We start from the raw sequence: 40557 nt of genomic DNA on the forward strand, positions 1-40557 counted from the left end.
TTCCTCCTGGTAGCCCATCATCCCAACGAGATACTCACCGCCCCTGACAACATCCCATCCTGGTCGATACGCTGGGGGCCTCCCCCAGCCCGTTTCTCGCCTCCAGGACCGTGATGAGCTCACGCCGATCCCCCGCGCCCATCCTCGCGCTGCTGCGCCGTGGCTCCCCGCCCCGCCCCGTGGTCTCCTCACCCGCCGGGCGTCGCGCAGGCGCCCTTTCCTTCGGCCTGACGCTCCTGGGCGCCCTGGGAGCCGGGTGGTGCCTCATCTCCACCGGACGCGTCCTGGGCGCCCTGCTGAGCTCCTCGCCTGCGACGGGCCTGCTCGCTCAGGCTCTGGCCGCGGCCGCCGTGAGCGCCACCTGCCAGCTGCTGGCCCAGCGGGTTGCCCGCTTCAGTGCGCTCACCGAGGAGGCGCATCTGCGCCGACTCACCCTGGCTCATCTGCTGGGGCTGGGGCCGGCGCGCGCCACCGACGTCCGCAGCGGCGCGACCGCCTCCCTGCTGACCGACGGCGCCGAGCGCGTGGCCCTCTACCGCCAGACCTTCCTGGCCCCCACGCTGGCTGCCGCAGCGGCGCCCCTGCTGGTGCTCGTCGAGCTGGCTGTCGTCGTCGACGTCGTTCCCGCTCTGGTCCTGGCAGCGGCCGTCGTCGTGGTGCCGGCCTTCATCGCCTGGTGCCACTCGCGGCTGCGGGCCTCGTCGTCGGAGTCCCGACAGGCGCGGATGCGTCTGGCCGCCGAGTACCTCGACGCGATCCAGGGTCTGCGGACCCTCACCCTGGCCCGGGCCGCGGAGCGCACCAGTGCACGCCTGCGCCTGGAAGGGGAGTCGAACCGCCGCGCAGTCATGGGGCTGCTGGCGGGCAACCAGCTCGTCATCCTGCTCACCGACGGCCTGTTCTCGCTCTTCCTCATCACCGTGGCCGCTGGCCTGGCCCTGCTGCGACTGTCCACCGGCGTGATCGATGTCGGTGACGCCTTGGCGATCGTCCTGACCTCCTACGTGCTCCTTGAGCCGCTGGACCACGTGGGCGCCTTCTTCTACGTGGGCATGGGCGGGATGGCCAACCAGCGCGCCATCGGCAGGATCCTGTCGCGCCCCCTGCCGAGCTCCACCACTCGGCCCACGGCCCGGACCTCCCCCGCGGCGAGCGCGCAGGCCGCCATCGTGCTCAACGACGTCGAGGCCGCCTGGGACGCCGACCCGGTGCTGGAGGGCGTGAACCTGAGCGTGCGCCGCGGCGAGAGCCTGGCGGTCGTGGGCCCCTCGGGGGCGGGCAAGTCAACGCTCATGGCGATGCTCGCCGGCAACCTGCTGCCCAGTGGCGGGTCCGTGTGCGTCGAGGGCACCGAGCTGAGCGCCGCGACGCAGGATGAGGTGCGCTCGGCCTCAGCGCTGGTGGCGCAGACGACCTGGCTGTTCACTGGGACGATCGCCGACAACCTGCGTCTGGCCCAGCCCTACGCGACGCCGTCGCAGTTGTGGCAGGCCCTGGAGGTGGCCCGCCTCGACAAGGAGGTGGCGCTCATGCCCGAGGGGCTGGAGACGCAGGTTGGCGAAGCCGGCCTGGGGCTGTCGGGTGGTCAGGCCCAGCGCCTGTCCCTGGCCCGCGCCTTCCTGGCCGACCGCCCCGTGCTGCTCCTGGACGAGCCCACCAGCCAGGTGGACCTGGCCAGCGAGGCGGCCATCGTGGAGTCCCTTGAGCAGCTGGCCCAGGGCCGCACCGTCGTCACCATCTCCCACCGCGTCGGGGCGCTGACCGCAGCGGACCGGACGGTGAGGGTCGAGGCCGGGGCGGTCCACGAGGTGGGCGGAGCCGGGGCACCCAGATCCGCCGGCGCAGCGCCCACCCAAGAGGCCACACAGCCCGGGGCCCACGAGACCGAGGAGCCCTCCCCCGAGGCCACCGACGGCGATCACCAGGAGGAGCGGGCATGATCCGATCGATCCAGTCGAGACGGTCCTCGGCGCCCCACTCAAAGGCAGCCGGCAACTCGGGGCAGGGCAGCCGGACCGGCCGGGCCGATGCCTCCGCACAGGCACCTGTCCCGCGGGCGATGCTGGTGCGCTGGCTGCTCCAGGTCACCCGCCCGGTCCTCTCACCACTGCTGGGCTCCACCCTGTGCCGTATCACTGACATGCTGTGCGGCGTGGCCCTGTTCTCCTTGGGCGCCTACGCCGTGGCCCGTACGGGTCTGGCGATGGCGACGGACGCACCGGTGCCGGCCATCTGGCCGGTCCTGGCCGTCATGGCCGGACTGTCCCTGCTCAAGGCGGCCCTGCGCTACGCCGAGCAGTTCCTGGGGCACCTGGTGGCCTTCAAGGCCCTCGAGCTGCTGCGAGGCCAGATCTTCCGCTCGCTCATCCCCCGCTCCCCCAGGGTCAGCGCGACGTCGCGCTCGGGCGACCTGCTGTCGCGGGCCACCAAGGACGTGGACCGGATCGAGGTCTTCTTCGCCCACACCTTCGCTCCGGCGGTCTGCGCCGTCGTCGCGCCGATCACGGTGCTCACGGTTATCGGTCTCAAGGTGTCCTGGCTGGTGGCCCTGGCAGCGCTCCCCTTCGTGGTGCTCCAGCTGCTCATCGTGCCCCGCCTGGGGTTCGCCACCTCGGTGGATGCCTCCCGCTCAGTCTCGGCGGCACGAGCGGATCTCACCCAGCACGTGACCGACACCGTTCAGGGCATGAGCGAGGTCGTCGGGTACGGGCGCAGCCAGGAGCGTCTTGATGAGATGGCCAGGATCGACGCCGAGATCGCCAGTGCCGCACGGCCAACCGGGCAGTGGGCCTCCGTACGCCGAGGCCTCAACCAGCTGGCGAGTCTGAGCGCACCGATCGCCGTCGTCGCCATGGGCGCGACGCAGCCGGCAACCGGCTCGGGCGCAGGCGTCCCCCTCCTGGCTGCGGCGGCCGCTGCGGTGCTGCGGCTGTCCGAGACAGTGCGCGGCGTCGAGGAGCTCTCGAGCGCTCTCAATGCCTCCTTCGCCTCGGCCGAGAGAGTGTGGGAGGTCGTCAACGCACCCGTGGAGGTGCGCGACGGCGATGAGGAGCTGACCGCCGGCATCTCCCACGAGGTCCTGTGGCAGGACGTCACCTACTCCTACCCCAACACCGCCACCCAGGCCGTCCGCGGCGCCAGTGTCAGAGCCAGGGCCGGACGGTGGACCTGCATCGTGGGGGCCTCCGGAGCGGGGAAGTCCACACTGGCCCAGCTGGCGGTGCGCTTCGATGAGCCGGACTCGGGCCGCATCCTCATCGACGGCCAGGACGTGAGCGACCTGCGTGCCGTCAGCCTCTACCAGGAGATCGGTCTGGTGGATCAGCGGGTCCACCTCATGCGGGCCACCATTGCGGACAATGTGCGCCTGGCGGCACCGTCGGCCACTGACGCCCAGGTGCGCCGGGCGTGCCAAGCGGCCTGCATCGATGAGGACATCGAGGCCCTCGAGTACGGTTACGACACCCTTGTGGGCGAGCGCGGCCAGTCCCTGTCCGGGGGCCAGCGCCAGCGCCTGGCACTGGCCCGCGCGCTCCTGGCCCGTCCCGGGGTGCTCATCCTCGATGAGTTCACCTCGCACCTGGATCCTGACCTGGATGAGCGGGTGCGCATCGGGGTGCGCACCTATCTTCCGCAGGCGACGATCATTGAGATCACTCACCGCCTGCAGTGGTCCGAGCAGGCCGACCACGTCGTCGTCATGGACGCGGGGGCGATCGTGCAGACGGGGCCGCCGGCCAAGCTCCTGGCCGAGCCCGGAGCGCTGCGCACACTGATCGGCCGTCGTTGAGACAGCGGCGGGCGCAGGCGGATTCAGGCCGAGACACTGGGCGGGCGTCGGGAGTCATTGACTTCCGGCGCCCGACCGGCTGACTGCGATGTACTCGGTTCTACTCGCCTGAGCGGGTGGCCGCGGCCGAGGCCTCGAGCTCCTCGGGACTGACGACCCCCTCGACGCTGACCGCGTTGAGGTAGGCCATCCCGTCGAAGGAGAGCTCACGGACGTTCTCCGGGTCGCCCTCGTCGTTGACGGAGCCGCCGGCCATCCGGTCCACGATGATGGCGATGGCGCCGTCACCGGTGACGTTCGTGGCGGTGCCGAAGGAGTCCAGGGCGATGTAGGTGGCGACCATGAGGTCCACCTGCTGCTTGTCAAAACCGAGCATGGAGGACAGCAGACCGGCGGCAGCCACGATGGCGCCTCCGGGGACGCCCGGTGCGGCCACCATCGTGATGCCGAGCATGAAGATGAAGCCGATCCACTGAGCGGTGCTCACGTGCAGGCCCTGGGTGAGGACGATCGCGAAGGCGAAGGCGAAGATCTTCGAGGTCGATCCTGCCAGGTGGATCGTGGCGCACAGGGGGACGGTGAAGGAGGCCACCGCGTCGGAGACGCCGTTCTTCTTCGTCTGACGCAAGGTGACCGGGATCGTGGCCGCTGACGAGGAGGTGCCCAGAGCCGTCAGGTAGGCCGGGAGCATGGTGAGCAGTGCCTTGATTGGGTTGCGGCGACCGATGAGTGCTGCGGTGAGGAACTGGATGCCCAGGATGACGACCTCGAGGATGAGGACCACGACGACGACCCGCAGGAGCGCCTTCATCACCACAACAGCGTCTCCCGTATAGGTGAGGTTGAGGAAGGTGCCGAAGATGTTCAGGGGCAGCAGCGGGACGATGATCCGCTCGATGACGCGGGTGATGATGGCCCGGAACTCGATGAAGCCCTTGCGCAGCACCCCCCGGGGCACCATGGACAGGCCGATGCCCAGGACGAAGGAGAGCAGCAGGGCGGTCATGACCTCGAGGGCCGGCGGCATCGGCACCGAGAAGTAAGCGCTCAGATCCGACCCGGGTTTGTCGGCATTCAAGGTCGTCCCGGCGAGCAGGCGTGGAAAGGTTGCGGCGCACACCAGGAAGGTGAGGAAGCCGGCGAAGAGGGTCGAGGTGTAGGCCAGAGCCGTCGTGATCCCGAGCCACTTACCGGCCCCGCGCCCCAGGTCGGCGATGGCGGGAGTCACCAAGCCGATGATGATGAGCGGGATGGAGAAGCTGAGGAACTGGCTGAACAGGTCGGAGAAGGTCGCGAAGACATTGCCGACGGGCTTGGGAATGAGCGGGTGGCCCCCGAAGCGAACCGAGCCCAGGAGCAGGGCCAGCAGGATCGCGCCAATGACCCAGGTCAGGATGCTGTGGCTGAGACGATGGGCCAGCGAGGGCGAGGCTGAGGGATTGCTTGACATGGAGGGACCTTCAGGGTGTGAAACGAGATGACAAGACGTCTTGACTGGGGCCAGCGTGCCATACCGCTCGGTCACGGCGCCGAACCGGACCGAAGAATGAGCATTTCCAGGGCACAGATCACACAGGGCGGCGCGCAGCATCACCGTGAGAACTCAGGCGGCGTGAGGATTGCTCCCCGCTCACAGGATGCGGGGCAGGTTGACGTAAGGCGATAGGAGGAACAGGACGGCGGCCAGGCCGATGCCGAGGACGACGTCGAACAGGCGGCTGCGCGCCGCCAGCCAGGTGCCGTCGGGGCGCTGGAGGCGGACGATGGCCAGCATGAGGATCCCGGTGGCCGTCCACAGGACGGCGATGCGGCGGTGCCCCAGCAGCGCGATGGTGGGGACAGCCGCCAGGCCGAGGGCCACGAGGACAACACAGATGGTGCGGTAGGGCTCCTTGTGCTCGGCCTGCTGGGGATGCGGGTCATGAGTCACGGGCAGGAGCCTATCTGCGCGAGGGATGCGGGTCCATGACCTGTCTCCGACTCGCACACCCACCTTGTGCCCGGCGCGAGGGGTCGGGCGCAAGGCGGCGCATGCGGCTCAGTGGGAGAAGTGGCGGGTGCCGGTGAGGTACATGGTGACGCCGGCGGCCTGGGCGGCGTCGATGACCTCCTGGTCACGGATGGAGCCTCCGGGTTGGACGACGGCGCGGACCCCGGCGTCGATGAGGACCTGGAGGCCGTCGGCGAAGGGGAAGAAGGCGTCGGAGGCGGCCACGGCCCCGCGGGCGCGCTGAGGCGCGGCGGCCCCCGCCAGGACCTCGGACGCATCGGCCCCGCCGACAGCGCCCTTCTCCTTCTGGGAGCCGTTGGCGGCGTCGCCGGTGGAGCGGGCCCCCAGGGTGTTGGCGCGCTCGACGGCCAGCTTGCAGGAGTCGACGCGGTTGACCTGCCCCATGCCCACGCCGACGGTGGCGCCGTCATGGGCCAGGAGGACGGCGTTGGAGCGCACGGCGCGCACCGAGCGCCAGGCGAAGGCCAGATCGGCCAGGAGCGCGTCGTCGGCGGCCGGTCCTGCGGCCAGGGTCCAGGCCGAGGGGTCGTCACCGGCGGCGTCCAGGACGTCGCGTTCCTGGATGACGGCGCCTCCCGTGACCTGCTTGATCTCGTAGCCCTCGCGCTGGGGGGCCTCGACGAGGAGCAGGCGGAGGTTCTTCTTGGTGGACAGGATCTCCACGGCCTCGTCCTCGAAGGCGGGGGCGGCGACGACCTCAGTGAAGATCGGCTTGATCTGACGGGCCATCTCGGCGGTGACGATGGCGTTGGTGGCGATGACGCCGCCGTATGCCGAGACCGGGTCGCAGGCGTGGGCCTTGCGGTGGGCCTCGGCGACGTCACCGGCGGCCGAGACGGCGATGCCGCAGGGGTTGGCGTGCTTGACGACGGCGACCGTGACGGCCTGGCCGTGGTCGTAGGCGGCGCGCACGGCGGCGTCGGTGTCGGTGTAGTTGTTGTAGCTCATGGCCTTACCGTGGAGCTGGCGGGCGCCGGCCACTCCCCCGCTCGCCCCGGCGGTGCGGTAGACGGCGGCCCGCTGGTGGGGGTTCTCCCCGTAGCGCAGGCTCGCCAGGCGCTCGTAGCCGACGCCGACGTAAGCCGGCGGCGCGGCCGGCCCGCGCGAGTCGGCCCCGGCCGCATCGGCCAAGTCCGTGGCGTCGGCGACGTCGTCGGTCTCGATCTGGCCGGCCATCCAGGTCGCCACGGCCGCGTCGTAGGCGGCGGTGTGGGCGAAGGCCTCGGCGGCCAGGCGGCGGCGGTCGGCCAGGGTAAAGCCGCCTTCTCGCACGGCGGCTGCGACGTCGTCGTACCGGCCGGGGCTCGTGACCACGGCGACGGCGGGGTGGTTCTTGGCGGCGGCGCGCACCATGGTGGGGCCGCCGATGTCGATCTGCTCGACGCAGGCGTCGAAGGGGGCGCCGGAGGCGACGGTGTCGGTGAAGGGGTAGAGGTTGACGACGACCAGGTCGATGGGGGCCACGCCCAGGGTGACCAGCTGGTCGAGGTGGTCGGGCTTGCGGCGGTCAGCGAGGATGCCGGCGTGGACGGCCGGGTGGAGGGTCTTGACCCGGCCCTCGAGGCACTCGGGGAAGCCGGTGACCTCCTCCACCGGGGTGACGGTCAGGCCCGCGGCGGCGATGGTGGCGGCGGTGGAGCCGGTGGAGACGATCTCGACGCCGGCGTCGGCCAGGGCGCGGGCGAGCGGGACGAGACCGGTCTTGTCGTAGACGGAGACGAGGGCGCGGCGCACGGGGACGCGGTCGGGGCTGATGAGGCCCTCGGTGGGGACGTGGGCGGTGGGGACCGCCTGACTCGTGGACTGCGAGGACTGGGACGACGACGGGGACGTTGACGAGGACGTTGACGAGGGCATGGTGCTCCTGGTGCGGCGTGGGGAAGCGGGACGCCCAGGCGGGCGACGTCCCGTTCATGGACGGCCTCGGCCACTCCCCGGTGGTGCCCCACCCTCGCCAGTCGCAGCCAGTCCCATCCTATCCGGTGGTGGCCACGACGGCACCGGGAAGGAGCGCACCCTCTTCCTGCCCTGACATTTTCCATGTCGCTTCCGGCGAACCATCCAACCGAACGGCCCGTTTCCTTGCAGGTGGCTTGAGAGACGGCATACAGTCCACAGCATGACTGCGCCCATCAACATCGCAGCAACACCGGCATATCGGAGCACTCCCCCGGAGCGGTGGCAGGAGGCCGCCTCCGCCTACCGGCGCTGGTGGAGCCGCCACCCGGGATTATCCAGCGCCCTGAACCTGGTGGTGCGTGGAGCCTACGCCCTCATGATCGTGCTGCTCATCGCCGCCCTGGTGATGGTGCCACGGCTGGCCTACGCCGCCGTCCCGGCGGCCTTCATGGCCGTGTGCCTCATGGTGGTGGCCCTCCTGGCGCGCACACGCACCATCAGCTGGCGCTCGGTGCTGCTCATGTACGGCGTCGGCGCCGCCTGGTCGCTCATCGTGTCCATGATCATGAGCTCGGTGCGCACCCGCGCGGGACTGTCCGTCATGGGTAACGGGATGAGTATCGCCCTGACCATTGCGTTGGAGGTTCTCAGCCCGCTGGTGCCCCTGGTGCTTGTGGTCTTCCTGGCGCCGGGGCGGATGCGCCGCCTGGCGGCCTCCGACTGGGCCCTGCTGGGTTTCGCGGCCGGGGCCGGCCTGACGGCCCTCAATGACGGCATCCGGGCCCTTGAGGAGAGCAGCCTGCTCTCCTCGGTCCTGGGCAACGGGCGCCTGCCCTTCTCCTTCAACCCGTGGACCTCGGGGTCGATGACCCAGGAGAGCAGCAACGTCCTGGCCGTCAGCAACCAGGTGAGCACCGCGAACATCACGATGGCGGTGGCGCTGGCGATCACGCTGTGGCGCCTCAAGGACTCGCCGGCCTTCGAAGGGGCTAAGAACCTCGTGTGGCTGCGGATCGTGGCCTGGATCCTGCCGGCAGTGGTCATCCTGCAGTCGGTGAGTGACCACGCCACCTACATCGCCAGGATCGCCCAGCAGCTCGGGCAGAGCGACTCCGGCGGCGGCTTCCCGGCGCTGCTCATGTTCCTGTGGAGGGTCAACGGCGGTGGCCTGAGCGCCATCCCCCTGTCCGTCATCCTCATGGCCGCCTGCCTGCTTCTGGACGCCCACCGCCGCGCCTACGCGGGCGTGCACGGCTGGACGGTGGCCGGGGCGCCGGCTCCCCGCTACCCCAATCTCACCGAGGCGCCGCCCTTCGTGCGCGCCCTCATCGTCTCGGTGGTGGCTCTGGCGAACTTCACCTGGGGCGACCTGGCGGTCACCTGGGGCGCCTACGGGGACCTGCGCCAGGGACGCCTCTACGCCATGCGGGCGGGGCGGGCCACGGCCGAGCAGGTGCGCGGCGTGCGGGCCGACGCCATGGAGGCCACGACGCCGGGCGCTGAGCCGAATGCCCGCCAGGGCTTCCGCCTGGGGATCCTGGTGGTCAGCGTCGTGCTGTTCCTTCTGTGCTGCATGTACGAGGTGCGTACCGTCTGGCAGCTCGCCCCCGAGCTCAAGGAGACCGAGGACGACCTGTTCCTCTCCGCCCTGCCTCGCCTGTTCTCCCAGTGGTGGAGCGACCTGAGCGGCAGCCAGGGGCTCCTCTACGCGATCGGTGTGCTGGCGGCGGTGGCCGTGAGCCTGTCCCTCGTCCTGACGCTGGGGGCTCCGGGGCGCCGCATCAGCACGGCGCCGTCGTCGAGCAGCCTCGTCAGTCACCTGCTCGCTCTCACGCCGGGGCAGGCGTGCCTGGCGCTGCTGGACTTCGCCATGACCTACATGCCGCGCTCGGCCCTGAGCGCCAGTCCCGCCGGGGGCGGTACCGACCTGGCCGCTGAGCTCTCCGTCAACCGGCGGATCCGGGGCGCCGAGAGCTTCTCCGAGAGTCAGGCGCTGTTCACGGCGCGCACCAAGCGGCAGGTGGCGGTCGAGGGCGACATCGCGCGCCTTCGCCAGCTCGCTGAGTCCCTGGGCGTGACCGACGTCGATGCCCTGGAACCCGACCGGATCGATGAGACCGTCGCCGAGCTGGCCGACTCGGGAGCCGACTCCCAGGTCGTCGGGCAGATGCGCGACCTGGCCGCCTCGGTGTCGGAGCAGCAGGCCGAGATCCTGGACCTGACGCGCCGCCTCAACACCGGTAACGGCGAGCAGTTCGCCATCCTGGAGGGATTGCGGATCACCGACGACTTCCGGGGTAAGGCCATCGACCAGCGGCCGGTGGACAGCCCCGTCCACGCCCTGGCGCTGTCCCCCGGCGGGAACCAACTGGTCGTCGTCGAGTACCAGGGGGCCGCCCCCACCATTGATGACGACGACGAGACCGACATTCCTCCCCGCAGGCTGCCGGGGCGGGCGGCGCACAAGTCGGCTGACAACGTCCTGGAGCACCTGGCCTGCGACGAGCGCGTCGCGCGATTCTTCCGGGAGAATCCTGAGCTGTGGCAGGCCCTCAAGGAGGGGCGCGCGCTCCTGGAGGCGAGTGTCCTCTACACCCCCATCCCGGGCATGACCTACCGGGCCGGGACAGCGCTCCTGGCGGTGACGCCCGAGCTGGTTGAGGGCGTGGATGCGGCTCTCGGTACCCTGAGCAGCGCGGGCACGGCGGCGCGCTGACTGCCCGCCCGGCTCTGCCTCGGGTCGGTCTCATGCACGAGGTTGGGGTTGTACTGGCCGAAGGTTGTGCGTACTGCACGAGACCCCCACCCCCGCTGAGTACCCCCAACCCTCTTCCAATAGATCCCGACCCTCGTGCAGTACGCGCCAGGCGCCATCAGAACGACCGCCCGCGCCCGAGACCTCCCGACCTACCCCAGCCCAGGCACGGCGAGAAACGAATCTCGCACCTGGCCATCCCGCCCCGCGTCGTCGTGAGGCGTCAGGACATCGAGACTCTCAGAAGTCACGAGGCAGCACGGCGCTACGCCTCGTCGGCCTCCTCGTTGTCTTCGTCATTGTCCTCCTCATCGACGGCACCCTCACGCGCATCGTGACGCCGGTACGCCGCCGGCAGGACCGACTCGGGCAGGGTGCCCCGGGCCCAAGTGCGCGTGTAGGGGTGGGCCAGGACGGCCATGGAGGCCAGTCCGACACCGACCTCGACGAAGACGAGGATGACGGTGTAGAAGACCAGCGGGCCGACGGCGGTCATCCGGTTCGGCCCCACGGATCCGGAGGCGGCCAGGCACAGCAGGCCCACGCCACCGGCCACGAGGAGAGCAGCCAGACCGGCAGCGCTGAGGGCGTAGCGCACCCGCAGGGCGTTGAGCACCGCCCGACGCCGCCAGGCGGCCACCATGGCGCCGGCCGTCACCACCAGGGGCAGCCACAGGCCCACGCTGCTCAGCGGCGTCGACGGCAGCATACCCAGCAGCGGCAGGCGCGGGACGGGGCCGGCCACCACCCGGTCGGGGGCAAAGACAGTGCCCGTGCCCACGGAGAAGCCGGCGCCGATGAGCCAGGAGCAGGCCCAGATCATCATGGTCGGCACCCAGCCGGTCTGAAGCAGGATCAGGCCGGCCATTGCGACGAAGCCGTCCCCGGTCAGGGAGTCGTGCAGAACCGAGACCCGGCCGGCGCCGTTGACAACAGCCGCGACCACCACCAGCAGGCTCAGCAGGCTCAGGGCCCGCGTGGCCCCGTAGGCCAGCGACAGGGACGGCCCCAGCCAATGGGGTCGGTGGTCCCACCAGCGGGTCAGGGGCGGCCAGTGGTGGCCGGCGCGCATGAGTTGGATGGCGACGATGACCCCGGTGAGCACGGCGATACCGACGACGGCGGGCCAGGTGTCCGGCCCGGCCGGGCCGGTGAGGCAGGCCAGAGCCGCGACGACGGTCGCGGCGAGGACGATGGCCGCCCCGGCTGCCGGCCGGGAGGGGTGGGCGCGTCGCACACAGAACCAGGTCCAGCCCACCTGCACCAGGGTGAGTCCCAGCAGCGGCAGGCTGAGCATGCCGTCGTCCTCGGAGGACATGGCGACCGTCCCCCCGAAGCCGAGGCTCCACAGGGCGGTCCCGGTGTGCAGGGCCTCGCCCGCGCTCAGGATGGCCGCGGCGTTGACACCGGAGGCCGCCTTGGACACGGCGATCGTCGCCAGCACCACCACCAGCCAGACCAGGCCAACCGACTCGACCCCCACGCGCAGGGACCACAGGGCCCAGGACGCCAGGCCGGTGGCTCGCTGCCGCGCCAGACTCAAGCGCTCACCTCACCGGCCAGGGCGCGGTAGAGCTCTCGGGCGATCTCAGCGGTCTGGCTGGGGGTGCGCCCCACCCTGACGCCGGCGGCCTCCAGCGCGATCTTCTTGGCCTCCGCGGTGCCTGAGGAGCCGGAGACGATGGCACCGGCGTGCCCCATGGTGCGTCCCTCGGGGGCGGTGAAGCCGGCGACGTAGGCGACAACCGGTTTGGTCATGTGCTCGCGGATGTAGGCGGCGGCGCGCTCCTCTGCGTCGCCCCCGATCTCACCGATCATGACAACCAGGCGGGTGTCGGGGTCGGCCTCGAAGGCGGCCAGGGCGTCGATGTGGGTGGTGCCGACCACCGGGTCCCCGCCGATGCCGATGCAGGTGGTGAAGCCCAGGTCGGACAGCTCGTGCATGAGCTGGTAGGTCAGGGTCCCGGACTTGGAGACCAGTCCCAGGGGGCCGGGGCCGGTGATGTCGGGTGGGGTGATGCCCACGTTGGAGCGGGCCGGGGAGATGATGCCGGGGCAGTTGGGGCCGATGATCTGCACGCCGTGGTCGGCCGCGTAGGCACGCATCCAGGTGGCGTCGGCCACCGGGATGCCCTCGGTGATGACGACGAGGAGGCGCACTCCGGCGTCGACAGCCTCGACGACGGCGCCCTTGGCGAAGGCCGGCGGGACGAAGACGACGCTCACCTCGGCGCCGGTGGCCTGCCTGGCCTCGGCGACGGTGCCGTAGACGGGGACCTCAACGGTTCCGGCCTGGACCTCGCCGGCGCCGGGGCCAATGGGGGCGACGTCGAAGGCGACGGTGGTACCGGCCTTGCGGGGGTTGACGCCGGCGACGACCTTCGTGCCGGCCGAGAGCATGCGGGTGGTGTGCTTGCGGCCCTCGGAGCCGGTCATGCCCTGGACGATGACGCGGTCGGTCTCAGTCAGGAAGATGCTCATGTCTCAGGCCTCCTTGCCAGCGGGCCGGCCGCTGATCTGCTCGGCGATGGCGGTGACGACGTCGGCGGCCCCGTCCATGGTGTCGACGACGGTGACGCCCTCAATGGCGGCGTCGGCCAGGATGGCGCGACCGGTGTCGGCGTTGTTGCCGTCCAGGCGCACGACGACGGGCTTGGGCAGCCCGCCCAGGGACTCGACGGCGGTCACGATGCCCTGGGCGACGGTGTCGCAGGAGGTGATGCCGCCGAAGACGTTGACGAGGATGGCGCGCACCTGGGGGTCGGAGGCGACGACCTCCAGGCCGGTGGCCATGACCTCGGCCGATGAGCCGCCTCCCAGGTCGAGGAAGTTGGCTGGCTTCATGCCGCCGTGGCGCTCGCCGGCCCCGGCGACGACGTCGAGGGTGGACATGACCAGGCCGGCGCCGTTGCCCAGGACCCCGACCTGGCCCTCAAGGCGCACGTAGTTGAGGCCGGCCTCGCGGGCACGGGCCTCCAGGGGATCGGTGGCGGCGTTGTCGACGAGCTCGGCGTGGGCGGGGTGGCGGAAGCGGGCGTTGTCGTCGAGGGTGACCTTGCCGTCCAGGGCGATGATGCGGCCGTCGGTGGCCTTGACCAGGGGGTTGACCTCCACGAGGGTGGCGTCCTCAGCGGTGAAGACCTCCCAAAGGCGTTCGATGACGGCGGCGACCTCGTCGGCCAGGGGGCCGGCCTCGAAGCCTGCGGCCTCGACGATCCGGTGGGCGACGGCGGGGGTGATGCCCTGAAGCGGGTCGATGCCAATGCGGGCCAGGGCCTCGGGGCGCTCGGCGGCGAGGGTCTCGATGTCCATGCCGCCCTCGCGCGAGCACATCGCCAGGTACTGACGCTCGGCGCGGTCCAGGAGGATGGAGAAGTAGTACTCGGCGTCGAGGTCGACGCCGTCGGAGACGAGGACGGCGCGCACCGTGTGGCCCTTGATGTCCATGCCCAGGATGTCGCGGGCGCGAGCCTCGGCCTCGTCTGCGGTGCGGGCGAGCTTGACGCCGCCGGCCTTGCCGCGGCCACCGGTCTTGACCTGGGCCTTGACGACCACCAGCTCACTTCCCGCGTCGAGGAGGGACTGCGCGGCGCTGCGCGCCTCCTCGGGGGTCGTGGCCACGGCGCCGTCGAGCACGGGGACGCCGTGCTGGCGGAACAGGTTCCTGGCCTGGTACTCGTAGAGATCCATGCAGCTGATCCTCTCGGGGCATGTGGATGGCTTGCGGGGCGCGAGCCGGCCGGGCAGGCGCCAATGATGAGCCTAACGTCCCGTTGGCCGGTCAGGAGGGTGGACACGGCGCGAGGCGACAGAGTCCCACACGGCGTGGTCGCCGCGTCTCGGCGGGGCGTGCGCACCAGGGCCTTCGCCGGCCACGAGTGCCGTCCAGCCACGTAGGATGACGAGGGATGGGGCACGTGGCATGAGCAAGGTTCCCGAGAGTCTTCAGGGTGGGTCGACCGAGGTCACCAAGGTGGGCGGTAGAGTCCTTCGCGCTCGGCGCCAGGGCAGCACCGACGTCGAGTGGCTGCTCACCGTGCTGGAGCACAGGGGGTTCAGGTACTCCCCGCGTTTTGTGGGCCTGTCCGACGACGACCGGCAGGTCCTCGAGTTCATTGAGGGCCAGGCCGGCGTCTACCCGCTGCCTGAGGAGCTGCGCCACGATGAGGCGCTCATCTCAGCGGCCCGGGCGCTGCGCTTACTGCACGAGGTGACCAGCGACCTGGCGACCGAGGTGCTGGATGGCTGGATGTTGGAGGCGGTTGAGCCTTACGAGGTCATCTGCCATGGGGACTTCGCGCCGTACAACTGTGTGTTCGACGGGAGCAGGCTGGTTGGCATCATCGACTTCGACACCGCGCACCCAGGTCCTCGCATCCGCGACGTCGCCTACGCGATCTATCGCTTCGCCCCACTGACCGCACCAGGAAACGCCGTCGGATTCGGCTCTCTGGCCGAGCAGGCTCGGCGGGCTCGGCTGTTCTGCGACGAGTACGGGGAGGTGAATCGGTCTGAGGTCATCGAGGCCGTGTGCCGACGGCTGCTCGATCTGGTCCGGTACATGCGTTCTCAGGCGGCGCAGGGCGACGCTGCATTCCAGTCCCATCTCGACGACGGCCACGACACCGTCTATCTGCGTGACGTCCACTATCTGAGGACCAACGCGGCGGCACTCACCAGGGCGCTCACGTAAGAGCCCCGATCGAACCACCGCTGGATCGCAGCACGCGGTCTCTACCCACGAGCGCCGTCGAGGACGTACTTTCCCCTCGGGGACTGCGTTGTCCCACAGATGACTGCGGTCAGACCCCAGTCGTCTGCGGGAGATCGCAGTTCTCGTTCGGGATGTACGTCCTGGTTCCCGGACTGTGCGCCGCGCACGCGAATTATCATGGGTTGACACGAGGAAAGGGGCTCGAGAAAGGAGACGGCCGTGCCCTCACTGACCGCAACGAGCGCACTGGTCGGTGCCATGGTGCTGCTCGGCATCTGGAGCGGCAGGCGGTGGGGCCGACGACGCAAGCGCACCCTCGACGCCGAGGCCCACAGCCTCCGCGCCCACCGAAACGGGTAGTTCCCTGGTCGCGGACTTTCTGTCCCTTGCTCCCAAAGCAGGGGACAGCATCGCTTCTCTCATCCATGGGGTCACCGGGGACCGACGAATACGTGGATACCGCGGCAAGAAAACACTCTTGGGACCACAGGCGGATGACGTGGCGGCGCTTGCCAGCAACAATAAGGGCTGATGCCCTCCCGGCCGACGCCGGGAGCCAGGCCTACCGGTGACCCCAGGGAAGGACCCCACATGCCAGCCGCCATGTCCTCAGACACCGCAGACACTGTCCCCTCCCCCACCGGCTCGTCGGCCGGCCCGCTGCTGGGCCTGGACGGTGAGCCCCTGCGCATCGGAGTCCTCACCTCCGGCGGTGACGCCCAGGGCATGAACGCGGCCGTGCGGGCCGTGGTACGCACCGCCATCCGTCTGGGGGCCAGGCCCTACGCGGTCATGGAGGGCTGGGCCGGGGCCGTGGCCGGGGGTGACGGCATCCGCCCCCTGGAGTGGGACTCGGTGGGCTCCATCCTCCAGCGCGGCGGCACCATCATCGGCACCGCTCGCTCGGCCGAGTTCCGCGAGCGCGCCGGCCAGCTGGCGGCTGCCCGCAACCTTCTGGAGCACGGCATCGACCGGCTCGTGGTCATCGGTGGCGACGGCTCCCTGACCGGCACCAACGAGTTCCGCAAGAACTGGCCCTCCCTGCTCGAGGAGCTCGTCGCGGCAGGTGACATCAGTGCGGAGACGGCCGCCGCCCACCCCGTCCTCATGGTGACCGGCCTGGTGGGCAGCATCGACAACGACCTGGTGGGCGCCGACATGACCATCGGCGCCGACTCCGCCCTCCACCGCATCCTGGAGGCCATCGACGACATCTCCTCAACAGCCGCCTCCCACCAGCGCACCTTCGTGGTGGAGGTCATGGGCCGTCACTGCGGCTACCTGGCCCTCATGGCGGCCGTGGCCGGGGGCTGTGACTACGTCCTGGTCCCCGAGCTCCCCCCGGGCAAGGGCTGGGAGGAGGACATGTGCTCCAAGCTCAAGGCGGGCCGGGAGGCCGGACGCCGCGAGTCCATGGTGATCGTCGCCGAGGGCGCCACCGACCGCGAGGGCAACCGCATCAGTGCCGACGACGTCCGCCAGGTCATCGCCGACAATCTGGGGGAGGCCGCCCGCGTCACCATCCTGGGTCACGTCCAGCGCGGTGGCCGCCCCAGCGCCTACGACCGTTGGATGTCCACGCTGCTGGGCTGCGCCGCCGCCCGCGAGGTGGTGGCCATGGAGCCTGGCAGCGAGCCGGTCATCATCGCCGAGCGCCACAACCGCATCCGCCGCCTGCCGATGATGGAGCAGATCGCGGCTACCCGCGCCGTCAAGGACCTTGTGGCCGCCCATGACTACCTCGGGGCGATCCAGGCCCGCGGGGCCAGCTTCGGCAAGATGCTCGAGCTGTTCGAGACCATGTCCACGCCTCCCGCCGAGCCGGCCACCGATGCGGGTTCGACGCCGTCGGCCTGCGACCGTCCCAAGCGGGTCGCCATCATCCACGCCGGCGGCCTGGCCCCGGGGATGAACACGGCGGCGCGCGCGGCCGTGCGTCTGGGCCTCGACCACGATTTCACGATGCTGGGAGTCTACGGCGGCTTCCCCGGTCTGCTCGACGGCGACGTCCGCGAGCTGACCTGGGCCGACGTCGAGGGCTGGGTCGGTGATGGCGGCGCCCAGCTGGGCACGCGCCGCGAGGTGCCCACCATTGAGCAGCTCTACGCGCTGGGGCGGGCCATCGAGCTCCATGAGATCGACGCCCTGCTGGTCATCGGCGGCTACAACGCCTACCTGAGTGCCTTCCGCCTGGTCACCGAGCGGGACCGCTACCCCGCCTTCCAGATCCCGATCGTGTGCGTGCCGGCCTCCATCGACAACAACCTGCCCGGCTCCGAGCTGAGCATCGGCACCGACACGGCCCTCAACAACGCGGTGGTGGCCCTGGACTCCATCAAGCTCTCTGCGGCGGCCTCCCACCGCTGCTTCGTCGCCGAGGTCATGGGCCGCAAGTGCGGCTACCTGTCTCTGATGTCCGGCCTGGCCACCGGCGCGGAGAAGGTCTACCTCAACGAGGAGGGCATCACGCTGGCGGGACTGGCCGCCGACTCCGAGCGGATGGTGGAGTCCTTCCGCTCGGGCCGCAGCCTCTACCTGGTGATCCGCAACGAGCGGGCCAGCGTCAACTACACCACCGATGTCCTGGCCCATATCTTCGCCGAGGAGGGCAAGGGCCTCTACGACGTGCGTGAGGCGATCCTGGGCCACCAGCAGCAGGGCGGCAGCCCCACGGCCTTCGACCGGATCATGGCGACCAAGCTCATCGCCTACTCCCTGGAGCTGTTGGCCGGCGCCCTCAAGCGCGGCGAGCCGACGGCCTCCTACGTGGGTCTGATCAGGGGCAAGGTCTCCGACCACCCGTTGGACCGCATGAACGACGACCTCGACCGCGACAACCGTCGCCCCCGCCACCAGTGGTGGCTGGGGCTGCGCCCCGCCGTGGGTCTGGTCAGCCAGGACATCGGGACCCTGGCGCTTCAGGACGTGCCCGACTTCGGTGAGGCGGTCGACGACGCAGCCAATTGACCCGCTGGCCCCGGCAGGCGCGGGGCCGGGTATCGTGCCTGGGGTGCGCGCGCTGATACGACCCCGGTTCCTGGTGGCTGCCGCCGTGGCGGGCGTGGCCGCGGGTCTCATCGGGATCGCAATGGCGCTGCTTCTGGAGCTCTTCGAGGCGCTGTTCTACGGCGTCGCCCACGGCGGGCTCCTGGAGCGCTTGTCCGCCGCCCCGCCCTGGCGGCGCGCGCTCGCCCCGGCCACGGGCGGTCTTGTCGCCGGTGGCTTGTGGTGGTGGCTGCGCGCCACTGGCGGGGTGGCCGACGTGGAGACTGCGGTCGCGGACCGCAGCGGTCAGGTAGCTACCCGAATCGGACTGGCCCGCCCCTTCCTCGACGCCGTCACCCAGGTCCTCACGGTCGGTGCGGGCAACTCGGTGGGCCGTGAGGGCGCCCCGCGTCTGGCCGCCGGAGCCGTGGCGGCCAGGCTCACCACTCGTCTGGGGATCGGCAGGACCGAGGGCGCGATCCTTATCGCCTCCGCCGCCGGGGCGGGGCTGGCGGCCATGTACAACGCGCCGCTGGGAGGGGCCGCCTACGCCGTCGAACTCGTCATGGTCTCCGGGATGCGGCGGCGCGGGGCCCTCGTGGCGGTCCCGGTGTGCCTCATCGCCACGCTCGTCTCCTGGCTGCACTCCCACGGGCACCCCACCTTCGAGGTCGCCTCGCCAGGACTGTCGTCGGGGACCGTCCTCGGGCTGGTCCTGCTCGCGCCCGTGGCCGCGGCGCTCGGGGTGGGGGCGAGGCGACTGTGGTCGTGGATGCTGGCGCACCGGATGCGCGTCCTTAGGTGGCTGCCGGCGGCGATCGGAGCGGCGGGACTGGTCACCGGGCTGGTGAGCCTGTGGGTCCCGGCCGTCGTCGGCAATGGTCGCGACGCCATGGAAATGGCTCTAACTACTCGTGTTCCCGAGGCTTCGAGCGGCGCCGCGGGTACGGTCCTGGCTCTACTGGCCGGCATCGTGGTTCTCAAACCGGTCCTCACCGGTCTCACGCTCGCCGCCGGTGCCACCGGCGGCCGGCTGGCCCCCTCCCTGGCTGCAGGATCGAGCGCCGGGGCGGCCCTGGCGATCGCGTTGCAGGCCTGCGGGGTGGAGGCCGGCGTCGCGATGCTGGCGTTAGCCGGCGCGGGGGCGGTGCTCGCCACCACCCAGAGGGCCCCCGTGTTCGGGATCGTCTTCACCTGGGAGCTGGCCCGCGCCGGAGCCTGGACGCTGATGGCCCTGTTGACGGTCGTCCTGGCGGTCACCCTGCTGGCTTCTCCTGACCTGCGGCGCACCGTGGCCTTGCGGCTGCGGACCTCACGGAGCCGGTAGCCGGACCCGCCTGCGACGTGTCAGGGTCAATCATTCTACCGAGTAAACATATACTCCTGAGCGGATCGCAGCCGGCAGCCACGTCTCCATCGGAACCACTATGGATCGTCACTACGACGCCGCACCACCTCGTCACGCGCTACAGCCCTGCGCGGCCGACGCCTACGCCTTTGAGACCGGACGGCCCGCCGCCTCCGAGGGCGTCACCCTTGCCGCCGTCGCCCTGCTGGCAGGTGCCCCGGCACTGGGCACGGCCCTGGCGCTCGTGCGGGGACCGTGGATCCTCATGCTCGTCCTCCTTCACGTGGGCGGGCTCGCCCTGTGGTTCGGGATGGCTCGGCGCGGCTGGCGCGACCTGCTGAGCAGTGGCGGCATACGCAGCAGAACCGTCCTGTTCGCAGCCGGAGCCCTGGGCGGAGTCGCCTTCGGCGGCCTGCACACCTGGATGGGGCCGACGGGCACCGGCCCGTTGTGGAGGCCGGAGATCACCGCCTCCACGGTGCTTCGCGCGCTGGTCTTCGCCCTGAGCGTCGGCATCGCCTACAACGCGATTCCTGAGGAGATCACGCTCAGGCGCACCCTGTTCTCACCGGTGCACGAGCGCTTCGGGGCGACGGCCGCTGTGCTGATGACGACGGCGTCCTTCACCGCACTGCACCTGCCGACCTGGCTGACCTCCGACACCAGTCTCAAGGGCTACGCCTGGCAGGTCCTCCACAAGGTGCTCTTCGGGTTGCTCGCCGGCTGGTCGGTGGTGCAGCTGCGGTCGGTGTTCTTCGCCCTGGGCCTGCACGTCAGCGGTAACGCCCTGGGCCTGTTCATCGGCCAGCTTCAGAGCGAGAGCCTGCCCGACTTCGAGATCTCGTGGCTCAACGCGGCGATCCTACTCACCGGCGCGGCTACGGTCGCTTTCCTCATCCTCCTCCTGGGCCGACGAGTCAAGCAGCCCTCTGCGCTCAGTCCTTGATCGTGAGGATCTCGTTGACGTCGACGCGGTCAGGCGCGAAGGCCGCCAGCGCCGAGTCCGTGGGATAGCCCAGCGCGATCCCGATCGCGACGATCTCATCGGCTCCGATCCCCATGGCCTCGCGCACCTCGTCCGGGTACATGACCAGGGCGTAGGCGTTGATGGCGCCAAGGCCCTTGTCGGCAGCCGCCAGGACGAGCATGACGGAGAAGGCCCCGAGGTCGTGGAAGGACCACGGAGTGGACTCGACCGGGATCGTCACGTACAGGACCGCCTGGGCGTTGAACAGCCGTCCTTGCGATGCCTGGAACTCCTGGACGCCCTCGCCCAGCTGTGCACCGATCTGCTCGCCGAGCGCAGCCATGTTCTCCTGGGTGGTCGCAGACCACTCTGTACGAGGCTTCACCGGGAGGTCGGCGTTCCCCTTCCTGCCGGCGGCGACGTCTGCGGCATGGCGCTTCTTGATCCCGGCCAGCGTGGCCCCGGTGGCCGCATAGACCCGCCAGGGCTGGGAGTTCACCCATGACGGCGCCTGCTGGGCGGTGCGCACGACATCCACCAGATCCTCCTGGGAGACGGGCTGGTCGGTGAAGTCTCGTACCGAGTGTCGATTGGCGACGACCTGGCTGAACTCCATGGTGCTCCCCTACTTCCGATATCCGCGGGCTTGTCCACCAAGACCAACGACCGGCCAGCCAGCACTATTCCAGTTGGGCCGTCGGGCGGGCATAGCGCGCCCCACCTCCTCAGGCCCGACGGCGCAGCAGCACCGAGTCCCATCCCGGTAGCGCCTCCGGCAGGCCCGCGTGAGCCGAACCGGGCTGGACGTCCGGGTCGGCGGCGCGCAGCACCTGCTCGGCAGCATCCCACTGCCCTGGCTCCAGGCCCTCGGCCGTAAGCGCCGCCAGCAGGCCGCCCTGCCCGGTCAGGGGCAGGTCCTCGCGGGCGCACTGGGCGATGAGCAGCAGCTGCTCGATGCCCCCGCCCTGTGCCTCGGGGGCACACCACTGGCGCAGGATGACCCAGGCGGTGGGGTGGTCGGCCACCAGGAGCCGGAAGGTCCCCAGGGCGAGGGCGTCGTCGTCGTGCCGCAGGGCGATGAGGCGACGGTAGTGCTCGAAGACGCTGCCGGGTACTCCCACCTGGGCGGCGGCGTTGACGGTGCCGTAGTCGGGGGCCAGGGCGATCCAGGGCTCGCCGGTGGTGAACCCGGCCTTCTCGCTGCTGTCCCAGTGGACGGGGGTGCGGGCGTTGTCCCGGGAGACGGGGGCGATGCCGGCCAGGACGGCGGCCGGGTCGTCGCCGGCGCGCACACGCTCGTGGAAGTGGTTGACGGACTCCAGGTCCCGGTAGTCCTCGATGCCACGGAAGACCGTGTTGGCCATGCCCAGCTCCTCCCCCTGGTAGATGTAGGGGGTGCCGCGGTGGGTGTGGAGGATCGTGGCGAGGGTCTTGGCCGAGCGGACGCGCCAGGCGGGGTCGTCGTCGCCGAAGCGGGAGACGGCGCGGGGCTGGTCGTGGTTGTCCCAGTAGGCGGAGTTCCATCCCTTCTCCGCGCTCACGGCGCCGGTGGGGGTCGTGGCGGGGGCGAGGGCGGCCTGCCAGTGGGCCAGGTTCTGCTTGAGGGTGACGAGGTCGAGGGGCTGAGGGTCGAACTTGCCGCCGGGTCCGTCGGTGAGGCTGACGTGCTCGAACTGGAAGACCATGTCGAGCTCGCCTCGGGCGGGGTCGGTGTAGAGGGCGGCCTCGGCGCTCGTGGCCCCGGGCATCTCCCCGACGGTGAGGATGTGGCCGGGTCGGGGTGCGAGGACCTGCTGGTTCATCTCGTGCAGGAACTCGTGGATACGGGGCCCGTTGGCGACGGCGGCGAAGGCGTTGCCGTAGAGGTCGCCCTCGCCCTGGGGCGCGTCAGTGAGCGGGTAGGTCTTGGAGATGAAGTTGATGACGTCCATGCGGAAGCCGTCGACGCCGCGGTCCAGCCACCAGGTCATCATCTCGTGGATGGCGCGACGCACCTGCGGGTTCTCCCAGTTGAGGTCGGGCTGCTTGGGTGAAAAGAGGTGCAGGTAGAACTCCTGGGTGTCCTCGTCCCAGGCCCAGGCCGACCCGGAGAAGGCCGACCCCCAGTTGGTGGGCTCGGTTCCCGGCTGCCCGGGGGCGAGCCCATCGACCTGCCGGGCGGGACGCCAGATGTACCAGTCGCGCTTGGGGTCGTCCTTCGAGGAGCGGCTGGCGGTGAACCAGGGGTGCTCATCGCTGGTGTGGTTGACGACGAGGTCCATGACCAGGCGCATGCCGCGGCAGTGGAGTCCCTCGATGAGGGCGTCGAGGTCGGCCAGGGAGCCGAAGAGGGGGTCGATGTCCTGGTAGTCGGAGATGTCGTAGCCGTTGTCGTCCTGAGGGGAGCGGTAGACGGGGCTGAGCCACGCGACGTCGACGCCCAGCTCGTCGAGGTGACCCAGGCGGCTGGTCAGGCCGGGGATGTCGCCGATCCCGTCACCGTCGGAGTCGGCGAAGGAGCGGGGATAGACCTGGTAGACGACGGCGCGGCGCCACCAGTCCGGATCGTCGCCGACGTGGCGGGCGGAGACAACGAGGGGTACGGGAGAGGCCACGGGTGACTTCCTTCCAACCGACCAGAGGGGATGCGAGGTAAGCGGGGCGGGCCGGGTGCGTGAGGGCCTGCCCCCTGCTTCGCCGCCAGGGCCGACGGGGCCTTGCGGGACGGTACCGATTGTGTCAGAACACGCCGCGGTCCAGGGCCGATTAAGATGAGCTCTCGCGTCTCATTCAGGGCGCCGCCTCTCCCGTCGCTGCCTGCGACGATCCCAGTTGTGAAAGGCCGACTGTTGGTTTCTCCTCTCCGCGATGCCCCTGACACTCCGCGTCCGGCCGCTGCCCGCCCTGAGGGGGTGGTCGCGGGGGACTTGCCGGAGGAGTCCCGCTACCGGTTCACGGTGCTCACTTCTCGGCTCATCCGCATGGAGCACTCCCCCACGGGCGTCTTCACCGACGCCGCCACCCAGCTGGTCGTCAACCGCGACCTGGGCCAGACGCCGTCGTTCCGGGTGGTGCGCGGCCAGGACCGTCTGGAGATCATCACCGAGCACCTGCACCTGACCCATGTGCCCTCCCTGGGGTTCTCCCCCTCCGGGCTCAGCGTCAGGCTGCGCTCGACGGCGCTGCATGCCCACGGCGGCACCTGGCACCACGGCGACGTGTGGGATCCGGCCGAGACCTTCCCGACGAACCTGGGCGGCACCACCCGCACCCTTGATGAGGCCGACGGCGCCGTCGCCCTCGGCCCGGGCCTGCTGAGCCTGAGCGGCATCACCGCCCTGGACGACTCGGCCTCGCTGCTGCTCACCCAGGACGAGTGGGTCCAGCCCCGCGAGCCCGGCAACCGCCTGGCCGACGGGGCGCAGGACCTCTACGTCTTCGGCTACGGCCAGGACTACCAGGAGGCGCTGCGGGACTTCTTCCGCCTCACCGGGCCCAGCCCCCTCATCCCGCGGGCGCTGCTGGGCAACTGGTGGAGCCGCTACCACCCCTACAGCAGCCAGGAGTACCTGGCGCTCATGGACCGTTTCGCCGCCGAGGAGCTGCCCTTCTCCGTGGCCGTCATCGACATGGACTGGCACGTCACCGACATCGACCCGGCGATCGGCACGGGCTGGACCGGCTACACCTGGAACCGGGAGCTGTTCCCGGACCCTGCGGCCTTCCTGGCCGGCCTGCACGAGCGGGGCATGCTCACCACGCTCAACGTGCACCCGGCCCAAGGGGTGCGCCGCCACGAAGAGGCCTATGAGGAGGTCTGCGCCGACCTGGGTCTGGATGCGAGCACCGGGGAGGACGTGCCCTTCAACATCGCCGACCGGGACTTCGTGGGCTCCTACCTCTCGCGCCTCCACCACCCCCTGGAGGACGAGGGAGTGGACTTCTGGTGGCTGGACTGGCAGCAAGGCGGCTCCACGACGGTTCCCGGCCTGGATCCGCTGTGGATGCTCAACCACGTCCACTACCTCGACTCGGGCCGCGAGCGCCCTGCGGCCGGCGGTGGCGTGGAGCGGCGCCGCCCGGTGACCTTCTCGCGCTTCGCCGACGCCTCGAGCCACCGCACCCCGGTGGGCTTCTCCGGGGACACGATCATCAGCTGGGACTCTCTGCGCTTCCAGCCGAGGTTCACGGCCACGGCCGCCAACATCGGCTACTTCTGGTGGTCCAACGACATCGGCGGGCACATGCTGGGCGGCAGCGACGACGCGATGGCGGCCCGCTGGTTCCAGCTGGGCTGCTTCTCCCCCATCAACCGTCTGCACTCGTCAAACTCAGGCTTCACGTCCAAGGAGCCCTGGCGCTACTCGCGTGACGCCCGCGCCACGATGGAGGCTCACCTGCGGCTGCGTCACCGGCTGGTGCCCTACCTGTACACGTGGGCGCGCCGCTCGGCGAGTGAGGGCATCGCTCCGGTGCGCCCGGTCTACCACGACCACCCACGTGAGCTGGCCGCCTACGAGCACCGGGGCAGCTTCTACTTCGGGGACCTGCTGGTGGTGCCCTTCACCTGCCGACTCGATGAGACCACCGGCCTGGGGCGGGAGCTGACCTGGCTGCCCGACGGCGTCTGGTACGACCTGCCCACGGGTCGCCGCTATGAGGCCACGACCGGCGGGCGCGGGCGCATGCTGAGCCTGTCGCGCCCCCTGGACCGGATCGGGGTGCTGGCCCGGGCCGGCTCCGTGATCCCCCTGGCCGGGAACCTGACAGAGGCGGCCGGGGACAATCCGCGCGAGCTGGAGATCGTCGTCGTGCCCGGGGGCTCGGGGAGCTTCACCCTGGAGGAAGACGACGGCTCGGCCCAGCCCGGGGAGGACCGCATCGCCCGCACCCACATGGCGCTGACCTGGCCGGAGGACGAGGACGGCGCCGACGTGGTGCTGCGCATCCGCCTGGAGGGGGCGGCCGACGTCGTGCCGGCCTCGCGGCTGGTGACGGTGCGGCTCCTGGCCGGTCGGGTGACCGGCGCCTGGCTGGGGGTGGGTGAGCGGGCGCGCCGGCTGGCCACCGAGGAGGTCAGTAGGGACGGCTTCACCCTGGGGGCCGGGACGTTGGTGCACCTGGAGGAGCTGAGCCGCCAGGACCTCATCGACGGCGTCCAGCTGGTCCTTCGCGGTGCGGAGCACTCCCCGGCCGACTGGCGCAATGAGGTCCACACGATCCTGGACGCCGCGCGAGTGGAGTACATGGCCAAGGACCTGGCCTGGGACGCGGTGCAGCGGGGCCTGAGCGGAACCGCCCTGCTGGGTGAGCTCGAGGCCCTGGGCCTGCCGGAGACGCTGCGTGCGGCCGTGGCCGAGGTGCTCCCCCACTCCTGAACAGGCTCCGAGCACCGACTCCGGCGGGTCGGCTCGAACGGACCGAAGGGCGCATCCGGCCGCCGCTAGGCTGCTGGGTATGAGTGAGAGTCCCACCCCGCGCTTCCCGGAGGCCGAGCCCTACTTCGTCGGAGACGAGCGCACCAACCGCGAGCGCATGCTCGCCGGTGACTGGTACGTCTCCGACGACCCGGACAACGCCAGGATCGCCGCCCACGCCCGCACGATGCTCCACCGCTTCGAGCGGGCCTTCGCCGAGGGTGAGGAGGACTGCTGGGACCTGCTGCGCTCGGCGATCCCGAGGCTGGGTGACCAGGCTCGCCTGCTGCCGCCGGTGCGCGTGGACTACGGGGACAACATCACCGTGGGTGAGGGGACCTTCGTCAACTACGGGCTCGTGGCCCTCGACGTCGCCCGGATCAGTATCGGCGCGCACTGCCAGATCGGCCCGAACGTCCAGCTGCTCACGCCGGTGCACCCCCTGGAGCCGACGCCGCGCGCCTGCTCCCTGGAGGCGGCCGACCCCATCACGATCGGGGACAACGTGTGGCTGGGTGGCGGGGTCATCGTGTGCCCCGGCGTGACCATCGGGGACGACTGCGTCATCGGCGCGGGCTCGGTGGTCACCAAGGACGTTCCCGCCAGCAGCCTGGCGGTGGGCAACCCGGCCCGGGTCCTGCGTCAGCTGGACGACTCCACCTTCGGCCCACGCCATCAGCACCTGCCTCAGGAGACGCCGCAATGACCCCCGAGACCTTTTCCGAACTGGCCGCTTCCCGGCACTCCGTGCGGGACTTCCGGACCGATCCCGTACCGCCTGAGGTCATCGAGGAGATCCTGGAGGATGCCCGCCAGGCACCGAGCTGGTCGAACACGCGCCCCTTCATGGTGGCGCTGGCCACCGGTGAGCAGGCGGACCGTCTGCGGGCGGCCTACGTCAAGGAGTTCGATGCCACCCTGCCCGTCCAGCACAAGGAGCGCGGGGCGATGGCCCGCCTGGCTCTGAGCGGCAAGGCTCCCGACGGCGACTACCGGACCTGGGCGCCCTACCCCGCGGACCTGCTGCCCCACTCCCAGGCGGTCGGTGGCCGGCTGTACGCGCACATGGGTATCGCCCGCAAGGACCGCGAGGCCCGTGACGCGGCCGCCCGCCGCAACTGTGAGGCCTTCGGCGCCCCGGTCATCGGTTTCGTCCTGGTCCACAAGGGCCTCATGCCCTTCGCCGCGCTCGACGCCGGGATCATGCTGCAGACCCTGTTCCTGTCCGCCAAGGCCCACGGGGTCGACTCCTGCCCCCTGGGGGTCCTGGCCACCTGGCGCCGCCCCTTCGACGCCGAGTTCGAGGCGCCGTCGAACTACCGTCTCATCACGGGCTTCGCCCTGGGTTACGCCTCCGACGCCCCGGTCAACGACTTCCGGGCCGAGCGGCGCCCCGTGCGCCTGGTGCCGAGCCGCAGCTGATCCGGTTGCGGCCGGCTCACACCGTCACCGCCCGAGGTGCTCGACGTCGCGGTCGTACCTTAAGCCTCGCGTTCGAGGGGTAGAGGGTACCGACCGCGCGCCCTATGGTACGAACACAAGGTGCTCCGTCCTGGTTTCGTGACGGATCCTAGGCCGGCTGTGTGCCGTCCAGTGCGGCCTGAGGCGGGCGGCGCCAGCAGGGTGGGACAACGAGCCCGCGCCGACGGACCGCCAGCAGCATGGCCAGACCGGCTGCCGTGCACAGCACAACCGCGACGACGGAGCCCTCGATCCCCATGGCACCACCGGTGAGCAGGTCGGGGCCGGTGAAGCGGGCCTCGATGAGTCCGCGTCCTGACCCGGTGCCGGAGATGTCGGAGCCGAAGATGCCGCCCTGGACGAAGTTCCAGGCGGCGTGCACCCCGATCGCCAGCCACAGGCGCCGGGTGAGCAGGTAGCAGGCGCCCAGCAGGATCCCGGCCTCCAACGCGATCGCGACCGCACCGAAGACGGTGGCTTGAGGGTTGCCGAGGTGGGCGGCACCGAAGAACGCCGCGGTGATGGCCAGCGCCCACCAGGTCCCCACCCACCCTTCGATGAGGCGCAGCATGACACCTCTGACGAGGATCTCCTCGGTGAATCCGGCGACGATGCCGGCTTGGAGGCCGGCGAGGATCCCCGTGCTCCAGCCGACGTCCACCACGTGATAGGAACCGAGCAGGGCCAGGACCGCGATGACGGCGCACATGAGCAGCGCTCCCATGGCCAGGCCGACCAGGAGCTCGCGCAGTGCCGCCCCGCGCCCGCCCAGCTCAATGACGGGCCGGCCACCGACGAAGCGCACCAGCAGCCAGTACCCGAGCAGGGTCAGGGGCACGGCACTGATCGCGATGATGAACGCGGCACCCGGCCTGGCTGCCGCCCCGCCCCCGTGTCGCACGAGTCCAGTCGCCGCCGCCACCAGCCCGACGATCATCTGAGCGCCGAGGACGACCAGGATCCCCAGAAGGAGCTGGAGCCAGCCGAGGCGCTCCGCCTTTCGCGCAGGGATGCGCCACTGGGGACTGACCGGGACGAGCCGGTCCAGAAGGCGAGAGGCCCGAGGCGCTACCGATGACGCTGGAGAGGAGGCCGGGGTGTTCATGACCCCAGTGTTCCCGGTCTGCCGGTCTCCGTACCTCCCCCGCCAGGAGGAACCGGCGCCCACTGATCTCAGCACGGTGTCCGATACCGCGGGAGGTGGGCGAAGGATGGATCCGTCAGATTTTGGCGACGGGGGCGTAGCGCAGGATGAGGCGCTTGGTGGTGGGGGCGCCGTCGATGACGAACTCGACGCGGGCGGTCAGGGACCGCCCCTTGCCCTCCAGGCCGACGACGGTGCCCACCCCGTAGGAGTCGTGGCGCACCTGGTCGCCGGTTCTCAGCCCGGCGACGGCTGCGGGCAGGTCCTGTGAGGCGGCGGCGCCGGCCGGTGAGGGGGCGCTCTGCTTGCCGCGGGCCTCGAGGCGGGCGGAGGCGCGCTTGGCGGCCCGGTCCTGGGCGGTCTCCACGCGCCCCAGCTTGCCCGAGCGCTTGGTGCCTGCGCCCACGGGCGGGGCGAAGTCATCGTCGTCGGAGTAGGCGCTCTGCCGGGAGGCGCCCGAGCGCCGTCCGCCCGAGCCGAAGCCGCCCTCGCCCCAGCTGCTGCCCCAGCCGGTGCCGCCGCCGCGCAGCGCCTCCATGGAGGAGGCCAGGCGCTTCCAGTCGATGGTCTCGGCCGGAACGTCGTCGAGGAAGCGGGAGGCGGGCATGGCGTTGGCGGCTCCCCAGGCCGAGCGCACGGCGGCGCGGGTGAGGTAGAGGCGCTCGCGGGCGCGGGTGAGGGCCACGTAGGCCAGGCGCCGTTCCTCGGCGAGCTCGGTCTCCTCGGTCAGGGAGCGGGCGTGGGGGAAGGTGCCGTCCTCCATGCCGGTGACGAAGACGACCGGGAACTCCAGGCCCTTGGCGGTGTGGACGGTCATGAGGGTGATCTGGCCCTGTTCCTCGGCCTGCCGGGCGTCCTCGTCCTCCAGGTCGGCGCTGGGCGGGAGCTGGTCGGAGTCGGCCACGAGTGAGACGCGTTCGAGGAAGTCAGCCAGGGTGCCGTCGGGGTTGGCGGCCTGGAAGTCGCTGGCCACGGAGTGCAGCTCGGCGAGGTTCTCCACGCGGGTGGCGTCCTGGGGGTCGTCGCTGGCGCGCAGCTCGGCGAGGTAACCGGAGGCGTCCAGGGCGGAGTCGAGGACGTCGGCGACGCCGTCTCCGGCGGTGACCATGTGGCGCAGGGTGGTGAGCAGCTCGTGGAAGCCGCGCACCTGGTTGCGGGCCCGGGTGGTCAGGCCCTCGACCTCGGGCGGCTCGCCGGCCCCTGCGGTGGAGGGGGCCTGCCCGCCGGTCTCCTCGGTCTCGCCTGTCTGAGCCTCGCGGGGGGCTCCGGCGGCGTCGGCGACGGCTTGCCCGAAGGAGACGGCGTAGCGGGCGGCGTGCTCGGCCAGGGCGCCCTCGGCCTTGTCACCCAGGCCTCGTTTGGGGACGTTGAGGATGCGGCGCAGGTTGACGTCGTCGTCAGGGTTGTCGACGGCGCGCAGGTAGGCGATGGCGTCCTTGATCTCACGGCGGTCGTAGAAGCGGGTGCCGCCGATGACCTTGTAGGGCTGTCCGGCGCGCATGAAGGCCTCTTCAAGGGCGCGGGACTGGGCGTTGGTGCGGTAGAAGACGGCGACGTCGCGAGGGCGTACGCCGTGCTCGTCGGCCAGGCGGTCGACCTCCTGGCTGATCCAGCGGGCCTCGTCGTGCTCGGAGTCGGCGACGTAACCGGTGATGGGGGCGCCGTCGCCGGCGGCGGTCCACAGGTTCTTCTCGCGCCTGCCGCTGTTGCGGGAGATGACGGCGTTGGCGGCCGAGAGGATGTTCTGGGTGGAGCGGTAGTTCTGCTCCAGCAGGATGGTGCGCGCCGAGGGGTAGTCCTCCTCGAACTCTTCGATGTTGCGGATGGTGGCGCCGCGGAAGGCGTAGATGGACTGGTCGGAGTCACCGACGACGGTCAGCTCCCCCGGGGGCAGGGCCGAGCCGGTCCCGGAGGTGCCGGGCCCGCCGACCAGCTCGCGCACGAGGACGTACTGGGCGTGGTTGGTGTCCTGGTACTCGTCGACCAGGATGTGGCGGAAGCGGCGCCGGTACATCTCGGCCACGGCCGGGCGGGTCTGGAGCAGGGAGACGGTGCGCATGATGATGTCGTCGAAGTCCAGGGCGTTGGCGGCGCTCAGGCGCTGGGCGTAGGCGCGGTAGACCTCGGCCAGGTGGCGTTCGAGGGGGTTGGAGGTGACGGCGCGCTCGGCGAACTGGGCCGGGGTGATGAGCTCGTTCTTGAGGTCGGAGATGCGGTGGGCGAAGGTCTTGGGGGTGAAGCGCTTGGGGTCGATGCCCAGCTCGCGCACGATGAGGGTGATGAGGCGGGTGGAGTCGGCGGCGTCGTAGATGGAGAAGGTGGAGCGCAGGCCGGCGGCCTCGTGCTCGCGGCGCAGGATGCGCACGCAGGCGGAGTGGAAGGTGGAGACCCACATGCGTTCGCCGGCGGGCCCGACCAGGGCGGTGACGCGTTCGCGCATCTCGGCGGCGGCCTTGTTGGTGAAGGTGATGGCCAGGATCTCGCCGGGGCGGGCGCGGCCGGTGGCGATGAGGTGGGCGATGCGGTGGGTCAGGACCCGGGTCTTGCCCGATCCGGCCCCGGCGATAATGAGCAGGGGGGCGCCGGCGTGGGTGACGGCGGCCTCCTGGGCGGGGTTGAGGCCGGAGAGCAGCTCGGCCGGGTCTGAGACCGTCACCCCCCAGGGCCGGCCGGAGGGCCGCCCCGCGGGCGCGGTGCCGTCGGCTCGGGCGCGGGCCGCGGCGGCATTGGCCTGGGCGCGGGCGACCAGGGCGGAGACCTCGTCCTGGCGCTCCTCCCAGGTGGGGGCTGCGGCGGACTCGTCCTCGGGGGGCGGGGCGTCCTCGGGGCCCCAGTCCTCCTCCGGGGCCTCGACGTCGGCCCAGGAGTCGTCGTCGAAGGAGCCTGCGGCGGGGATGAGGGCGGGCAACGCAGCCTCGGGCGGCGGGGTGGCCGCACCGCCGGAGCCGGGCATGGGCAGGGCGCCGAAGAGGGAGTTCATCGCGTTCATCGTGAGGCCAAGCCTAGGCCAGGGCACCGACACGTTCCGCTTTCCCCGCCGCACCGCCGGCCTTCACAGTACGTTGTGAACAGGTTGCGAAAGCCGCTGAGAGAGGAACCGAGATACGCACCATCGTCTTGTACACGACCGAGACCATGGCGGACTGGGAGTACGCCTACCTCACCACTCAGGTCGCGGGCGCGGAGCAGCTCAAGCCCGGGCGCTTTCGGCTGCTGCTTGTGGGCGACGGGCTGGAGCCGGTGCGCACGCTCGGGAACCTGCCGCTGACGCCTGAGGCCGACCTCGACGCCCTGAATGCGCTGGCCGACGATGGTTCGCTCGCGGCCCTGGTCATCCCTGGAGGGGACCACTACGCGGCCGGATACGAGCGGCTCATCGAAACCGTAGGCCGCCTCGTGGATCAGGAGATTCCGGTGGCGGCCATCTGCGGTGCCACGCTTCTGCTGGCCCGCGGTGGTTTCCTGGACGCGCGCCTCCACACCTCGAATGCCGCCTCCTACCTGGAGGCCAGTGGGTACCGCGGCGGCACCCACTACGTGGAGGCGCCGGTGGTGACTGACCGGGGTGTCACCACGGCCTCAGGCATTCACGCGGTTCCCTTCACTGCGGAGGTCATGCGGATTACCGGGCTCATGCCCGATGCGATGGCCGACGCCTGGGAGCAGGTCTTCCTCAACGCCGGGGAGAAGGACTACATGGCGCTCATGGAGGCGACCGCCGCCTGGCAGAACAGCTGAGAGGACACGGGTCAGCGCCTGCCTCCACAGGACAACGAGTCACTACGACACACCCCTGGCATCAGCGGCAAGCTGCGGCCGCTCGACTGAGCAACCTCTCCCCGAAGGGACCACAGAGCCCGCCCAAGGACACTTCCTTGCCCACCTAGTACGAATCTCGTACTATTCGTTCCACGTAGTTGTTCGAGATGAGCGCAGCATCTCGCCGTCGAGCGAGTCCGGGGAGGCTTCCATGGGTCGAGCGATCGAGTACCGCAGGTTCGGCGGACCAGAGGTCCTGGAGGAGGCCGAGCGCCCGGCGCAGGCACCCGGTGACGCAGAGGTACGCGTCGCGGTGCGCGCCGTCGGGCTCAATCCCCTCGACTTCAAGACCTTCGAAGGCGACCTGCGAGGGCTTGAACGGGTTCAGCACGTCATTCATCCTCGACGGTGGCTGGAGGGCGCATCCTCCCGTTTCCCCAGGGGCGTGGCCCGAGACTTCGCGGGAGTCATCGACGCAGTCGGTACCAACGTCACCGACCTCTCCGTGGGCGATGCCGTGCTGGGTACCTTGCGAAGTGCTCCCGGTCAGGCCGACACCCGCGGGGCACTCACCACCGAGCTGGTAGCGCCCGCCGACGGCGTCGTCAAGAAGCCGGCCCCGCTGTCCTTCACGCAGGCGGCCTGCCTGGGTGTGGCCTCGCAGACCGCGTGCGGCGCATTCAGGAAGCTGAACCTGCACGAGGGCGATGTCATTGTCATCAGTGCCGCCGCAGGCGGTGTGGGTTCGGTCGCCTCTCAACTCGCTGTAAGCCGAGGCGCGACCGTCATCGGAATCGCCGGCGCCCGCAATATGGACTACCTCCGCTCCTTGGGCACTATTCCGGTCACCTATGGTGACAATCTGACCAGCCGGGTTCGCGAAGCGGCTCCCTCACCTGTCACCAAGCTCCTGGACTGCTACGGCGGTACCTACGTACGACTTGGCCGCGATCTTGGGCTGACGGGCCGTTCCATTGGCACTCTGGTTCCTTCGCCCGCGGCGATCCTCAGGGGCGCGCAGTTCACCGGCTCACGACACAGTAACGGACGCCGCGACCTCGAGGAGGTGGCACAGCTGGTGGCGGACGACGCCATCAAGGTTGAGGTCGCCCACACCTATTCCTTCACAGTGGAGCAGATTCGCGCCGCCTACACCGAGCTGGCAAAGGGCCACGTCCGCGGCAAGCTCGTCATCGATCTATCCTGACACTCATCCATGTTCACCTCGATCAGGAGGGCCGCTTGGGCAGAGGGATTCACGATCAGCGTCTCATCCGGGCGTTGCGCACTTTGAATAGCGAGCTCGCCGCCAGCAACCGCGCTGTCGCTGCGAAAACTGGGCTCAACGACAGTGATCTTGCGGTACTCGACGCCCTGCACCGCGACGGTCCGCAGACCCCCACTGCCCTCGCCCGCAGAACCCGGATGGGGACGACAACGATGACGAGTGTGCTACGCCGGCTCACCCGCGATGGATGGGTTGAGCGTCGCCCCAGTGAGACGGACCTGCGATCCTTCACCATCCACGCCACAAGCGTTGATCGTCTTGCCGAGATATTCCTGCCCGCCAACCGGAGACTGACCGCCCTGGTAGACGGCTGGCCCGCGAGCCGGGTCGATCAGCTCATTGAGTTCTTGGAGGCCGCCACGACGGTGATCCACGAATCGGCAGAGCAGCTATCAACCAAGGACGGCGACAACTTCTGAGCTCGCTAATACTTCCCCACGCGCGTATACGCACAGTGCCGGATCCACTCTGACGGTCCATCCTCGACAGGTCTCTGGACTCGCATCGCTCACGGCTCCACGATAGAGAGGTGTACTCCGAGACGGTTCTGAGTGAGCAGCGCACGCTCTGGCAATCGACGGGCGACGCCGCCGCCACCATTCCCGCTGACGGATGCGTCGACCTCATCGTCCGCAGCGAGCAGGTACTCCTGTGCGGCCCGCAGACCCGTATCATCCACGCACCTGCCGACGACGTTGACCCCACCGTCGGTGTGAGGCTGGAAGCGGGTACCGCTCGCAAGGTCCTGCCCATAGCGCTCAGCGAGCTGAGAAACCGAGTAGTGGAGCTGCGCACCGCGTTGGGATCGGAGGCGGTTGCCTTGTACGACCTGATGATGCGAGCGAGCAACGCTTCCCGGCCCGATCTCGTGCTCTCTGAGCTGCTTGTCGACCAGGCGGAGCCGTGGGTGACGACGGCGCACCGACTCGCCCGGACCGGAGCGTCAGCCCGAGATGCCGCCCGGGCCCTGGACTGGTCGGAGCGCACGCTGCGCAGACGAATGCTGGAGACCTTCGGCTACGGGTACACCACTCTGGCACGCATCGAGCGTGCATCCCGAGCACGCTCGCTTCTCCAGCAGGGACTTTCACTGGCCGATGTGTCAGTGACTACGGGTTATGCGGATCAGTCACATATGACTCGTGAGTTCACGCGCTTGGTCGGGGCGACGCCGGCTCAGTTCTCCAAGGCCGCAAAGAGGTCGACGCTATTGCCGTCAGGATCGAGCACCGTGGCGTAGCGCTGCCCCCAGGGAGCATCCCATGGCTTGGTGCGGCCTTCGTATCCTGCTTCGACGAGCCTGGCATAGGTATCGTCCACGGCACTCGCCGTCCCCTGATCGAAGGCCAGCGCGATGCGGTGACCTCCCGACGGAGACTCATAACCAGGGTCGAGGCTGCGAATGAGATCGATGGTGTCCCACGCCAGAACGGTGCCGTCGTCGAGCCTGGTATCGACATGAGGCTCGTCGTTCCCTTCGGGGACGGGCGCTCCAAGCAGACGGTAGAAGGAGAGTGAGGCAGACATGTCGCGAGTCACGATGCCGATGAATCCAAGTCGTAGTGCCATAGCGGCACCCTAGGCCACCTACACCACCACGTCTTGAACAGAACGGCCACGACCTCCAGGCCCCTGAAGGACGAGCCCACACACGCTCAATCCGCGACACCTCAGTTCACCGAATGCGAGAGAGCATCACGCAGCCGAGTCAAGTACCCGCCGCGGTTGTGCTCGCACGGGCCTTCAGAACCACTGGGACTCTCAACGCCGTCGGCCCCGCCGGCGGGATTTACCGCACAGCGCGCAGATAGCGGTCGCGGCCGGTGAGGTCCTGGCCGGTTTCGGCCTGTTTGAAGCCGGCCCCGAGCGCGGCCGCGCGCAGCAGCGCCCCCTGCTCGTGGTCGTGCTCCATGACGAGCACCCCGCCGGTGCGCAGCAGCGCGACCGAGCGCACCAGGACGTCAATTGGAATCTCCAGCCCGTCAGGGCCCCCGCCGTAGAGCGCCACAGTGGGCTCGTGCTGGGCCGTCTCGGCGTCCTCCACAGCGCCGGCCGGAACGTAGGGCGGGTTGGAGACGACGACGTCGACCTGCCCGTTGAGGTCGTGAAGGACCAGCGGGTCGGTGGCGTCGGCGTGAATCACCTCGACCCGACCAGGCACCAGCCGCTCGCAGTTCTCGCGGGCCAGGGACGCGGCGGTCTCGCTGATCTCGACGGCGACCACCCGGGCACCCGGCACCTCCTTGGCGACGCAGGCCGCGATCGCGCCCGAGCCGGTGCACAGGTCTGCGGTCAGGACCACTCCCCCGCCGCCGTCCATCACCTCGCGGGCCGCCTCAATGGCGGCCCCGGCCACCACCTCGGTCTCCGGGCGCACGATGAACACGCCGGGACGGCTGATGAGCTCGGCGCCCCGCAGCCACATGCGGCCGATGATGTGCTGGAGGGGCTCACGGCACTCGCGACGCAGCACCAGCGCGTCATAGGCGGCCGGGAAGTCGCCGTCGGCGCCGTCGGCCAGCAGCAGGGCACGCCCCAACAGGTGCTCGGCCAGGATTCGGGCATCGACCTGCGGGCTGGTCACACCGGCCGCAGCCAGCCGACCTGCCGCCTGGCGCACCAGCGCCCGCAGCCCGTAGCGGTCCACCGCGCCCGCAGGCGCGCCGCCACACAACTCAGGAACCACTGCCCTCACCCACCTGGGATAATCGTTCAGCCTCGTCCATGGCGATGGCCGAGGCGATCACCGGGCCGAGATCACCGTCAAGAACGGCGTCAAGGTTGTAGGCCTTGAAGCCGGTGCGGTGGTCGGCGATCCGGTTCTCAGGGAAATTGTAGGTGCGGATGCGCTCGGAGCGGTCCACAGTGCGCACCTGACTGCGACGGGCCTGCGCCGCCTCGGCGGCGGCCGCCGCCGCACGCTCAGCCAGGAGCCGGGCCCGCAGGACCCGCATGGCCGCCTCCTTGTTCTGCAGCTGGGACTTCTCGTTCTGCATGGACACGACGATCCCCGTGGGCAGGTGCGTGATGCGCACGGCCGAGTCCGTGGTGTTGACGCTCTGGCCTCCCGGGCCCGAGGAGCGGAAGACGTCGATGCGCAGGTCGGCAGCGTCGATCTGGAGCTCACCGGGGTCATCGGCCTCCGGCATAACCAGGACGCCGGCCGCGGAGGTGTGGATGCGCCCCTGGGACTCGGTGACCGGGACACGCTGGACGCGGTGGACGCCACCCTCGTACTTCAGGTGCGCCCACACCCCGTCCTGGGGCTCCACGGGCCCGCGGGCCTTGATGGCCAGGCGCACGTCCTTGTAACCGCCCAGGTCCGAGTCGGTAGCGTCCAGGACCTCCACGGCCCACCCCTGCCGCTCGGCGTAGCGGGAGTACATGCGGGCCAGGTCGGAGGCGAACAGCGCCGACTCCTCACCGCCCTCACCGGCCTTGACCTCGATGATGACGTCGCGGGAGTCGTCGGGGTCCCGGGGCACGAGGACCTCGCGCAGGTGCTCCCCGGCAGCGGCCTCGGCGGCCTCCAGGGCCGGCACCTCGGCTGCGAAGTCCTCATCCTCCGCGGCCAGCTCGCGGGCGTCGGCCAGGTCGGCGCTGGCCGACTGCCAGGCCCGGTAGGCGGACACGACCCTGCCCAGCTCGGCGTAGCGGCGCCCCAGCCGTCGCATGGCACCTGGGTCAGCGGCCGCGGGCCCGGCCATCTCGGCCTCGATGTCCGCGTACTCGGCCAGGAGCGGCTCTGCGGCGGAGAAGTCCTCACTCATGGACTCGGGTTCCTTCACTGGCTAGGAGTCGTGCTGACGGGCACCAGCGGCACTCGTGCGATATGCAAACGACGCCGACGGCGACTCTGGGAGCCGGCCGCCGGCGTCGTGAGACGCGGCTACTTGCTGCGCTTGCCGTACCGGGCCTCGAAGCGGGCGACGCGGCCACCGGTGTCGAGGATCTTCTGCTTGCCGGTGTAGAATGGGTGGCAGGCCGAGCACACGTCCACGCGGATCTCACCGGAGGTGACGGTGGAGCGGGTCTCGAAGGTGTTGCCACAGGTGCACGTGACCGTGGTGGCCACGTAGTCGGGGTGGATGCCCTGCTTCATAGGTTTCTCCTTAAGCGTCAGAGGGTCCCGGGTCCCACGCGGGAGCGAGGGTGAACCGGAGGCCAGCAGCAGACTATGCCACCGGCCGCCGGGCCGTGCAACGGTTTTACCGCGTGAGACCGGGCACCTGGCCGGTTGCGTTACTCGTCCTCGCCGTCGGCCAGGGAGGTGCCGGCCGGGGTGGTCTTGGACAGCACCATGAGGAACTCGGCGTTGGACTGGGTGTCCTTGAGCTTGGAGAGCACCAGCTCGATGGCCTGCTGCTGCTCCAGCCCGGCGAAGAGGCGGCGCAGACGCCACATGATCTTGAGCTGGGCGGGGTCGATGAGCAGCTCCTCGCGACGGGTGCCGGAGGCCGCCACGTCCACGGCCGGGAAGATGCGCTTGTCGGCGAGCTGGCGCGACAGCCGCAGCTCCATGTTTCCGGTCCCCTTGAACTCCTCGAAGATGACCTCATCCATCTTGGAGCCGGTCTCCACCAGGGCCGTGGCCAGGATGGTCAGGCTGCCGCCGTTCTCCACGTTGCGGGCCGCCCCGAAGAAGCGCTTGGGCGGGTAGAGGGCGGAAGCGTCCACACCACCGGAGAGAATCCGACCGCTGGCCGGGGCCGCCAGGTTGTAGGCGCGCCCGAGCCGGGTGATGGAGTCCAGCAGCACGACGACGTCCTGGCCCAGCTCCACGAGACGCTTGGCGCGCTCGATGGCCAGCTCGGCCACGATCGTGTGGTCGGAGGCGGGGCGGTCGAAGGTGGAGGCGATGACCTCGCCCTTGACCGTGCGCTGCATGTCGGTGACCTCCTCAGGGCGCTCGTCGACGAGCACGACCATGAGGTGGGCCTCGGGGTTGTTGACGCTGATGGCGTTGGCGATCTGCTGCAGGACGATCGTCTTACCCGCCTTGGGCGGGGAGACGATGAGCCCGCGCTGCCCCTTGCCGATGGGCGAGACCAGGTCGATGATCCGCGGGGTGACGGCCTTGGGCGTGGTCTCCAGACGCAGCTGCTCCTGGGGGTAGAGGGGGGTGAGCTTGGCGAACTCGGGGCGGCGCTTGGAGCGCTCGGCGTCCATGCCGTTGATGGTCTCGACGCTGACCATCGGGTTGTACTTGACCCGGCCGGCCCGGTTCTGACGGCGGTTGTTGCGCCCGCCCTGGTGGGTCGGGGAGGACTCTCCGCCCTCACGGACCCAGCCGGTCACGGCGTCGCCGGCACGCAGCCCGTTGTCCTTGATGAGCTGGTTGGAGACGTAGACGTCCTTGGGGCCGGGCAGGTACCCGGAGGTGCGCAGGTAGGCGTGCTGGTTGTCGGTGACGTCCAGGATGCCGGCGACCGGCAGGAGGACCTCGTCCTCGCGCGGCTGGTTGCGGTGGCCGCGCCCCGCGGAGCCGTCCCGGCCCTCGCGGCCGGAGTCGCGGTCATCGCGGTCGAAGCGGTCGCGTCCGCGTTTGCGGCCCCGACGACGACGCCCCCCGCGCTCGTCGTCGTAGCCGTCGGAGTCATCGTTGCCGTCACGGCCCCGGCGCGAACGCTCCTGGGGCTCGACGACGGAGGTCCCGGTGGCGTCGGCCAGGTCCCGCATGAGAGCGGCCTTGGCGTCGGCGTGGTCCTCGGGCGAGTCGGTACGGGGCTCGCGCGAGGCGCGCTCCTGGTTCTCGGGGGCGCCGGCGGAGGCCTGGACGCGCCGGCGGCCACGGCGGAACTGGTCGCGCGAGGAGCGATCGCCCCGCTCAGAGCGGCCGTAGGAGTCGCGGTCGTCACCATCAGCGGTCTCGGAGCGCTCGGCGCGCTCACGCCACCGACTGCGTGCGGGGCGCTCCTCGTCACGGCCGGAGCTGCTGTCCGAGCCGCTGCCGGAGGGGCCGGAGCGATCGGGCAGTTCAAGGCCCAGGTCGAGGGCCGGCGCGGGCTGACGCTCCTCGGGGGCACCGGAGGCCGCGGTGGCACGGCGGCGGCGGGAGCCTCCTGAGGCGGCAGCCCGGGGCTGCTCGGGTGAGTCCTCACTGGCTGATGAGGTGGAGGCAGAGGAGTCGGCGGTGTCGGTCGCCCCGGCGTCGGGCGAGCTCTTCGACGCATTGTGGGAGTCGGGAGTGGAGGCGGAGGAGGAGCTGCGTGCCTGGCGGATGGCGGCGACGAGCTCACTCTTACGCATGCGGGAGGTGCCCGTGAGACCCATGGAGCTGGCGAGCGACTGAAGCTCGGCCAGACGCATGGTGGAAAGCGAGGGCTGGGCGCTGGAGGTCTCGGTCACGAGTGTCCTAACGGTGTGATGACGCTCCGAAGAAGGAGACGTTCAACTGGGGAGACTTCCCCGGAATCATTCACGGGGTGGGTCATGCACTGCCGGCTTCTGCTGAGACCTGGGCCTCAGGTCCGGGGCTGGTGCGGTCAGCGGCGTGGTGCGATCCGTGCGGCCGACGGCGTCAGCATAGCAGCCCATTCGCGCAGTGCCTAACGAAACACCGGCGAGTAACGTCGGGGATGCCACCGTTATTCCACCCACGACGGCCCTCGCCACGTCGACCCCATCGGGGTGATCAACTCGGGCTCACTCGAGTCGGCTTCACTCGGGTCGGCTCCTGTCCTCCAAGCTCTCGGGATCGCGCCTTCAGCGACCTGCGAGAAGCGCCCCCATGGGCGCGAAGTCGGCCAACGGGTCAACCGGCGCCTGGCACGGGAAGCGCTCCATGAGTGTGGCCAGCTCCCGCCCTGCCCTGGCCACGCGCTCGCTCAGGGGCCGGTGTTGCCTCGGCCCATCATGAGGTCGACGCGTCCGTCGGAAAGGTGCTGAAGGTAGGCGTACTCCTCAGCCAGACGCACTGGGTCGTTGGTGGTGACAAGAGTGGTCGCGGTGGTCAGGAGCAGCTTGTCCGTGCGTGCGGCGATGTTGGCCAGCAGGGTCGTGGGTGACGACGGCGCGAAGGGAGGGTTGTGGTGCTCCCC

Annotated in this window: 31 protein-coding genes, 1 pseudogene and 1 riboswitch; of the genes and pseudogenes, 15 read left to right on the top strand and 17 right to left on the bottom strand. The window is 70.3% G+C overall.

Translation table 11 applies throughout. The annotated features are described in order from the left end of the window. Window positions 1–113: 113 nt before the first annotated feature. Window positions 114–1940, top strand: a complete 1827-nt coding sequence (locus RIV14_RS06610; protein ID WP_075372660.1) for an ATP-binding cassette domain-containing protein — start codon at window positions 114–116, stop codon at window positions 1938–1940. Then, window positions 1937–3790: an amino acid ABC transporter ATP-binding/permease protein gene (locus tag RIV14_RS06615; RefSeq protein WP_075372661.1), complete on the top strand. Its 1854-nt coding sequence runs from the start codon at window positions 1937–1939 to the stop codon at window positions 3788–3790. The genes RIV14_RS06610 and RIV14_RS06615 overlap by 4 nt, the downstream gene beginning before the upstream one ends. Before the next feature lie 100 nt (window positions 3791–3890). Here the strand turns inward: RIV14_RS06615 and RIV14_RS06620 are convergent, their stop codons facing one another. The 3 genes from RIV14_RS06620 to purH all read right to left on the bottom strand — a co-directional run bounded on the left by RIV14_RS06620 (window position 3891) and on the right by purH (window position 7658). Further along, entirely contained in the window at window positions 3891–5240 is a 1350-nt protein-coding gene (locus RIV14_RS06620) for a dicarboxylate/amino acid:cation symporter (protein WP_075372662.1), read from the bottom strand. A gap of 180 nt (window positions 5241–5420) precedes the next feature. Next, a complete protein-coding gene (locus RIV14_RS06625) occupies window positions 5421–5720 on the bottom strand; it encodes a DUF3017 domain-containing protein (RefSeq protein ID WP_070659526.1) in 300 nt (99 codons plus the stop codon). Window positions 5721–5828: 108 nt separating this feature from the next. Continuing rightward, the gene (gene purH / locus RIV14_RS06630) at window positions 5829–7658 is read right to left on the bottom strand and encodes a bifunctional phosphoribosylaminoimidazolecarboxamide formyltransferase/IMP cyclohydrolase (protein WP_256699305.1); all 1830 of its coding nucleotides are present in this window, start codon (window positions 7656–7658) and stop codon (window positions 5829–5831) included. A gap of 25 nt (window positions 7659–7683) precedes the next feature. After that, window positions 7684–7773, bottom strand: a riboswitch (ZMP/ZTP riboswitch). A 147-nt stretch (window positions 7774–7920) separates the two neighbouring features. Between purH and RIV14_RS06635 the strand changes: the two genes are divergently transcribed. Beyond that, window positions 7921–10416: a hypothetical protein gene (locus RIV14_RS06635; protein WP_075372664.1), complete on the top strand. Its 2496-nt coding sequence runs from the start codon at window positions 7921–7923 to the stop codon at window positions 10414–10416. 304 nt (window positions 10417–10720) lie between these two features. Here the strand turns inward: RIV14_RS06635 and RIV14_RS06640 are convergent, their stop codons facing one another. From RIV14_RS06640 to sucC, 3 genes are read right to left on the bottom strand one after another with little or no spacing between them, the layout of a single operon-like run. Further along, window positions 10721–11998 carry a cell division protein PerM gene (locus tag RIV14_RS06640; RefSeq protein WP_075372665.1) on the bottom strand — a complete coding sequence of 426 codons (1278 nt, stop codon included), beginning with the start codon at window positions 11996–11998 and terminating at the stop codon, window positions 10721–10723. Beyond that, window positions 11995–12936, bottom strand: a complete 942-nt coding sequence (gene sucD, locus RIV14_RS06645; RefSeq protein WP_075372666.1) for a succinate--CoA ligase subunit alpha — start codon at window positions 12934–12936, stop codon at window positions 11995–11997. The genes RIV14_RS06640 and sucD overlap by 4 nt, the downstream gene beginning before the upstream one ends. 3 nt (window positions 12937–12939) lie before the next feature. Next, on the bottom strand, window positions 12940–14145 hold the full coding sequence (sucC, locus tag RIV14_RS06650; RefSeq protein WP_075372667.1) for an ADP-forming succinate--CoA ligase subunit beta: 1206 nt from the start codon (window positions 14143–14145) through the stop codon (window positions 12940–12942). A 232-nt stretch (window positions 14146–14377) separates the two neighbouring features. Here sucC and RIV14_RS06655 point away from each other — a divergent pair, with 232 nt between their 5' ends. From RIV14_RS06655 to RIV14_RS06675, 5 genes are all read left to right on the top strand, one after another. Continuing rightward, on the top strand, window positions 14378–15148 hold the full coding sequence (locus RIV14_RS06655; RefSeq protein WP_075372668.1) for a phosphotransferase: 771 nt from the start codon (window positions 14378–14380) through the stop codon (window positions 15146–15148). Between the two features lie 240 nt (window positions 15149–15388). Then, window positions 15389–15529: a hypothetical protein gene (locus RIV14_RS06660; protein ID WP_178387872.1), complete on the top strand. Its 141-nt coding sequence runs from the start codon at window positions 15389–15391 to the stop codon at window positions 15527–15529. A gap of 231 nt (window positions 15530–15760) precedes the next feature. Then, window positions 15761–18136 (top strand): 6-phosphofructokinase, encoded by a 2376-nt coding sequence (locus tag RIV14_RS06665; protein WP_178387873.1) that lies wholly within the window; start codon window positions 15761–15763, stop codon window positions 18134–18136. 43 nt (window positions 18137–18179) lie between these two features. Next, entirely contained in the window at window positions 18180–19481 is a 1302-nt protein-coding gene (locus RIV14_RS06670; protein WP_075372669.1) for a chloride channel protein, read from the top strand. Between the two features lie 100 nt (window positions 19482–19581). After that, window positions 19582–20448: a CPBP family intramembrane glutamic endopeptidase gene (locus RIV14_RS06675; RefSeq protein ID WP_075372670.1), complete on the top strand. Its 867-nt coding sequence runs from the start codon at window positions 19582–19584 to the stop codon at window positions 20446–20448. Here the strand turns inward: RIV14_RS06675 and RIV14_RS06680 are convergent. Together RIV14_RS06680 and RIV14_RS06685 are read right to left on the bottom strand one after the other, a co-directional pair. Beyond that, entirely contained in the window at window positions 20438–21085 is a 648-nt protein-coding gene (locus tag RIV14_RS06680) for a nitroreductase (protein WP_075372671.1), read from the bottom strand. The genes RIV14_RS06675 and RIV14_RS06680 overlap by 11 nt on opposite strands. Window positions 21086–21194: 109 nt before the next feature. Next, complete coding sequence (locus RIV14_RS06685) at window positions 21195–23063, bottom strand: alpha-glucosidase (protein ID WP_075372672.1); 1869 nt, start codon at window positions 23061–23063, stop codon at window positions 21195–21197. A gap of 234 nt (window positions 23064–23297) precedes the next feature. Between RIV14_RS06685 and RIV14_RS06690 the strand changes: the two genes are divergently transcribed. From RIV14_RS06690 to RIV14_RS06700, 3 genes are all read left to right on the top strand, one after another. Continuing rightward, window positions 23298–25826, top strand: coding sequence for a glycoside hydrolase family 31 protein (locus RIV14_RS06690; RefSeq protein WP_075372673.1), 2529 nt, complete (start codon window positions 23298–23300; stop codon window positions 25824–25826). A gap of 79 nt (window positions 25827–25905) precedes the next feature. Then, entirely contained in the window at window positions 25906–26571 is a 666-nt protein-coding gene (locus tag RIV14_RS06695; protein ID WP_075372674.1) for a sugar O-acetyltransferase, read from the top strand. Continuing rightward, window positions 26568–27287, top strand: coding sequence for a nitroreductase (locus tag RIV14_RS06700; protein ID WP_075372675.1), 720 nt, complete (start codon window positions 26568–26570; stop codon window positions 27285–27287). The genes RIV14_RS06695 and RIV14_RS06700 overlap by 4 nt, the downstream gene beginning before the upstream one ends. 148 nt (window positions 27288–27435) lie before the next feature. Here the strand turns inward: RIV14_RS06700 and RIV14_RS06705 are convergent, their stop codons facing one another. Both RIV14_RS06705 and RIV14_RS06710 read right to left on the bottom strand, forming a co-directional pair. Continuing rightward, window positions 27436–28431, bottom strand: a complete 996-nt coding sequence (locus RIV14_RS06705) for a CPBP family intramembrane glutamic endopeptidase (protein ID WP_075372676.1) — start codon at window positions 28429–28431, stop codon at window positions 27436–27438. Window positions 28432–28546: 115 nt separating this feature from the next. Continuing rightward, the gene (locus tag RIV14_RS06710; protein ID WP_075372677.1) at window positions 28547–31459 is read right to left on the bottom strand and encodes a UvrD-helicase domain-containing protein; all 2913 of its coding nucleotides are present in this window, start codon (window positions 31457–31459) and stop codon (window positions 28547–28549) included. 113 nt (window positions 31460–31572) lie between these two features. On the opposite strand from RIV14_RS06710, the gene RIV14_RS06715 reads away from it, so the two are divergent. The 4 genes from RIV14_RS06715 (at window position 31573) to RIV14_RS06730 (ending at window position 34757) form a co-directional block, all read left to right on the top strand. Beyond that, window positions 31573–32208: a DJ-1/PfpI family protein gene (locus RIV14_RS06715; RefSeq protein ID WP_075372678.1), complete on the top strand. Its 636-nt coding sequence runs from the start codon at window positions 31573–31575 to the stop codon at window positions 32206–32208. 232 nt (window positions 32209–32440) lie between these two features. Further along, on the top strand, window positions 32441–33436 hold the full coding sequence (locus RIV14_RS06720) for an NADP-dependent oxidoreductase (protein ID WP_075372679.1): 996 nt from the start codon (window positions 32441–32443) through the stop codon (window positions 33434–33436). 35 nt (window positions 33437–33471) lie between these two features. Next, complete coding sequence (locus RIV14_RS06725) at window positions 33472–33936, top strand: MarR family winged helix-turn-helix transcriptional regulator (RefSeq protein ID WP_178387874.1); 465 nt, start codon at window positions 33472–33474, stop codon at window positions 33934–33936. A 110-nt stretch (window positions 33937–34046) separates the two neighbouring features. Next, entirely contained in the window at window positions 34047–34757 is a 711-nt protein-coding gene (locus RIV14_RS06730; RefSeq protein WP_075372680.1) for a helix-turn-helix transcriptional regulator, read from the top strand. Here the strand turns inward: RIV14_RS06730 and RIV14_RS06735 are convergent. The 7 genes and pseudogenes from RIV14_RS06735 to RIV14_RS06765 all read right to left on the bottom strand — a co-directional run bounded on the left by RIV14_RS06735 (window position 34694) and on the right by RIV14_RS06765 (window position 40512). After that, a complete protein-coding gene (locus RIV14_RS06735) occupies window positions 34694–35086 on the bottom strand; it encodes a VOC family protein (protein ID WP_021604930.1) in 393 nt (130 codons plus the stop codon). The genes RIV14_RS06730 and RIV14_RS06735 overlap by 64 nt on opposite strands. A 220-nt stretch (window positions 35087–35306) precedes the next feature. Beyond that, complete coding sequence (gene prmC, locus RIV14_RS06740; protein WP_075372681.1) at window positions 35307–36203, bottom strand: peptide chain release factor N(5)-glutamine methyltransferase; 897 nt, start codon at window positions 36201–36203, stop codon at window positions 35307–35309. Beyond that, window positions 36193–37287 carry a peptide chain release factor 1 gene (prfA, locus tag RIV14_RS06745; RefSeq protein WP_075372682.1) on the bottom strand — a complete coding sequence of 365 codons (1095 nt, stop codon included), beginning with the start codon at window positions 37285–37287 and terminating at the stop codon, window positions 36193–36195. Before prfA ends, prmC begins: the two co-directional genes overlap by 11 nt. A gap of 119 nt (window positions 37288–37406) precedes the next feature. Continuing rightward, complete coding sequence (rpmE, locus tag RIV14_RS06750; RefSeq protein WP_003782958.1) at window positions 37407–37619, bottom strand: 50S ribosomal protein L31; 213 nt, start codon at window positions 37617–37619, stop codon at window positions 37407–37409. Between the two features lie 140 nt (window positions 37620–37759). After that, window positions 37760–39865: a transcription termination factor Rho gene (gene rho, locus RIV14_RS06755; protein WP_075372683.1), complete on the bottom strand. Its 2106-nt coding sequence runs from the start codon at window positions 39863–39865 to the stop codon at window positions 37760–37762. 357 nt (window positions 39866–40222) lie between these two features. Beyond that, window positions 40223–40357: pseudogene (locus RIV14_RS06760) on the bottom strand (FMN reductase); the annotation flags it as partial. Then, window positions 40345–40512: an LLM class flavin-dependent oxidoreductase gene (locus tag RIV14_RS06765; RefSeq protein ID WP_343284158.1), complete on the bottom strand. Its 168-nt coding sequence runs from the start codon at window positions 40510–40512 to the stop codon at window positions 40345–40347. The pseudogene RIV14_RS06760 and the gene RIV14_RS06765, both read right to left, overlap by 13 nt. Window positions 40513–40557: the final 45 nt, after the last annotated feature.

It is taken from the genome of Actinomyces acetigenes (assembly GCF_031296635.1).
Classification (GTDB): Bacteria; Actinomycetota; Actinomycetes; order Actinomycetales; family Actinomycetaceae; genus Actinomyces; species Actinomyces acetigenes.

What these genes read in the sequence shown, in the direction of transcription:
- RIV14_RS06620 (WP_075372662.1), bottom strand. Translation starts at nt 5,240, where the DNA reads ATGTCAAGCAATCCCTCAGCCTCGCCCTCGCTGGCCCATCGTCTCAGC.
- RIV14_RS06655 (WP_075372668.1), top strand. Translation starts at nt 14,378, where the DNA reads ATGAGCAAGGTTCCCGAGAGTCTTCAGGGTGGGTCGACCGAGGTCACC.
- prfA (WP_075372682.1), bottom strand. Translation starts at nt 37,287, where the DNA reads ATGAGTGAGGACTTCTCCGCCGCAGAGCCGCTCCTGGCCGAGTACGCG.
- RIV14_RS06710 (WP_075372677.1), bottom strand. Translation starts at nt 31,459, where the DNA reads ATGAACGCGATGAACTCCCTCTTCGGCGCCCTGCCCATGCCCGGCTCC.
- RIV14_RS06735 (WP_021604930.1), bottom strand. Translation starts at nt 35,086, where the DNA reads ATGGCACTACGACTTGGATTCATCGGCATCGTGACTCGCGACATGTCT.
- RIV14_RS06610 (WP_075372660.1), top strand. Translation starts at nt 114, where the DNA reads ATGAGCTCACGCCGATCCCCCGCGCCCATCCTCGCGCTGCTGCGCCGT.
- RIV14_RS06675 (WP_075372670.1), top strand. Translation starts at nt 19,582, where the DNA reads ATGGATCGTCACTACGACGCCGCACCACCTCGTCACGCGCTACAGCCC.
- sucC (WP_075372667.1), bottom strand. Translation starts at nt 14,145, where the DNA reads ATGGATCTCTACGAGTACCAGGCCAGGAACCTGTTCCGCCAGCACGGC.
- RIV14_RS06635 (WP_075372664.1), top strand. Translation starts at nt 7,921, where the DNA reads ATGACTGCGCCCATCAACATCGCAGCAACACCGGCATATCGGAGCACT.
- purH (WP_256699305.1), bottom strand. Translation starts at nt 7,658, where the DNA reads ATGCCCTCGTCAACGTCCTCGTCAACGTCCCCGTCGTCGTCCCAGTCC.
- RIV14_RS06680 (WP_075372671.1), bottom strand. Translation starts at nt 21,085, where the DNA reads ATGGAGTTCAGCCAGGTCGTCGCCAATCGACACTCGGTACGAGACTTC.
- RIV14_RS06695 (WP_075372674.1), top strand. Translation starts at nt 25,906, where the DNA reads ATGAGTGAGAGTCCCACCCCGCGCTTCCCGGAGGCCGAGCCCTACTTC.
- rpmE (WP_003782958.1), bottom strand. Translation starts at nt 37,619, where the DNA reads ATGAAGCAGGGCATCCACCCCGACTACGTGGCCACCACGGTCACGTGC.
- RIV14_RS06615 (WP_075372661.1), top strand. Translation starts at nt 1,937, where the DNA reads ATGATCCGATCGATCCAGTCGAGACGGTCCTCGGCGCCCCACTCAAAG.
- RIV14_RS06665 (WP_178387873.1), top strand. Translation starts at nt 15,761, where the DNA reads ATGCCAGCCGCCATGTCCTCAGACACCGCAGACACTGTCCCCTCCCCC.
- RIV14_RS06720 (WP_075372679.1), top strand. Translation starts at nt 32,441, where the DNA reads ATGGGTCGAGCGATCGAGTACCGCAGGTTCGGCGGACCAGAGGTCCTG.
- sucD (WP_075372666.1), bottom strand. Translation starts at nt 12,936, where the DNA reads ATGAGCATCTTCCTGACTGAGACCGACCGCGTCATCGTCCAGGGCATG.
- RIV14_RS06700 (WP_075372675.1), top strand. Translation starts at nt 26,568, where the DNA reads ATGACCCCCGAGACCTTTTCCGAACTGGCCGCTTCCCGGCACTCCGTG.
- RIV14_RS06705 (WP_075372676.1), bottom strand. Translation starts at nt 28,431, where the DNA reads ATGAACACCCCGGCCTCCTCTCCAGCGTCATCGGTAGCGCCTCGGGCC.